At 42.9% G+C, this 57,671-nt stretch carries 50 protein-coding genes and 1 pseudogene (1 of these 51 running past the window's edge); 31 read left to right on the top strand and 20 right to left on the bottom strand.

The genetic code is table 11. The features are described from left to right. The 5 genes from BMX79_RS04390 to BMX79_RS04370 all read right to left on the bottom strand — a co-directional run. Positions 1-136: the start of an MIP/aquaporin family protein gene (locus BMX79_RS04390; RefSeq protein ID WP_091479576.1), read on the bottom strand. The gene continues 581 nt to the left of window position 1, outside the view; 136 of the gene's 717 nt are visible here — the first part of the coding sequence; it begins with the start codon at positions 134-136; the stop codon falls past the left edge of the window. Then, positions 137-1,972, bottom strand: a complete 1,836-nt coding sequence (gene glpO / locus BMX79_RS04385) for a type 1 glycerol-3-phosphate oxidase (protein ID WP_091479574.1) — start codon at positions 1,970-1,972, stop codon at positions 137-139. Positions 1,973-1,995: 23 nt separating this feature from the next. After that, on the bottom strand, positions 1,996-3,501 hold the full coding sequence (gene glpK, locus BMX79_RS04380) for a glycerol kinase GlpK (RefSeq protein ID WP_091479572.1): 1,506 nt from the start codon (positions 3,499-3,501) through the stop codon (positions 1,996-1,998). A gap of 455 nt (positions 3,502-3,956) precedes the next feature. Further along, a complete protein-coding gene (locus BMX79_RS04375; RefSeq protein ID WP_091479569.1) occupies positions 3,957-5,426 on the bottom strand; it encodes an AcpB/EbpR/MafR family transcriptional regulator in 1,470 nt (489 codons plus the stop codon). Then, complete coding sequence (locus tag BMX79_RS04370) at positions 5,416-6,750, bottom strand: FAD-dependent oxidoreductase (RefSeq protein ID WP_091479567.1); 1,335 nt, start codon at positions 6,748-6,750, stop codon at positions 5,416-5,418. Before BMX79_RS04370 ends, BMX79_RS04375 begins: the two co-directional genes overlap by 11 nt. A gap of 226 nt (positions 6,751-6,976) precedes the next feature. Between BMX79_RS04370 and aac(6') the strand changes: the two genes are divergently transcribed. Together aac(6') and BMX79_RS12845 are read left to right on the top strand one after the other, a co-directional pair. After that, positions 6,977-7,417 carry an aminoglycoside 6'-N-acetyltransferase gene (gene aac(6'), locus BMX79_RS04365; protein WP_091479565.1) on the top strand — a complete coding sequence of 147 codons (441 nt, stop codon included), beginning with the start codon at positions 6,977-6,979 and terminating at the stop codon, positions 7,415-7,417. A 187-nt stretch (positions 7,418-7,604) separates the two neighbouring features. Further along, positions 7,605-7,925: pseudogene (locus tag BMX79_RS12845) on the top strand (polysaccharide deacetylase family protein); the annotation flags it as partial. Positions 7,926-8,384: 459 nt separating this feature from the next. Here the strand turns inward: BMX79_RS12845 and BMX79_RS12670 are convergent. Next, on the bottom strand, positions 8,385-9,521 hold the full coding sequence (locus tag BMX79_RS12670; RefSeq protein WP_246117628.1) for a M50 family metallopeptidase: 1,137 nt from the start codon (positions 9,519-9,521) through the stop codon (positions 8,385-8,387). 143 nt (positions 9,522-9,664) lie between these two features. On the opposite strand from BMX79_RS12670, the gene treR reads away from it, so the two are divergent. Further along, on the top strand, positions 9,665-10,390 hold the full coding sequence (gene treR, locus BMX79_RS04355) for a trehalose operon repressor (protein ID WP_091479563.1): 726 nt from the start codon (positions 9,665-9,667) through the stop codon (positions 10,388-10,390). A 156-nt stretch (positions 10,391-10,546) separates the two neighbouring features. On the opposite strand, the gene treC is transcribed toward treR, so the two are convergent. The 7 genes from treC to rpmH all read right to left on the bottom strand — a co-directional run bounded on the left by treC (position 10,547) and on the right by rpmH (position 18,580). After that, positions 10,547-12,199, bottom strand: a complete 1,653-nt coding sequence (gene treC, locus BMX79_RS04350) for an alpha,alpha-phosphotrehalase (protein WP_091479561.1) — start codon at positions 12,197-12,199, stop codon at positions 10,547-10,549. A 175-nt stretch (positions 12,200-12,374) separates the two neighbouring features. Next, on the bottom strand, positions 12,375-13,832 hold the full coding sequence (gene treP, locus BMX79_RS04345; protein WP_091479558.1) for a PTS system trehalose-specific EIIBC component: 1,458 nt from the start codon (positions 13,830-13,832) through the stop codon (positions 12,375-12,377). Between the two features lie 277 nt (positions 13,833-14,109). Next, positions 14,110-15,387 (bottom strand): bifunctional folylpolyglutamate synthase/dihydrofolate synthase, encoded by a 1,278-nt coding sequence (locus BMX79_RS04340; RefSeq protein WP_091479556.1) that lies wholly within the window; start codon positions 15,385-15,387, stop codon positions 14,110-14,112. A gap of 686 nt (positions 15,388-16,073) precedes the next feature. After that, positions 16,074-16,985: an RNA-binding cell elongation regulator Jag/EloR gene (jag, locus tag BMX79_RS04335; protein ID WP_091479554.1), complete on the bottom strand. Its 912-nt coding sequence runs from the start codon at positions 16,983-16,985 to the stop codon at positions 16,074-16,076. 74 nt (positions 16,986-17,059) lie between these two features. After that, positions 17,060-17,860, bottom strand: a complete 801-nt coding sequence (locus tag BMX79_RS04330; RefSeq protein ID WP_371862059.1) for a YidC/Oxa1 family membrane protein insertase — start codon at positions 17,858-17,860, stop codon at positions 17,060-17,062. A 135-nt stretch (positions 17,861-17,995) separates the two neighbouring features. After that, positions 17,996-18,340 carry a ribonuclease P protein component gene (gene rnpA / locus BMX79_RS04325; protein ID WP_091479552.1) on the bottom strand — a complete coding sequence of 115 codons (345 nt, stop codon included), beginning with the start codon at positions 18,338-18,340 and terminating at the stop codon, positions 17,996-17,998. Positions 18,341-18,439: 99 nt separating this feature from the next. Then, positions 18,440-18,580: a 50S ribosomal protein L34 gene (gene rpmH, locus BMX79_RS04320; RefSeq protein ID WP_034298896.1), complete on the bottom strand. Its 141-nt coding sequence runs from the start codon at positions 18,578-18,580 to the stop codon at positions 18,440-18,442. Between the two features lie 570 nt (positions 18,581-19,150). Between rpmH and dnaA the strand changes: the two genes are divergently transcribed. From dnaA to gyrA, 6 genes are all read left to right on the top strand, one after another. After that, complete coding sequence (dnaA, locus tag BMX79_RS04315) at positions 19,151-20,485, top strand: chromosomal replication initiator protein DnaA (RefSeq protein WP_091266733.1); 1,335 nt, start codon at positions 19,151-19,153, stop codon at positions 20,483-20,485. Positions 20,486-20,671: 186 nt separating this feature from the next. Beyond that, positions 20,672-21,811: a DNA polymerase III subunit beta gene (dnaN, locus tag BMX79_RS04310; RefSeq protein WP_091479550.1), complete on the top strand. Its 1,140-nt coding sequence runs from the start codon at positions 20,672-20,674 to the stop codon at positions 21,809-21,811. A 647-nt stretch (positions 21,812-22,458) separates the two neighbouring features. Beyond that, positions 22,459-22,692 (top strand): S4 domain-containing protein YaaA, encoded by a 234-nt coding sequence (gene yaaA, locus BMX79_RS04305; RefSeq protein WP_091479548.1) that lies wholly within the window; start codon positions 22,459-22,461, stop codon positions 22,690-22,692. Continuing rightward, a complete protein-coding gene (gene recF / locus BMX79_RS04300; RefSeq protein ID WP_091479546.1) occupies positions 22,692-23,813 on the top strand; it encodes a DNA replication/repair protein RecF in 1,122 nt (373 codons plus the stop codon). The genes yaaA and recF overlap by 1 nt, the downstream gene beginning before the upstream one ends. Positions 23,814-23,829: 16 nt before the next feature. Further along, a complete protein-coding gene (gene gyrB / locus BMX79_RS04295) occupies positions 23,830-25,761 on the top strand; it encodes a DNA topoisomerase (ATP-hydrolyzing) subunit B (RefSeq protein WP_371862058.1) in 1,932 nt (643 codons plus the stop codon). 75 nt (positions 25,762-25,836) lie between these two features. Next, positions 25,837-28,335, top strand: coding sequence for a DNA gyrase subunit A (gyrA, locus tag BMX79_RS04290; protein WP_371862057.1), 2,499 nt, complete (start codon positions 25,837-25,839; stop codon positions 28,333-28,335). Between the two features lie 172 nt (positions 28,336-28,507). On the opposite strand, the gene BMX79_RS12765 is transcribed toward gyrA, so the two are convergent. Both BMX79_RS12765 and BMX79_RS12760 read right to left on the bottom strand, forming a co-directional pair. Next, a complete protein-coding gene (locus BMX79_RS12765; RefSeq protein WP_308732690.1) occupies positions 28,508-29,158 on the bottom strand; it encodes a carbon starvation CstA family protein in 651 nt (216 codons plus the stop codon). Positions 29,159-29,181: 23 nt separating this feature from the next. Beyond that, entirely contained in the window at positions 29,182-29,994 is an 813-nt protein-coding gene (locus BMX79_RS12760; RefSeq protein WP_307724196.1) for a carbon starvation CstA family protein, read from the bottom strand. A gap of 267 nt (positions 29,995-30,261) precedes the next feature. Between BMX79_RS12760 and rpsF the strand changes: the two genes are divergently transcribed. From rpsF to BMX79_RS04235, 10 genes are all read left to right on the top strand, one after another. Then, a complete protein-coding gene (gene rpsF / locus BMX79_RS04280; protein WP_091266714.1) occupies positions 30,262-30,561 on the top strand; it encodes a 30S ribosomal protein S6 in 300 nt (99 codons plus the stop codon). A gap of 55 nt (positions 30,562-30,616) precedes the next feature. Continuing rightward, positions 30,617-31,174: a single-stranded DNA-binding protein gene (ssb, locus tag BMX79_RS04275; RefSeq protein ID WP_091479539.1), complete on the top strand. Its 558-nt coding sequence runs from the start codon at positions 30,617-30,619 to the stop codon at positions 31,172-31,174. Positions 31,175-31,199: 25 nt separating this feature from the next. After that, complete coding sequence (gene rpsR / locus BMX79_RS04270) at positions 31,200-31,433, top strand: 30S ribosomal protein S18 (protein WP_091266708.1); 234 nt, start codon at positions 31,200-31,202, stop codon at positions 31,431-31,433. Between the two features lie 182 nt (positions 31,434-31,615). Beyond that, the gene (locus tag BMX79_RS04265; RefSeq protein ID WP_091479537.1) at positions 31,616-33,610 is read left to right on the top strand and encodes a DHH family phosphoesterase; all 1,995 of its coding nucleotides are present in this window, start codon (positions 31,616-31,618) and stop codon (positions 33,608-33,610) included. A gap of 23 nt (positions 33,611-33,633) precedes the next feature. Then, positions 33,634-34,083 (top strand): 50S ribosomal protein L9, encoded by a 450-nt coding sequence (gene rplI / locus BMX79_RS04260; protein WP_091479535.1) that lies wholly within the window; start codon positions 33,634-33,636, stop codon positions 34,081-34,083. A 188-nt stretch (positions 34,084-34,271) separates the two neighbouring features. Then, positions 34,272-35,636 (top strand): replicative DNA helicase, encoded by a 1,365-nt coding sequence (dnaB, locus tag BMX79_RS04255; RefSeq protein WP_091479533.1) that lies wholly within the window; start codon positions 34,272-34,274, stop codon positions 35,634-35,636. Positions 35,637-35,768: 132 nt separating this feature from the next. Further along, a complete protein-coding gene (locus tag BMX79_RS04250; protein WP_091479531.1) occupies positions 35,769-36,239 on the top strand; it encodes a PTS sugar transporter subunit IIA in 471 nt (156 codons plus the stop codon). A 13-nt stretch (positions 36,240-36,252) separates the two neighbouring features. Beyond that, positions 36,253-36,561, top strand: a complete 309-nt coding sequence (locus BMX79_RS04245; RefSeq protein WP_091479529.1) for a PTS fructose transporter subunit IIB — start codon at positions 36,253-36,255, stop codon at positions 36,559-36,561. A gap of 60 nt (positions 36,562-36,621) precedes the next feature. Continuing rightward, a complete protein-coding gene (locus tag BMX79_RS04240; protein ID WP_091479527.1) occupies positions 36,622-37,692 on the top strand; it encodes a PTS fructose transporter subunit IIC in 1,071 nt (356 codons plus the stop codon). Between the two features lie 198 nt (positions 37,693-37,890). Beyond that, on the top strand, positions 37,891-39,186 hold the full coding sequence (locus BMX79_RS04235) for an adenylosuccinate synthase (protein WP_091479524.1): 1,296 nt from the start codon (positions 37,891-37,893) through the stop codon (positions 39,184-39,186). A 63-nt stretch (positions 39,187-39,249) separates the two neighbouring features. On the opposite strand, the gene BMX79_RS04230 is transcribed toward BMX79_RS04235, so the two are convergent. Continuing rightward, entirely contained in the window at positions 39,250-39,918 is a 669-nt protein-coding gene (locus tag BMX79_RS04230; protein ID WP_091479522.1) for a potassium channel family protein, read from the bottom strand. Positions 39,919-39,931: 13 nt separating this feature from the next. Continuing rightward, a complete protein-coding gene (locus tag BMX79_RS04225; protein ID WP_091479519.1) occupies positions 39,932-41,320 on the bottom strand; it encodes a TrkH family potassium uptake protein in 1,389 nt (462 codons plus the stop codon). 240 nt (positions 41,321-41,560) lie between these two features. On the opposite strand from BMX79_RS04225, the gene BMX79_RS04220 reads away from it, so the two are divergent. Next, complete coding sequence (locus BMX79_RS04220; RefSeq protein WP_091479515.1) at positions 41,561-43,015, top strand: alpha-amylase; 1,455 nt, start codon at positions 41,561-41,563, stop codon at positions 43,013-43,015. Positions 43,016-43,523: 508 nt separating this feature from the next. Here BMX79_RS04220 and BMX79_RS04215 read toward each other — a convergent pair. Then, complete coding sequence (locus tag BMX79_RS04215) at positions 43,524-44,060, bottom strand: YtxH domain-containing protein (RefSeq protein WP_091479513.1); 537 nt, start codon at positions 44,058-44,060, stop codon at positions 43,524-43,526. A gap of 9 nt (positions 44,061-44,069) precedes the next feature. Further along, a complete protein-coding gene (locus BMX79_RS04210) occupies positions 44,070-44,570 on the bottom strand; it encodes a DUF948 domain-containing protein (RefSeq protein ID WP_091479511.1) in 501 nt (166 codons plus the stop codon). Between the two features lie 177 nt (positions 44,571-44,747). Between BMX79_RS04210 and BMX79_RS04205 the strand changes: the two genes are divergently transcribed. The 7 genes from BMX79_RS04205 to BMX79_RS04175 all read left to right on the top strand — a co-directional run bounded on the left by BMX79_RS04205 (position 44,748) and on the right by BMX79_RS04175 (position 53,023). Continuing rightward, a complete protein-coding gene (locus tag BMX79_RS04205) occupies positions 44,748-45,260 on the top strand; it encodes a PTS sugar transporter subunit IIA (RefSeq protein WP_170230955.1) in 513 nt (170 codons plus the stop codon). A gap of 118 nt (positions 45,261-45,378) precedes the next feature. After that, a complete protein-coding gene (gene yycF, locus BMX79_RS04200; protein WP_091479505.1) occupies positions 45,379-46,092 on the top strand; it encodes a response regulator YycF in 714 nt (237 codons plus the stop codon). A gap of 6 nt (positions 46,093-46,098) precedes the next feature. Continuing rightward, complete coding sequence (gene walK / locus BMX79_RS04195) at positions 46,099-47,964, top strand: cell wall metabolism sensor histidine kinase WalK (protein ID WP_091479503.1); 1,866 nt, start codon at positions 46,099-46,101, stop codon at positions 47,962-47,964. After that, entirely contained in the window at positions 47,961-49,277 is a 1,317-nt protein-coding gene (locus tag BMX79_RS04190) for a YycH family regulatory protein (RefSeq protein WP_091479500.1), read from the top strand. Before walK ends, BMX79_RS04190 begins: the two co-directional genes overlap by 4 nt. Then, the gene (locus BMX79_RS04185) at positions 49,267-50,124 is read left to right on the top strand and encodes a two-component system regulatory protein YycI (RefSeq protein WP_091479498.1); all 858 of its coding nucleotides are present in this window, start codon (positions 49,267-49,269) and stop codon (positions 50,122-50,124) included. The genes BMX79_RS04190 and BMX79_RS04185 overlap by 11 nt, the downstream gene beginning before the upstream one ends. A gap of 98 nt (positions 50,125-50,222) precedes the next feature. Next, entirely contained in the window at positions 50,223-51,035 is an 813-nt protein-coding gene (locus BMX79_RS04180) for an MBL fold metallo-hydrolase (RefSeq protein ID WP_091479496.1), read from the top strand. 791 nt (positions 51,036-51,826) lie between these two features. Then, positions 51,827-53,023, top strand: a complete 1,197-nt coding sequence (locus tag BMX79_RS04175; RefSeq protein WP_091479494.1) for a S1C family serine protease — start codon at positions 51,827-51,829, stop codon at positions 53,021-53,023. A gap of 446 nt (positions 53,024-53,469) precedes the next feature. Here the strand turns inward: BMX79_RS04175 and BMX79_RS04170 are convergent, their stop codons facing one another. Further along, positions 53,470-53,892 carry an organic hydroperoxide resistance protein gene (locus tag BMX79_RS04170; protein WP_091479491.1) on the bottom strand — a complete coding sequence of 141 codons (423 nt, stop codon included), beginning with the start codon at positions 53,890-53,892 and terminating at the stop codon, positions 53,470-53,472. Positions 53,893-54,014: 122 nt separating this feature from the next. On the opposite strand from BMX79_RS04170, the gene BMX79_RS04165 reads away from it, so the two are divergent. From BMX79_RS04165 to BMX79_RS04150, 4 genes are all read left to right on the top strand, one after another. After that, positions 54,015-54,440 (top strand): MarR family winged helix-turn-helix transcriptional regulator, encoded by a 426-nt coding sequence (locus BMX79_RS04165; protein WP_091267074.1) that lies wholly within the window; start codon positions 54,015-54,017, stop codon positions 54,438-54,440. A 12-nt stretch (positions 54,441-54,452) separates the two neighbouring features. After that, positions 54,453-54,932, top strand: coding sequence for a 23S rRNA (pseudouridine(1915)-N(3))-methyltransferase RlmH (rlmH, locus tag BMX79_RS04160; RefSeq protein WP_091479490.1), 480 nt, complete (start codon positions 54,453-54,455; stop codon positions 54,930-54,932). Between the two features lie 136 nt (positions 54,933-55,068). Beyond that, positions 55,069-55,908, top strand: a complete 840-nt coding sequence (locus BMX79_RS04155) for a hypothetical protein (RefSeq protein WP_091479487.1) — start codon at positions 55,069-55,071, stop codon at positions 55,906-55,908. Between the two features lie 173 nt (positions 55,909-56,081). Then, on the top strand, positions 56,082-57,389 hold the full coding sequence (locus BMX79_RS04150; protein WP_091479485.1) for an SIR2 family protein: 1,308 nt from the start codon (positions 56,082-56,084) through the stop codon (positions 57,387-57,389). Positions 57,390-57,671 lie beyond the last annotated feature (282 nt).

The raw sequence follows: 57,671 nt of genomic DNA, 5'->3' as shown, positions 1-57,671 counted from the left end.
GTGTAACGGCAACCCATCCGGCGCCTTCGGCTTTACTTTTATTCAAATTGACTGCGGCTACTACACCATTACCTAATAAAATCAGAAACATTGTTCCTAAAAATTCACTGAAAAGTGTTAATGTTTGTCCTGTCATTTAATCCACGTCTCCCTTTAATGGTTTCAAATCAGACTCAGCAACTGCTTTTTCAAGCTCTGCCGTGTACTGTTGTCTTGCTTCATCTGACCAGTCATTATAGCGAGCCATCTCAGAAATGACGGGTTCGATTATGCTATCCAAGGTGTCACGCATGAACAGCATGTGATTTGTTCGACGGATCAGGAAATCGCTCGGGGTCAAGGCCATTTCTTCACGCATGGCGTAATGCAGACTGAGCGTATCTGCGAGAGTCAGTCCCTCTACCTGCTCCACTTCTTCAAGTAGATCGTAGACAGCCGGAGTGTTTGACCCATACAGATTAGCCAAATATCTTGCTTCAGATTCAGTCAGTCCTTTTTCTACACCAGACTGAGCCAGAGCTTCCGTCTCCTCGTCGACTTTAGCTGGATCGATGTCTCCACCGGAAACTGGATAATGAGCCGAATCAATCAGCTCGTAAGTCAGATCGAAGTCTCTTTCCAGCACACCAATTGTTGCTTTAACTGCTCCAAGAGCCATTTTACGGTAATCAGTTATTTTCCCGCCGGCTACGGTGATCAGTCCATCTTCATCTATTTCAAGCGAGCTGCCGCGTGAAAGGGTGGAAGGATTCGTGTCTGATTCCGCATTGGCTGTTTTGATATTTTTCAGTACATCCGCCACTTCATAGCGTTCAGCATGTCCCTGCTGATACTGCTCCACGATGGACAGTACATCATCAAAACTTTCGTCCGTAATGAGCTGATTACTCTGCCCATTATAGTCAGACCCGCCATTTGTCGCGATCAATGGACGCAAGCCGGCCCAGCTGGACTCGATATCGTTCAACGTAATATCTGCTGACGGGTACCTTGTATTGATGATATCCAGCAGGTAATCCACGTCTTCCTGCTCCACAGTAGGATTTGAAAGGTCGCCTTTATAGTCAGTATCAGTCGTCCCGAAATACGTTTTTTCTTCGCGAGGAATCACGAAGACCATTCTGCCGTCCTGTTTTCCTGTATCGAAATACGTCGGCTGGGGAACGAACAGTTTCTTATTGTCTACGACCAGATGAACCCCTTTTGTCGGACGCATCTGAGGTGCCGTATCGATCTTGTCGTCCATCTGACGAATCGTGTCCGACCATGGGCCGGTCGTATTCATGACAACACGGGCATTGATTCTGATCGTTTCCCCTGTCAGTAAGTCTTCTACTTCTGCTCCAGAAGCTCGGCCGTTGTCATCATGTAAGATTCCAACCACTTTCATGCGACTGACCATGTGTCCGCCGTCTTCAGCTGCCCGCTTGATATTCTCTATTACTAGACGAGCATCATTGTTCCGGTAATCCAGATAGACCCCGGCACCTAAAAGACCTTCACTGTTCAGCTGCGGTTCGCGTTCCAGAACTTCTTCTTTTGTCAGTGTATAGTTCGCATAATCAGTTCCTGTTACACCAGCCAGCTGGTCATACAGATCCATCGCAACTTTAAGAGAGAACATGGAAAACGTTGAATCCGGCTCATCATAAACGGGTAAGATCATCGGGTCCGCTTTTGGAATATGAGGAGCGATGCCCTGCACCACGGCCCGTTCCTGAACCGTGTCAGCTACGACTTCCACATCAAAGTTCTTCAAGTAACGCAGACCGCCGTGAACGAGTTTAGTTGAGCGCGAAGACGTCCCTTCTGCAAAATCCTGCATCTCAACCAGGCCTGTTTTCAGACCCGAAGCACTGGCCTGCAGAGCAGCCCCAGCACCCGTGATCCCGCCACCAATGATCAGTACATCCAATGTTTCTTCTTTTAATACGTTTATATCCTGTTTTCTTCTTTCAAGAGAGAAAACCATACTATTTTCCTCCTATGCTAGTCTTACTCTTCCGGTTTGAAGACTTGTGTCGCTTTAACTGCCAGTTTCCAGTTCTTGTACAGCTTCTGACGTTCTTCTTCAGGCATCTGCGGTTCGAACGTGCCACCTTCTTCATACATGCTCTTGATTTCGTCCATGCTTTCCCAGTAGCCGACAGCCAGACCCGCAAGATAAGCGGCTCCAAGTGCGGTCGTTTCCAGATTGTGCGCCCGCTGCACTTTAGTTCCAAGGATATCTGCCTGGAACTGCAGCAGCCAGTCATTATTCGCTGCCCCACCGTCCACTTTAAGTAGTGGAATGTCGATTCCCGCGTCTTTATTCATCGTGTCAATAACATCACGGGCCTGATAAGCAATAGACTGAAGCGTCGCTTTTACGAAATCTTCTTTAGTCGTCCCTCGTGTCAAGCCGAAGACAGATCCTCGAGCATCTGAATCCCAATAGGGTGCGCCCAGACCAGTAAAGGCTGGAACGACAAATACTTCGTTGTCATTTTTAGATTTCTTAGCTAATGCTTCCGAATCTGACGAATTCTCGATCATTTTCAGTCCGTCACGCAGCCACTGAACAGATGAACCAGCTACGAAGATACTTCCTTCCAGAGCATAATAGATCTTGCCATTGATCCCGTACCCTATCGTTGTCAGCAGATTATTTTCTGACAACTGTGGTTCTTCACCTGTGTTCATGACAATGAATGAACCTGTGCCATATGTGTTTTTGACCATACCCGGCTCAAAGGCCATCTGACCGAATAATGCTGCCTGCTGGTCTCCTGCCATGCCCGAAATAGGTGTGTTTGAGCCATAAAAGTGATAATTCGCTGTGTTTCCGTAAATCTCCGAGTTTGATCTGACTTCCGGCATCATGGCACGTGGAATATTCAATAAGTCCAGGATTTCCTGATCCCATTCCAGTTTGTGAATGTTATACAGCATCGTCCGGCTGGCATTTGAGTAATCTGTCACGAACGATTCTCCACCGGTCAGCTTCCATACCAGCCAAGTGTCGACTGTTCCAAACAGTAATTCGCCATTTTCAGCTCGTTCCTGAGCTCCTTCCACATGGTCAAGAATCCAGCGGATCTTCGTTGCTGAGAAGTAAGAGTCAATGATCAGACCCGTTTTTTCGTGAATCATTTCTGAATGACCAGCCTCGTAAAGTTTTGCAGCGATAGGCGCTGACTGACGAGACTGCCAGACAACAGCGTTATAAATCGGCTGTCCTGTCTCTTTGTCCCAGACGATTGTTGTTTCACGCTGGTTAGTAATCCCGATTCCTGCGATTTCCTGAGGTTTGACACCGGATTCAATAAATGCGCCGGCAATGACAGACTGGACTGAATTCCAGATTTCATTAGGATTATGTTCTACCCAACCGCTTTCAGGAAAAATTTGAGTAAACTCTTTTTGAGAGCTTCCGATCGTGTTTAACTGTTTATCATAAATAATTGCTCGTGAACTCGTTGTTCCTTGATCTATGGACATAATATACTGATTATCTGACATGGGTTTATTCCTCCTGTTTTATCACCGGTTTTTAGCAACCGTTTTCTTTACGTTTTTATTGTAACCGTTTTTCTTTCGTTAAAAATGTCAGCTTTTTTTGAATTTTCGAATTTTTTGAAAGTTTTTCGCCTGGAGCATAGTAACTGAAGCCTACTAAACCTTATTACCACAAAGCATAATAATACCTTCACGTTCCGCTCAGCTTCGATAAGAAAATAATTTAGTATCATCTAGTTTCAGTTTATTCAATGAATCGCCAAATTATATGTAGTTGTGATGAAATATCATTATAACTGTCCTAACAGAAGGTGAGCTCATTCTAAGTGAATAAAACTACTGCTACACAATACTCATATTGTAGAAACCTCAGAACATTAACCCCCTCCTCGGTCTATTAGACTTATACTATCCTCTTCAATAAAAAAACAAGCGACAGCACGATGCTGCCACTTACTTTATTTATTCAGCTCCTGAATGATTCTTTGTATATTCACCATGTCAAATGAAGAAAGAATTTCTGAAAGTATATATATCCTGGCATCATCATAATTCGCCTGGTCTTTCGGTTCTTCATTGGTCAGTACGAGATCATAGATTTTTGTAGGGTCATAGTGCTCTACCCGGACCCCTTTGATCGGCTTTAATTTAAGTATGAGCAGCTCTCCAAGAGTCTCTTTATACAAGCCGTCCATTTTCAGATCAATTCCCACCTGTATGACACTGGCCATTTTAAAGGTGATGAGAACGAGAAGACTGATGTACTTCAGCAGCTCCATCTTCAAAAGACTGTTATTTTCGCCCGTCTTATCTGCGAGGGTTTTGGTACTAGTTTTCAGAAGTGTGCGTGCAAACGACACAACATTCGTTCCAACGATCTGCTTTTCCTTCGCAATAATTCCTTCATATTCGTAGATTTCAATATCACCTTGAAAAAAGTATAGTCGGGTATGGATATGAGTGAGATGGTAGGACATGTCCCGTTCAAGCATATAAGGTAATCTGCGGTACTTAAAATGATTGATGATCGTTTCCGCTATTAGTGTGTCCATTGAAGCGATAGGTGCATGGCGGTCCCGAAGCAATCTGTATTCGTGGAAATCCGGTTCTGTGAGAACAGGAAATGCCAGTAGAAAAGCAAAATGAATCATGGACTCAACTTCATCTACTTCAATAGAATACCGACTGAAATAACGCAGCACAAAGACTTGGATTTTATGGAAAAAGGGGTCTTTTCTGTACGCCTTCATCTGTGTTCTCAAACGTTTGGCCTGCTTGTCGATGATTGATACACGTGCATTGCTGATGATCAGCCAGATTGTCAGACGCTCTCTGTTTTCAGGAGTAATCGTTACATTTAGGAACTTTTCCATTGCGTCGATCATCTGAGTCAGCCGGTCATTAGGATGTTCAGCAAGAAAAGTCACTTTATTTTCTATATAGCAATAGAACTGAAAATAAAAATACCGGATCTGAAGCTCTTCACCTTGCATCTGTCCGTTACGTATTTTAATGCCGAACTCTTTAAGATGGCTGTTCAGTTCTTTAATTTTACGGAACAATGAACTCTCGCTGATTGCCAGTTTCTGGGTCAACTGTGTAATCGAGAACTCCTGATGCTTGAAAAGAAAAGTAATAATTTGAAGCTTGATAGACTGATCCAGATAGAGTCGGTAAATCTGCTGGAGCGACAGATCATCACTCATGCTGAGTCCAATCGTCTGTCCGTCATACTGAAGCTGGACCTTCTGATCAAAACCTTCAATTCTAACAGCAATGGATGACAAGTCGTTTTCAAGAGACGCTTTCGATACCCCCAAATGATTCAGCATCTTTCCATAAGACAACGTACCGCCATTCAGCACGAGCTGATTGAAGATGGTGATTTCTCTTACTTCGTTTTTCTCAAGAAAGTGTTCAATTTTCATCTTCGTCCGCCCTCTCATCCATCCAGGCTATCAGGTTTGTGGTGGCAGTCATCTGAGAATAAGCTGGATTAAAGAAGTAATCGGTCTGCTGCAGATCTTCTAAGGTCTGCTTCGACTGAATAGCCAGCGCCAGCACATTTATTTTTTCAAGTATATTGGCATCTGATATCATTTGAGCGCCCAGCAGCTCATGTGTTTTGGCATCATATACATATTTCAGAGTCACGGTATCAGAATCAGCCAGACTGGTCAGACGCACCTCCTGCCTGTGAGACTCAACAGTCCGGTCAGTAAACAAACTCTCGGCTTCGGTCATACCTGTGCTGGCTATATACTTGCCGAAGACACGGGTACCAATCGTACGCAGCGAACCTTTAAAAGTTCGGGATGGCTCAATCAGATTGGCTGCTGCCACAATACCTGTCCGAACAGCATTATTGATCAATGGAACATAGACTCTGTCTTCTCCAGGTCCTGACAATTGAATGCAGTCACCCACGGCAAAGACATCTTCGACTGATGTTCTTAAATAGCGGTCGACAGCAATTGTCTGATCGGTATGCTGCTTGATGGTCTCATCCAAAAAAGGCAGATGCGGTCTGACATTCACTCCCATGATAACCGCATCACTGGTGACAGATCCTTCGCCAAGGCAGACAGTCACTTTCTGGTCTGATTCCATCTCTACGGAAGAGACCGTCTGTCTCATTCTCAGATCAACGCCCTTTTCAGTCATATTCTTCTCGATCGGCTTGATCATATCCTCGTCCAGATACTTGAATAGAACATAATCCATACTTTCTACCAGAGTCACTTGTTTCTCCATTGTGGTCAGTAGATCTGCAGCCTCCACCCCAACTTGTCCTCCACCGATAATCGTAATATGCTCACTTTCCTCAACTTTAATCAAAGCCGCCTGAGCCTCATCGTAACGCTTGTATTTTAGTACACTCTCCTGGGCACTGCCGGTAATTTTCTCAGATAACTGTCTCGATCCCGCCGCTATGATCAGTTTGTCATAAGACAGCTGGTCTGATAAATCGTGCTGGTCATAAGTGATTATTTTTTGAGTCGTGTTGACCTTCTGTACAGTAGCATTTAGATGATACACGATTCCATGCTTATCCAGCTGGCCTTCTGTAACGAAACGGGCCTCATCCAAGTCACTAATTTTCTTATCCCAATATAAATGAAGACCGCTTGGTATGTATCCCAGGGTATCCTGCTTTTCAAGCAACAAAATTTCTGCATCCGGATGAATGTGACGAACTTCAAAAGCAGCAGCTACCCCAGCAAAAGATGCGCCTATAATGACTACTCTCATTTTTATCCTCCTCATCAGTCATTTTTGAATCAGTATAACATAAAGAAATGAATTTAAGATGCGCCTCCTAACTTTAAGCTTTATGCTTACTTAAGTATATATTTTGAGACTTTCTGTAATTCGTACTGGATTAAGGCTTTATTTGAAAGCGTTTGACCACAAATTGTGGTACACTATTTCTACAATCATTCATTTCTTTCATTACAGTTGAGCGGGAGGAATACTTATGCATAAAATTGTCAAAGCCAGAGACATACATATTGAAAACATTACTCAACTCGCTTTGCTGCTGTGGCCCAGCGAAGATTACGACGAACTTCAGCGGGAAATGACGAGGTATCAGGAGGATAGTACGGCTGAGCTGTTTGTCTGTGAAACTGATGACCAGGTTGTAGGCTTTGCACAAGTCCAGCTGAGATTCGACTACGTAGAAGGGACGAGAACCACTCCAGTAGGTTATCTTGAAGGCATATATGTCAAGGAGACTTACAGAAAAAGAGGTATTGCCAGAAAGCTGGTTGAGGTCTGTGAAGACTGGTCCCGTTTTATGAACGCAACCGAATTTGCCAGTGACGTGGCGCTCCACAACACTACCAGTGCAACCTTCCATGAGAAAATCGGTTTCAAGGAAGCCAACCGGATCATCTGCTACACTAAGACTATTTAAAGTGAATAAGCATCTGAAAATGGCGGAATATCCGTCATTTTTTTCGTTTAAATCCCCTGATTTTTAACTGTTTTTTGAGTGCTGACTGGTACTTTTTCTATGGTTTAGATTTATAATAAAGGTGAAAAATAAGGTCCTGCTCTCATGTGCCTGCTGTTCGCTTCTAACACTTAAACGTCTTTTGTGCATGAGGAAAGACGTGAGTGAAATGAGCACAAAAAGCATGCGATCACTAATCGCAAAAGTCGTTTGTCTGTTTTTAGGGGTAATCATCAGTTTGACCTTTGCTGTTCCAGTATCAGCCGCTCCAGCTCAGACAGTGACCAGAGGATCCACCACAGAGAAAGTCGTTGCGCTGACTTTTGATGATGGATCTGATGGGACAAATATCAATCGGATTTTACAGACTCTATCCAACCACAATGTCAAAGCCACCTTCTTCCTGACAGGAACCGGTATGAATAATCATCCTCAATCCATCCGCAACATCGTCAATCAAGGCCATGATATCGGAAACCGCGTCATATCACGTATTACACAAGGCGCTATTATCCTGATGCATACAGGCGCCGGCGATTCCGGTACTCCAGCTGCACTGCCAACGATCATTACCCGTCTGAAATCTCAAGGATACCGTTTTGTGACCCGCTCTCAACTGATGAATCTTCCAGCATTCGGTAGCCAGACCTATACTGTCAGATCCGGCGATACCCTCTATTCCATCGCTCGCAGATACAATACCACTGTCGCTCATCTGGCATCAGTTAATAATCTGTCCAATCCTAACCTCATTCGTGTGGGCAAGTCCTGGCAATTAGATAACTTCAGTATCTTTTTCCAGAAACAGACTAGTTGCACGCATTTTATCAATAAAAAGGAAACGACCTTCTACAAGACAATGTCGCAGAAGGTTCGTTTCCTTTTTTATCTTTTTATCCCTTGCAGGAACGTTCAGTTTTATCGTTCCTCAATTATTATGTGTTCCAAATGCCATAACTGTTTCAATATGATCCAGAAGGTTAGTATTTACTCGTTTATCCGCATATGTAGGCAGTTTGTCCAGATGTTCCCTTGCCAGATCATACCACCGCTTTGCTTTAGTCCGGTCATTGTCTACAAAATAAGCAATCACACAGTTTACACGACAGACATCTGCCTGTTTCATTTTCAAGTGACTCTTCAAAAGCTTATCAGAAAGAATTCGCTCAATAAGCTCCGGCGTACCTGAATCTTCAATCAGCAGGCAGTACACATACTCTCGCAGGATCTCGATGCGGTAAGGCGGAATGATTTCACTTCTCTGGTCATACAAATCACTCAGGTTACTTTCAGCTCGCTTGAAATTTTTCTGCTCAAGGCTGGCATTGATTTCAATCAGCTTATTATAGACATTGAACTGCTCCGTTACCGGTTCATTAGGATTGAACGTCATCTGATCCTCGGCTACCTCAGAGTATGTCTTGTTATGACGGACAAACTCGCCATTCCATTTCAGCTGCTGAAAGAACTGATCCTGAGCCACTGAACTCCTGCCTAGTTTCCTCAGTATTTTTCCATCATTGAAGCTTAATGGAATGCCGTTCATAGTTGCAGACATCACACCGATAACAATAAAAATCATAATATACTCAGACGGGTATATTAAATAAAAAGCACCCGCAATCAGCGCGGTTATTCCATTTGCCAATACCCCACCAAGCAAGTAGAGCCGGTAAGGCCGTCTGTCATTATTCTCAGGCGGATGCATCAGACACTGACCCATCGTGCCACTCATCGTAAATGAAATGGTCTTGAACTGACCGTCTTCCTTTATCAACCCAAACCGACCGATTCTAAAAAGCATGAATGTGTACCCCGATAGTTTCCCGGCAAGCAGGTGACCCAATTCATGGATAATGACGTGTCCATAGACCAGCCCTCCGGCAATTACCATTACAATTCCGATCCGTATAAGCAGACGTCCCACATCGAGATTTCCTTCATCAGTCAAAGGCGTGCTTTCCATCCCAATCCGGTAACCGATAAATCCCACTCCGCCTAGCACGACGATGTAGACCAGTATGGCTCCCAGTTGCTTCAATCCTTGTTTTATGTGTGTTTTCATATGCTGCTCCTTTTAAAAATTCTTCAAAATTTAGCTAAAAATTATGAATAGTCTTCTAATCTTATAACTGTTGAGTTACTGTTCATTTTCTTTTAAACTTAAAGGGTCTGTACCGAATGATTATAGTAAAAGGAATGGAAAATATGAGCAGATTTCAGGATATATTTCTAGATATCGAATCCGATATATTAAACCAGCAGTACAAACCTGGTGAACTTCTACCGAGCGAAAACCAGTTGTCAAAAAAGTACAATGTTTCGCGTGAAACAATTAGAAAAGCCCTTAGCCTCTTGCTTGAAAGTGGTTACATACAAAAGAAACAGGGCAAGGGATCGATCGTGCTCGATGTCAAACGCTTCGATTTTCCGATATCCGGCCTGACCAGTTACAAAGAACTTCAGGATGCACAGAACATGTCCAGCGAAACGATTCTCGTTGAAAATAAGAAGATGACTATTCCGGAGCACATTGCAGATTTTCTGAAGGTTTCTCATGACACTGAAGTGCATTGTGTCATACGTGCCAGAAAAGTCGATGGAGAAGTCGTCATTTTAGATAAGGATTACTTGTTCACGTCAATCATCGAATCGATTCCGGATGACGAAGCCCGTCATTCACTTTATCACTACATTGAAAACAAATTAGGTCTCGTCATCGGTTTTGCTCGAAAAGAATTCATCGCTGAGCCGGCCACCCAGGAAGACCGTGAACTGATGACGCTTCATAATGATACGCATGTTGTCGTTACCCGTAGTGAAGTCCATCTGGAAGACGCTACATTGTTCCAGTATACTGAATCACGTCACCGACTGGACCGCTTCAGATTCGTCGAGTTTGCCAGAAGACGCGGGCCTGTTGCTTACGACTGATTAGTCTATTTAGAGCAACTATACTACACTTTATCCTTCAAATATAGTCCATATTCAACAGGTCATCAGCTTTACAGTTTTCCTGATAATAAAAAAAGCGGAAGTCTTCTTTGATGAATAGAAGGCTTCCGCTTTTTTCAGTTAAAGGAATTACTTTTATTTAAGAAGAAAAGCAGCCGTTTCGTATGGCCCCAGTTTAAACTCTTTATCCAGCTTTCTCTCACTGCAGTTTCCTATTAGGTACGAAGCATCCAAATTCAGCAGCTCATCCGGGATAGTGATCTTGTCGTCTTCTGCGTAAAAGTGGTTCAGCACCAGCAGCTTCTCGCCTTCGTATTCACGAACGTAAGCAAAAATACTTGGGTGTTCCAGCTCCAGTACGTCATAAGACCCTTCCGAAATGATCGGCATGTCCTTACGCAGACGGATCAACTTTTTGTAGTAGTCACGGATCGCCTGACTGACATCAGTGTTTTCTGTATTGATATCTTTATAATTGTCAGCCACCTTCAGCCATGGTTCAGCGTCCGAAAAGCCAGCGTTTTTTGAATCGTTCCACTGCATCGGTGTTCTGGAATTGTCACGTGATTTTTCTTTGATGATGGCCATGGCTTCATCATGAGAAATCCCGTCTTCCTGCATCTTCTTGTATGCATTGTGCGTTTCGATATCGACATACTCGTCCAAGTCCTCGTAGTTAGGATTGGTCATGCCGATCTCTTCACCCTGATAGATATACGGTGTCCCTCGAAGCAGATGAACAGTCTGTGCCAGCATTGTACTGGTTTCAACTGGATAATTCTCTACATCCCCAAAACGACTGTTGGCACGCGGCTGGTCATGGTTGTTCCAAAACAGTGCATTCCAGCCTCCTCCTTCAACCATGCCTTCCTGCCATTCATGCAGGATCTTTTTCAGTTCAATAAAGTCAAAAGGCATTATTGACCATTTCTCACCGTCTTTATAATCGACTTTCAGATGGTGGAAACTGAAGATCATGGACAATTCATTACGCTCAGGATTTGAATATTTCACACCGTTTTCTACAGTGGTCGAACTCATTTCTCCAACCGTCACAATATCCTCATACTTGCCGAATGTCTCCTTGTTCAGCTCCTGTATATAATCATGAACGATCGGTGTATCTGTGTAATGGGACTTGCCGACACCGTCTTCAGCATCTTCAAGAATTTCATCTTTTCCGATTACATTAATGACATCGAAGCGGAAGCCTTTGACCCCTTTTTCCAGCCAGAAGTTGACGACTTTATACAGTTCTTCTCTGACTTCAGGGTTACGCCAGTTCAGGTCAGCTTGGGTCACATCGTACAGGTGAAGGTAGTACTTGTCTGTATCACCAAATTTGGACCAGGCTTTCCCTCCAAACTTGGACTCCCAGTTCGTCGGCAGGCTGCCGTCTTCCTGCAGTTCTCTTAAAATATAATAATCCTGATATTTCTTGTCTCCAGCTAACGCTTTCTGGAACCACTCATGCTCAGTTGACGTATGGTTCAATACCATATCGAGCATCAGGTCGATGCCGTACGATTTAGCTTCCGAAATCAATCCATCGAAGTCGTCCCATGTCCCGAATATTGGGTCTATGGAAGTATAATCGGCCACGTCGTATCCATTGTCGTTTTGAGGAGATTTATAGAACGGGTTCAGCCAGAGCATGTCTATGCCCAGATCCGCTAAATAAGGCAGTTTCTCCTTTATTCCGTTCAGGTCTCCTATGCCGTTGCTGCTGGTATCTTTAAACGATTTAGGGTACGCCTGGTAAATGACTTTATCATGAAATGTACTCATATCTTTCGTCCTTTCTGATTTAATTCTTAACATAGGAAAAAGGGCATTCCGTCAGATGTTCTTTTTCCAGTTTTATCGACCAGAATCAAAGAATCTCAGGAAATACCCTTCCTCCATAGAGTAATGACACTTTAAGTTTATTCAATTATGTGAAGCCAAACAATTGATACGCCTCTTAGTTACCCAGTTTTGGAACTGGCAGGTGATCATTTTCCCATTTAGTCAGGATATTGTTTTTCTCAAATACAATAACCAGGACGATAGGAACAACAATTGCAATTGCCATAGCCAGCAGGAATCCTAGCCAGTAATCAGGAATGATTGAAAGAATTCCTGGTAGTCCACCAACACCGATGTTGAATGACGCCACATTTAGTGCAACGGAAGTCATACCAGCGAAGGCAGAACCGATCATTCCTGCAACAAATGGATAAACATATTTGATGTTGATACCGAACAGAGCCGGTTCTGTTACACCAAGATAAGCCGATATCATCGCTGGGATAGAGATCTGCTGTTCTTTCTCATTCCCGCGGTGCAGCCAGATTATACCTAATACTGCAGAACCTTGTGCAATATTTGATAGTGCAATCATTGGCCATAAAATGGTCTGATCGAAATCTGCAACCAACTGAAGATCGATCGCATTGGTCATGTGGTGCAGTCCAGTAATTACTAGCGGTGCATACAATCCACCAAAGATAAATCCGAAGACCCAGTTGAATGTACCTGTCAGTCCCCATTGAACGACCTGAGATAGCCAGATGCCCAACTGCCATCCAATCGGTCCGATAACTGCATGAGCGATAAATACTGTTGGTATTAAAGCGAATAATGGAACAAAAATCATTGAGATGGCTTCAGGTATGAACTTTCTCAACCATTTTTCAAGATAGACAAGCAGGAACCCTGCCATCATGGCAGGAATAACTTGAGCCTGATAGCCGATCATATCCAGCTGGAAGAAACCGAAGTTCCACTGGTTGACATCACCTGCTAAAATTTCTTCAACACCATAAGCATTCAGCAGCTGTGGTGATACTAACGTGATCCCGAGGACGATACCCAGAATTTGTGTGGTTCCCATTTTACGAGTGACACTCCATGTGATACCGACCGGCAGGAAGTGGAAAATCGCTTCACCCGGCAGCCAGAGGAAGGCATTGACTCCGCTCCAGAATTGAGATGTTTCGACAATTGTCTGTCCACCTAAAAATCCGAATTCTACTGCTTCCAATACGTTTCTGAAACCTAAGATCAAACCACCGATAATAATTGCTGGAATTAATGGGGTGAAAATTTCTGCCAGAGCTGCCATTAAACGCTGCAGGCTGTTCATGTTTTTCTTACCTGCGCTCTTCACGTCATCTTTCGACACACCCTCAAGACCTGAAATGGCTGAGAACTCGTTGTAAAAATCTGCTACTCTGTTCCCGATAATAACCTGGAACTGACCTGCCTGCGTGAAAGTTCCTTTAACAGACGGGATATCTTCAATTCTATCCTTATCTGCTTCTGAGGGATCATCCAGGACAAATCGCATTCGTGTAGCACAGTGCGTGACTGCATTGACGTTTTCTTTACCGCCTATCGCATCCAGCAGCTCTTGTGCATCTTGCTTAAAATCTGCCACTTTTATTTCCTCCTTTGTCTTAACTTGTATATACAAGTTGTTTGCATTTTTACTATACTTTACTGAAATAAAAAATGCAAGCGTTTCATTTTACTTTTTTTATATTTTCACATCCCTCTCCTTTCTCTAATTTCAAGCTCATTCAATCCTTATAGTTATTTTACCACTGAACCATTCTCCTCTAATAATAAAAGCCCTTACCCGTTTTCAATACTTAATAAAAAAACAGACCCGTCATTTGGCCTGTTTCTCCTCTTCATACATTCATTTTTTACTTTCACTTTTTCCAAAGCCGTCTCATATCTCCTATCAGATAAAGAGAGCCGAACACAATCACTTTGCGGTTGAGGTAGGACTGACTTTTCAATTCAACAATCAGCTCATCTACAGATTTAAAAGCTTGAGACTCCTGTCCTTGAGCATCCAGCCAGTCAGCTGTACCTTCTGCATCAAATCCTCTGTAAGGATCCGGGGAAACGGTCAGGATTTTTTCAGAAAATGGCAGTATCTGTTCGATCATATCCTCATAAGCCTTGTCTTTCATCATACCCACCACAAAAATTAGTTGTTCATCAGGAAAAAGGTAGCTGATATTCTCTCTTAATGCCGCTACTCCCTCTGGATTATGAGCGCCGTCGATCAGAATAGTCGGATGCTCGCTGATTTTTTCCATACGTCCGGGCCAGGCAGCCAGCTCCAGCCCTTTTCTTATATGATCGGATGTAATTACAAAACCTCTCTGTTCAAGTACCTGAGCGGCTTCGACAGCCAATGCCGCATTTGTGATCTGGTGTCTCCCTAGTAGATGGATTATAAGTCCGTCCATCTCTTTATACGAGAACGAGCTGTACGTATCGGTCATACTGACAGAAGATATATGATTCGGAGTGACTCTGATCATGTCAGCCTGTACATTCTCTGCTTTCCTGCTGATGACTGCATCCACTTCTTCAGACATTTCCGGGAAGATGACTAAACCGTTCTCTTTAATGATCCCGGATTTTTCTGCTGTAATCTGTTCGATTGTGTCTCCCAGAACTTTCATATGATCATACCCAATCGATGTGATAATAGAAGCCTCTGATGTATTCACCACGTTTGTTGCATCCAGTCTTCCTCCGATTCCGGTTTCCAGAATGACAAGATCACACCTGCTGACGGCAAAATGCAGCAGAGCTACCGCAGTCAGAATTTCAAATGAATAAAGACGTTCGCCCGTTTCTTCTTCCACTTGAGCAACGAAAGGAGCCACAGTTTCGGTCGCTTCAATGAATTCTTCGTCAGTAATCATCTGCCCCGAAACTTTTATGCGTTCATTTATAGATTCCAGATGCGGAGAGGTATAAACGCCTGCCTTGATCCCCGCCTGACTGAGTATCGATGACAAAAAGGCGCTAACTGATCCTTTTCCATTTGTGCCGGCAATATGAACGACCCGCAGTCTGTCTTGTGGGTCCCCCAGTTTATTCATCAACAGACGCATTCTATTAAGATTTTCTTTCTGGCCTGTTCCTCTATTCGTATTGACCAGCTCGATCACTTCAGTCATATTCATTCTTTTTTCCTCCTGCTGCTTCAGTTGGTATTCTACTATATTTATATAATAAATCTGTCTTTTTATTGAAAGCGTAAGTTTGCCAGTTGCAATTCGGACAACATTCCCCTATACTTACAGTAAGATTTCAACATAACCTCATCCTTATCACTCAAATCTCACCGTATATCAGCACTCTAACGTGTTGGTCTCACAACCATTTCTGATTCGATAGATCTTGCCTTCATCATTTTATTCTTTTCACCCATCAATTTCAATCTACCCAATACAGTCTTTTCTTATCCCACTGTTTTCTTCGTATGTATCTATTTCTTTTCATCTTTGATTTCCTACTACTTTTGTCTACCCTTTTTTCATACCCTAACACCGACTGTTTTTACATCTGCCTATCTGTTTTCCTATTAATAAAATCCTCTAAGTATACATGACTCTCACAGCACTTAGCGCCTTTTTTCAGAATGGATAGACGTGCTTCTCGCCTCTTATTCTAATTTTTATACCCCATGCAAGGATTTAATTATTTCAATCATTTATTTCCCGCGCCGACCAGACTCATTACCAGATTCCTGTTTTCTATTTTACCTTGGCTGAAGTCAGAGACTTTTCCCCTGACTCTAGTGCTCTTACTTACGACATAGTGAAGAACGAGCCTGCGTTTGGGACCGCAGGCTCGTTTGTTTTGTCTATTAAATTTTGAACTGATTATCCTTTGAAGGTTCGACCACTAAGTAACGGTGCGGCTCTTTCCCTTCTGAATGCGTCTGTACACCTTTATGCTGGTTGAGGTAACGGTGGATCTGTTTTCTCTCATGTGCCGGCATAGGCTCCAGAATGACTGGACGGTTTGTCTTCTTGACTTTTTCAGCTGTACGGTAAGCCAGCTGTTCGACAGTTTTCTGACGACGGTCACGATAGTTCTCAGCATCGACTTTAGCAAACAACTTATTGTCCGCTTCCTGATGAAGCTGAATCTGCGCAAGTGTCTGTAAGCTGTTGAGCACTTTTCCGTGTCGCCCGATGATCAGACCGGCATCTTCTGTATCAATGATGTACTGGACGCGACGATCTGTTCTGTTGATGGTAACAGATACATCTTCGACACCCATTTTATCTGCGATACGTTTAATGTAATCAGCTACGCTTTGAATAGCTGCTTCGTCTGTTTCATTCAGTTCGATGATTTTCTTTTCTTCCGGCTCAGGTTTTTCCGGTGTGTCTTCTACTTTTTCTTCTTCATCTGCACGTGCTGGATGAGTCGTATCAGTTTCTTCAACACCTTCTTCGACCTGATCAGTCGGCTCTTCTACTGAACTGACTTTATCATCTGGTTCAGCTGCTTCTTTAATTTCTGGCTCGATCGTAGATGGCTCTTTTTCCCCAAGCAGGATTTCTTTAGAGACGAGATCTTCCACCGGATTCTTTGCATTTTTTCTTTTGACAACGACCACTGCATCTTTCTGTCCAATACCTAAGAAGCCCTTTTTTGATTCCTGTGAAATAGTAATATCCGCATTATCTCGCTTGATGCCTAATGCTTTAAGTCCTTTTTCAATCGCTTCTTCAGTGGTTGACGCTTGTGCTGTGTATTTATCTTTCATAAACGCTAGCCTCCATTCACAATCTCTGTTTCTCCTTTATTTTAACAAATTCGAAACAATAAGTCAGAAGATTTTTATTTTTTCACATTGCGCCCGTACTTTTGAGCTCTTTTAATTGCACGTTTTCTCTGACGTTCAGCTTCTCTTTCCTGAGCTTCCTTGTCCGCGCGCTCTTTTCTTATTTTAAACGGATTTTGGAATAATAGTGTCTGAAGCATCGAAAAACCATTAGATACAGTGAAGTAAAGCGCCAGAGCACTTGATAGACGGAAGGTAATAAAGACGATAAACAACGGCATAACGTAAGTCATCACTTTGTTTCCTTCAGTCACACGTCCCATACTCATCAATACTGAATGTCCAAGCGTAAATACCCCTGCCAGTATAGGTAAGATGAAATACGGATCGGGTTCACCCAAGTTGACCCATAAGAAGTCGCCTGTAGCCAGGATAGGCGTACGGTTAACTGCCTGGTAAAGAGCAATAAATACCGGCATCTGAATCAGCATCGGCAGACATCCCATGTACGGGTTTACTCCTGCTTCGCTATAAAGGCGCTGCTGCTCTTCTTTAAATTTTTCCTGAGTCTCTGCATCTCGTGCAGAATACTTTTCTTTCAGTTCTTCCATTTGAGGACTAATATCGTTCATCTGCTGCATATTTTTTTGCTGAAAATGCGTGAACGGTATCAGCATTGCACGAATGATGACCGTGACAATAATGATCCCTACTCCATAATTCTCACCGAAGAGATTCGATACCCAGATAATGGCACGGGCGAAGTTATAAATAATGACACCTTCCCAGATCCCCGTACTCTCTGCAGAAACTGGATCCGTTCCACAAGCAGATAAAAATACAACTAAAGCAAGCATGCTGACTGCCAGGAGCAATCGCTTACGTTTTCTCAAAAAATTCAATCATTTTCCCTCTCTTCTTCTACTATTAACTTAAATCTTTTATTTGACTCTATTTTAGAAGTCGACACACGTCACCATCACTGCACGGTACTAAACAAGTAAACCCGCTTTCTTCATAACATGCAGCAGGCTTTTTTTCATTTCATTAAATGTCATCTGCCTGGTCGGCTGTCTTGCGATCACTACAAAGTCGACATCTGGTCTGATCAGTTCATCATGATCCATTTCAATAAGCACATGCCTGATTTTTCTTTTGATCTCATTTCTTTTGACCGCATTTCCAAGTTTTTTCCCTACGGAAAGTCCTACACGAAAATGAGACTGGTTTTCTTTGTTTAAAGAGTAAACAACAAACTGCCTGTTCGCCATGGATTCACCCTGATGAAAGACCTTCTGAAAATCTGCTTCCTTTTTTACTCGATAAGCTTTCTTCATTCCTGTCCCATCTTTCTAAGCTAAGCATTGATTAAATAAAAAAAAGGCAACGTGCTCTCACTATAGCTATCAGTAAGAAGCTCCCGTCGCCTGTCGTCATTAAGCTGAAATTCTTTTTCTTCCCTTACGACGTCTGTTTTTTAATACTCTACGTCCGTTTTTTGTACTCATACGTTTACGGAATCCATGTACTTTTTGACGCTTACGTTTTTTGGGTTGGTATGTTAGTCCTTGTGCCATTGAGAAACACCTCCTGAATCTTTCCTTTGTCCTCTGACTTATCAATAAGCATAAAGTTAGTGACTGCATTAATATCTAGACAGACTATGTTATTTTAGAAAACATTTGACCATTTGTCAAGCATTTCTGAGTAATTGCTTCTTTATATAAGAAATAACGATTAGACTGATCCCCACATTTATGTCACAAATTCAGATTTTCGCCAGTTATTTATGCAGAATACTTGTCCACACCCTCTTGATACAAGTCATCCACAAAAAAGTAACGCACATCACTTTCAACATGTTTTCCACAGTTTCACAGCGTGTTTACAAGAGTCATGCACAGCCATTTAAAGATTGTGCATAACTCTCATTAAAGCTGGTATATCAGTCTTAATTATGTAATAGTTATCCACATCCCCTGTAAAAAAGTATACATCTATTTTCACTTACTCACAACCAGATCTGCCCTGTGGATATCTTTTTGTACATCCTGAGGAAAGATTATCAACAATTAAAACCTATTGTGGAAAACTTAAATCATACGTGATAAAATGTAAAAAGCATCTTATCGGCGAGGAGGAAAAAAATGGACGATTTACAGTCAACATGGAGTTATCTACAGGAAAAATTTAAAGAAACTTTGTCAAAAGTCAGTTACGACACTTGGATCCACAGTGCCAACCTCGTCCGGATAACAAATAATTCAGTCACTATCGAAGTGCCTTCGACATTACATAAGGAGTATTGGAAGAATAATCTCTCGACTAGAGTCGTAGAATATCTTTATGAGTTTCTGGGACGTGAAATTTCTCCTTTATTTGTCACAGCAGAGGAGCAGGCTGCCCATGAAGAACAGGAAGACACGCAGACTGTTCAGGCTTTCGAAACTCAGCCCGTTTCAAGTACATTGAACAGCAAATATACATTTGATACATTTGTCATCGGAAAGGGCAATCAGATGGCCCATGCCGCTGCCTTAGTCGTTGCTGAAGAACCTGGTACGATCTATAATCCGCTGTTCTTTTATGGAGGCGTTGGATTGGGAAAGACACACCTGATGCATGCGATCGGTCACCAGTACCTTCAGATCAACCCTAACGCAAAAATCAAATATGTATCGAGTGAAAATTTTGCCAATGATTTTATCAATTCGATCCAGAACAGAACCCAGGAAAAATTCCGCCAGCAGTACCGGAATGTAGACTTACTATTAGTCGATGATATTCAGTTCTTTGCTGACAAGGAAGGGACTCAAGAAGAGTTTTTCCATACTTTCAATGCCCTGTATGACGACCGGAAACAGATCGTACTGACAAGTGACCGGCTGCCTAACGAAATTCCTAAACTTCAGGAACGTCTGGTATCTCGCTTCGCATGGGGATTATCCGTAGACATTACTCCGCCAGATCTGGAAACCCGTATCGCGATTTTACGTAAGAAAGCTAACGCAGAAGGTCTGGAAATACCTAACGATACCTTAAGCTATATTGCCGGGCAGATCGATTCGAATATCAGAGAGCTTGAAGGTGCTCTTGTTCGCGTACAGGCTTATTCCGCAATCCAGCGCAATGACATTACGACCAGCCTGGCTGCCGATGCACTGAAAAGCATGGTCAAGAATGATTCCAAGCAGAATGTATCGATTGCTTCCATTCAGCAGAAGGTCTGCAAGTACTATCAGATTTCTCTCGCTGACCTGAAAGGGAAAAAACGGGTCAGACAGATCGTTTTGCCTAGACAGATCGCTATGTATCTTTCACGAGAGCTTACCAGCACATCTCTTCCTAAAATTGGAAAAGAATTCGGCGGAAAAGATCATACTACTGTCATTCATGCCCATGAAAAGATTAAGAAAGCTCTTAATGAAGAAAATGACAGCGAATTGAGAGACCAGATCGAAGAAATAAAAAAAAGTCTCTGATCGCACTTGTGGATAAAGTCTCAAGTCACCCACAACTTTATCCACAACTTATCCACAAGTGGAAAACCTTCTGTCTCAGATGGAATTTACGTTTTCCACAGTATACACAGGTCCTACTACTATTACTAAGAATTTATTTACTATATAATTATAAACGGGTACTCAATTTATTATTGGAGGATGCATATGAAATTTACAGTTAATCGATCAGCGTTTCTAAAAAAATTAAAAGATGTTCAACTCGCTGTATCATCTAGATCAACTATTCCAATTCTTACAGGAATCAAACTGATTGCTTCAGAAGATGGGTTACAGCTGACAGGCAGCAACTCTGACATTTCGATTGAAACGTTCGTCAGAAAATCAGATGAACAGTCTGGTCTGACTATAGAAGAAGAAGGTCAGATCGTCCTTCAACCGGCACGTTTCTTCAGTGATATCGTCAATAAACTCCCAGATGAAACCTTTACTGTTGAAGTGAAAGACAGAGTTCAGACAGCCATTACGTCTGCATCATCTTCATTCATCATTAACGGACTGGATGCTGCCAACTATCCGCATCTTCCGGAAATCGATACGACCCAGTCATTTACACTTCCGGTCAACTTACTTAAGAAAATTATCAAACAGACCGTCATTGCCGTATCGACTCATGAAAGTCGTCCGATCCTGACAGGGATTCATTTGACCATCAATGATGGAAAGCTTAAAGCTGTTGCTACAGACAGTCACCGACTAAGCCAGCGTGTGATTCCAGTTGAGGGAACTGAAAGCCTGTCTTACAATCTGGTTATTCCTGGTAAGAGCCTTCAGGAACTGACTCGACTGCTGGATGACAGCCTGGATGAAATAGAAGTAGCAATCGCTGAGAACCAGATCCTCTTCAAGACTGAAGACACCTTGTTCTACTCAAGACTACTGGAAGGAAATTATCCTGACACGGACCGTCTGATCCCTGATAGTTCCGCAACAGAAGTAACTCTTGAGGCACAGATCCTTCTTGGAGCTGTGGAAAGAGCGTCTCTTCTTTCTCACGAAGGTAAAAACAACGTCGTTAAACTCTCGGTGAAAGATGATACTGTGGAAATTACCGGTAATTCTCCAGAAGTCGGGCGAGTAAACGAGCAGGTCACTACTCAGTCTATTTCTGGTGAAGAAATGGAGATTTCTTTCAATCCGGACTATTTGAAAGCTGCCTTGACGACTTTTGGACCTGTGGATATCACACTTAAACTGATTTCTACCTTGCGTCCATTCGTTCTGGTTCCAAGTGAAGACAAGAATGAATTCATTCAGCTAATCACACCGATCCGTACGTCCACATAAATGAATATAAATTGAATATAAGCAGAAAAGACCCGATGCTGTCGGGTCTTTTTGTGTTATACAACCGGTGAAACTGCTCCTTAGCTATCATTTTAAAAGAGAAGGAGGGCCTGAGTAAATTATAATGACAGTTATCCGTCTTTGATTGCCTGCTCGACATGATTAGTCAGTTTAGTGGGCTGTAATGGGCAGATATGTGCCAATCGGAGCAGACGACCCTGATGGGTGTGGCAATGATTGAATTTTCTCTTTCCTCCTAGATTATTTTATCAGCTAAGTGGTCAGTGAAATCACATTTATTGACTACTTTACACTACAGAGACTTTCCAGTTGGATAAACTATCAGATAGACAGTTAAATAAGGAATTTTTCCACATTTTACTCCTTATCCTAAGATTGTATGATCCAGTGCTGGATCACTGATACATAATTCTCTTAAATAACCTGAAAATTTAAATATAAAGAGTCTAAGCGAATTTGAATAAAAAAGAAGGATTTGTCATTTTACCCTTAAAATCGATGAGACCGGATTTTTTCCCATAAAAATTTGTTTCACACTTCGAAATAAGGTATAATATAAGAAGAGAAATTATGCAGAACGTGGATGATCTGATCCGCGTCTTTGCTTTTTAAAGGAGCCGATTACAGTGCCGGAAATAATACAAATCGATCAATCAGTCATTACACTGGGACAATTTCTGAAGCATGCGACGATTATATCGAGCGGAGGAATGGCCAAGCCTTTCCTGATGGACTATACCGTCTGGGTCAATGATGAACCGGATAACCGTCGTGGCCGCAAACTGCATCCTGGAGATGTCATCAAGGTGGAAGGCTTCGGGACCTATCTTTTAGAATCAGCTCAAAATGAGGATAACTGATGTATTTAAAGAAACTGACGTTGAAGGGCTACCGCAATTATTCTAATGCAGAGGTGACCTTTTCCAACCAGATCAACGTCTTTCTGGGCGAGAATGCTCAGGGAAAAACGAATATCATGGAAAGCATCTATGTGCTGGCTATGACGAGGAGTCACCGGACTTCCAACGATAAAGAGCTGATCGGATGGGATCAGGATTTTGCCCGGGTAGCTGGAACGGTCGAGAAATCCAGCGGCGAGTATCCTCTTGAAATCATTCTTTCTAAAAAAGGGAAGAAAGCAAAGCTCAATCATCTTGAACAGAAGAAGCTCAGCCGATATATCGGACACCTGAACGTGATTCTGTTTGCTCCCGAAGACTTGTCCCTCGTTAAAGGATCCCCTTCTGTGAGACGGAAGTTTCTGGATATGGAAATGGGTCAGATGAGTTCCATTTATCTGTATCACCTTGTTGAGTACCAGAAAGTCCTGAAACAGCGCAATGCTTACTTAAAACAGCATAGAAAAAGCGGCAAACTGGATCAGACCTATCTAAGTATCCTAAATGAACAGCTGGCGGCCGAAGGGGCTGAACTGCTTGCTCAGCGCTTTTCCTTCACGAGACGACTGGAGAACTGGGCACGTCCCATTCATTCAGACATCTCCCAGGGGAAAGAAACGCTGATGCTTGAGTATGCCTCTTCTTTTTCTGTGACATCAGAAACGGATAAGGAGCAGCTGATGAACGATCTGCTGAAGCAGTATAAAAAGCATGAGCAGAGAGAGAAGGAACAGGGCACAACGCTCTATGGTCCTCATCGGGACGACATCCGATTTTTTGTCAATGAGAAGAATGTCCAGACTTACGGGTCTCAGGGACAGCAGCGGACAACAGCGTTGAGTCTGAAACTGGCCGAAATTGAATTAATGAACGAGATGACGGGGGAGTACCCCGTTTTATTATTGGACGATGTACTGAGTGAGCTGGACGATGAACGACAGACTCACCTGCTGAAAACGATACAAGATAAAGTCCAGACCTTTCTGACAACGACAAGTCTGGACGGCGTGAAAAAGGAATTGCTTCATCATCCGCGTATCTTCAATGTGCGTAGTGGTCAAATCGAAATGGAGAGTGAATAGAGTGGCAGACGAACAATTGACACCTAAAGAAGTAGTAGAATTAAGAGAAGAATATGATGCGAGTCAGATCCAAGTGCTTGAAGGTCTGGAAGCTGTCCGTAAGCGACCAGGGATGTATATCGGATCGACGAGTTCTGAAGGACTCCATCACCTGGTATGGGAAATCGTTGATAACTCCATTGACGAAGCGATGGCTGGGCATGCTGAAAACATCGAAGTCATTATTGAACCGGGCAATCTGATTGTGGTCAAGGATGACGGACGTGGAATTCCGATCGATATCCAAGCTAAAACCGGTCGCCCGGCTGTTGAGACCGTCTTTACGATCCTTCACGCAGGAGGAAAATTCGGTGGCGGAGGGTATAAAGTTTCCGGCGGACTTCACGGGGTAGGATCATCCGTTGTTAATGCGTTGTCAGAATACCTTGAAGTTGATGTTCATAAAAATGGAAAAGTTTATAACCAGCGCTATGAGCGTGGTGCGGTCATGTACGACTTGAAAGAAACCGGTACGACAGACAAGTCCGGTACAGTGGTCCGTTTCAAAGCGGATGCTGAAATTTTCCAGGAAACGACAGTCTATGATTTCAATAAACTGGCTACCCGTATCCGTGAACTGGCTTTCCTCAACCGCGGTCTGTCCATTTCAATCGAAGATCAGAGAGACGCTGAACCGGTCCGTCTACAGTACCAGTACGACGGGGGAATCAAGAGCTATGTCGATTACCTTAACCAGAGCAAGACGGTTCTTTATGAGGAACCTATCTACCTGGAAGATGAGCAGGACGGAATTGCTGTTGAAGTGGCTCTGCAGCATACAGACGGCTACCACATGAACATCATGAGTTTTGCCAATAACATTCACACCTATGAAGGTGGGATGCACGAATCAGGTTTTAAGACAGCATTGACTCGTATCATCAATGATTATGCCCGTAGAAACAAATTCATCAAGGAAAATGAAGATAATGTCAGCGGGGAAGATGTGCGGGAAGGTCTGACCGTTGTATTAAGCATCAAGCATCCGGATCCTCAATTTGAGGGACAGACGAAGACCAAACTGGGTAATTCTGAAGTCCGTACGATCACGGACCGTCTGTTCAGTGAGCATTTCGACCGCTTTCTGATGGAGAACCCGCAGACTAGTAAGAAAATCATTGAAAAAGCACTGCTCGCGGCAAAAGCCAGACTGGCAGCCAAGCGGGCAAGAGAAGTGACGCGCAAGAAAAATGGACTGGAGATCAGTAATCTTCCAGGTAAGCTGGCAGACTGTTCGTCAAAAGACCCGGAAAAATCTGAAATCTTCATCGTTGAGGGAGACTCAGCCGGCGGATCAGCCAAGCAGGGACGGTCCCGTCTGTTCCAGGCTATTCTGCCTATTCGAGGTAAAATCCTGAACGTCGAAAAAGCTTCTTTAGATAGAATCCTTGCCAACGAAGAGATTCGTTCGCTCTTTACAGCGATGGGTACAGGTTTTGGAGAAGAATTTGAAGTTGAAAAAGCCCGTTACCACAAGCTGATCATCATGACCGATGCGGACGTCGATGGGGCGCACATTCGTACGCTTCTTCTGACGCTGTTTTACCGTTATATGCGACCGGTTGTCGAAGCTGGGTTCGTTTATATCGCCCAGCCACCTCTATATCAAGTTAAACAGGGCAAAAAAGAGGCCTACCTTGATTCTGAGAAAGAATTGGAGGATTACCTTAAAGAGATCCCAGCGACGCCTAAGCCTTTCATTCAGCGTTATAAAGGACTAGGGGAAATGGATGCTGAACAGTTGTGGGAAACAACGATGAATCCCGAAAACAGACGCTTGCTTCAGGTCACTGTTGATGATGCGATCGAAGCCGATCTGATTTTTGACATGCTGATGGGTGAAAAAGTCGAACCACGACGCGACTTTATCGAAGAAAATGCTCAGTACGTTCAGAATATCGATATTTAATACCTGCCTACCAGAAAAGAGCACTGAGTGAGTTTAAGGAGGAAGAAAGACTTGGCTGAAGAAAGAGAAGCACGAATGGATAAAATCAATCTATCGAGTGAAATGAGAAAGTCGTTTCTCGATTATGCAATGAGCGTGATCGTGTCACGTGCCCTGCCGGATGTGCGTGATGGACTGAAACCTGTACACCGCCGTATTTTGTATGGAATGAACGAACTTGGTATGACGCCTGACAAAGCGTATAAGAAGTCAGCCCGTATCGTCGGAGACGTTATGGGTAAATACCACCCGCACGGGGACTCTGCCATCTATGAATCTATGGTCCGTATGTCACAGGACTTCAGTTTCCGTAACCCTCTGATTGACGGACATGGTAACTTTGGTTCCGTCGATGGAGACAGCGCGGCAGCTATGCGTTATACAGAAGCAAAAATGAGTAAGATCGCTATGGAAATGCTTCGGGATATCAATAAAGACACAGTTGATTATCACGACAACTATGATGGTTCAGAGAGAGAACCGAATGTTCTGCCTGCACGATTCCCGAACCTTCTAGTCAACGGGGCCTCTGGGATCGCAGTGGGGATGGCGACAAATATTCCTCCGCATAATCTTCGAGAAGTCATCGCTGCCTGTCGTGTACTGATGGAGAACGAAGAGGCGACTATCGCCGATTTGATGGAGGTATTGCCTGGACCGGACTTTCCTACGGGAGCCATGGTCATGGGCAAGTCTGGGATAAGAAAAGCATATGAAACCGGACGAGGTTCGATCAAAATCGGAGCGAAAGCACGTATCGAAGTTCAGCCTAATGGAAAAGAACGTATTATCGTAGACGAAATACCCTACCTGGTAAACAAAGCTAAACTGGTCGAGCGTATTGCCGATCTGGCTAGAGACAAGCGAATCGAAGGAATTACAGACCTTAATGACGAATCGGACCGAGACGGTATGCGTGTGGTCATTGATGTCAGAAGAGACGTTTCAGCGAGTGTCATTCTAAACAACTTATATAAAATGACGCCTCTGCAGACATCATTCGGCTTCAATATGCTGGCAATCGTTAACGGCATTCCTAAGACACTTGGATTAAAAGAGATTTTAACAGAGTACCTCAAGCACCAGAGAGTCGTCATCAGACGACGCACTGAATTTGACAAGAAAAAAGCGGAAGCCCGAGCTCATATACTTGAAGGATTACGTATTGCTCTTGACCATATCGATGAAATCATATCGATCATCAGAGGATCACAGACGGGCGATGCAGCGAAACAGGCCATGATGGAACGATTCGGTCTGAGCGATCGTCAGTCACAAGCCATTCTGGATATGAGAATGGTCCGTCTGACCGGTCTGGAACGTGAAAAGATCGAAGGGGAGTATCAGGATCTTCTTGCAACAATTGAAGACTTGAAAGACATTCTTGCCAGACCTGAACGGGTTCATGAAATCATTGCAACTGAACTCGAAGAAATCGCTGAAAAACATGGAGACGATCGACGAACAGAACTTCTTATAGGCGAAGCATTGAGTATTGAAGATGAAGACCTGATCGAAGAAGAAGAAATTGCTGTCACCCTGTCTCATAACGGCTACATGAAGCGCATGGCGATATCTGAATTTAAAGCTCAGAATCGTGGAGGACGCGGCGTTAAAGGCATGGGCACGAACACGGATGACTTCGTTGAGACCCTTCTGACCTGCTCGACGCATGATCTTCTGCTGTTCTTTACCAATACCGGTAAAGTATACAAAGCTAAAGGCTACGAAGTTCCTGAGTATGGACGTACGGCAAAAGGGATCCCGGCAATCAACTTCCTCGGGATCGAAAATGATGAGAAGATTCAGGCCATCATCAGTACCCGTGGTGAAACAGATGATAAAGACCAGCTGTTCTTCACGACTCGTCAAGGAACGGTCAAACGTACAGCATTTTCTGACTTTGAAAATATCCGTACGAGCGGCCTGAAAGCAATTGTTCTCAAAGACGACGATGAACTGATCAACGTATCGGTCACTCATGGCGACGACCACATCATTATTGGAACGAGACAGGGGTATGCCGTCAGTTTCCATGAAGATGAAGTCCGAAGTATGGGACGAGCAGCATCGGGCGTCCGAGGAATCCGTTTGAGAGAGGATGACTATGTAGTCGGGACAGATATAATGGGTCCTGAGTCAGAAGTTCTGGTCATTACTGAGAATGGGTATGGAAAACGTACTGAAGCTTCAGAGTACGCGATTCGCGGACGTGGTGGAAAAGGCGTCAAGACAGCCAATATCACGGAGAAAAATGGTCCGCTTATCGGCTTGAAGACAGTGTCTGGAGAGGAAGATATCATGCTCATCACTACAAGTGGTGTAGTGATCCGATTCCACGCGAATAACATTTCCAAAACCGGACGTGCGACTCAAGGTGTCCGTCTAATGAGGCTTGAAGAAGGTAATTATGTTTCTACCTTAGCTAAAGTTGAAGTGGAAGATGACATAGAAGTGGACGAACCGCTTAATGAAGAAGATAACGGCGAAGAAATAATCGACCAAGATGCATCAGAGTCTTCTGAAGAAAGCTGAACAGTAGCGTAGACGTATGAGCGCACCCTGAAAAAGGGTGCGTTTTTTTTTGCTCAGAAAAGCCCGTACAGTAGCAGAGAAGACCCCATCGTCCAGATCCATCACATAAAAGACAGCTACTGTTAAAAGCAGCTGCCAATTGTCAGTTTATATAGTCAGTTGATCGGCTAGTTTATAACACTATTTCTCTTGCTGCACGTACTTCCTGAATAGAAAGATGATCATTTAAAAGAACATGAGTAGAGTCCAATTGACCTTTTTGTTTGAGACCAGAATACCAGAACAGACCGAGTAAGCCTATGGCAATAAACAGACCGATGATCAACGAAAGTGTGTAGTTCAGTCCTAATCCAATTTGTTCATTAAGGATATAGACAGTTACAGCGTAGAGCATGAATGAAGCAGGAACAAGCGTAACAAGATAATTTTTGCCTTTCAGGAAGAGATAACGAGTTGAAACAAGCAAGGCAATAGCAGCTGTCGCCTGGTTAGCCCAGTTAAAGTATCGCCATAAGATGTTGAAGTCCATAAATGTCAGCATAATTGACAGGATAAAAATTGGGATAGTGATCATTAAGCGTTTGGCAATTTCTTTTTGAGAAATATTCAAGTAATCGGCTATAATCATTCGAAGACTTCTAAAAGCGGTATCTCCAGAAGTAATCGGTAATACAATTACACCCAGAATTGCAAATGTACCACCAACAGCCCCTAGATAATGACGGGCGATCTGTTCAACTGCTAGAGAAGCTGTTCCTTCCGCAATCACTCCACTTAATACAGGAGCCTGATAGAAAGCCATAGCTGCTGCAGCCCAGATCATAGCGATGATTCCCTCCATAGTCATCATGCCGTAAATACGAAGCGGGCATCCGATTCGCTGTCGAGTGTACGGGAAATAATCGGAGTCTGAGTAGCATGGAAGCCTGACATAGCCCCACATGAAATCGTAAAGAAAATACCAGGAAATAAACTTACACCACTAGGATGAGTATTTCTCAGTGTAGTCAGAGTCAAGTTTGGAATAGATTCTCCTCTACCAAGCATTGAGATGAATATAGCAAAAGTACTGATAATGAGCAGAGCACCAAAGAACGGATAAATTTTCCCGATAAGTTTATCGATGGGCAGGAGAGTGGATAAAATATAATAATCAAATATAACTAATGTTAACAATCCTGCTCCCATCCAACCCGGTGTCAGATTTGCTAAAAGGTTAGCCGGTGAGGTAACAAATACTGTTCCTACTAAAAGAAGAAGGAGAGCGGCAAAGGCATTAACGACGTGCTTCATCATTTTACCAAGATAACGTCCAGCCAGTTCAGGCAAGTGAGCCCCTTCATTACGAAGTGAAATCATTCCAAGCATGAAATCATGCACTGCACCGGCAAATATATTTCCGAATATGATCCATATGAAAGCAGCAGGTCCATATAAAGCTCCCATGATCGGACCGAAAATAGGACCTGTCCCGGCAATGTTGAGAAGCTGAATCAGTGGATTTTTTTTAGTGCCCATAACGACATAATCGTTTCCGTCTGCAAGCTCAAAGGCAGGCGTAGTACGTTTAAGTTCTATACCGAAATTTTTTTCGATAAATTTTCCGTAGAAAATATAACCCAATATAAGTACAGTAATACCTAATAGAAATGTAATCAATTAAAGCCCTCCATCATTTTAATGTGTAAGCGGTTCAATTATAGTTTGCTAAAAACATCACAAACTTGTGTTAATGTTTGCTTAGAAATAATAGAGAAATAGGTTAGGGTTAATTACAAGTCTCTTGTCAGTTATAAAACATCAATAAAGACTTGCGACTGAACCCTGCGTGTGCTATAATATTTCGGAGTGAGTACTCTTAAATGAATACTCTCCTTGCTCTTTCAAATGAAAGGGCCAAAGACCATAAGGAGGTGACAGTCAAAGATGAGTCAAACAGCTAAGTACGAATTATTGTATATTATCCGTCCTGATCTTGATGAAGATGGAAAGAAAGCTCTTGTAGAGCGTTTCGAAACTATTCTTAAAGATAACGGTGCTGAAGTTACTGAATCAAAAGACTGGGCGAAACGTCGTTTTGCATATGAAATCAAAGGATACCGTGAAGGAACTTACCGTCTGGTAAACCTACAGTCCAATGATGCAGCTGCAATCAACGAATTTGAGCGCCTAGCTCGTATCAATGACGATATTCTTCGTCATATGATCGTACGTCTGGAAGACTAATTGTTTCACGTGAAACAATAAATATGATTGCCTTTTGATGAAAGGAGACCTTTGATTGATTAATAATGTCGTTTTAGTGGGAAGATTAACCAGAGATGCAGAATTGCGTTATACTGGAAGCGGGATTGCAGTTGCAACTTTTTCCGTAGCAGTAGAGCGTCCATTCTCAAATGCTCAAGGAGAACGCGAGACAGACTTTGTAAACTGTGTTGCCTGGAGAAAGACAGCAGAAACAATTTCTAACTTTACCCGCAAGGGCTCGTTAGTAGGCGTGACTGGTCGTATCCAGACTCGTAATTATACGAACAACGAAGGCAGAAAAGTCTATGTAACAGAAATAGTTTGTGAGAATTTCCAGATGCTTGAACCGAAATCTGTCACTGAAAAACGTGCACAGAATGATGGGTCATCAAACGCAAATGGTGGTGGATACTCCAATTCATCAAATTATTCAAACAATAACAGCGGTAATTATTCTCAACAAAACAACCAGAATCAGGCTCCAAGAAATAACAATCAGAACAATCAGAACAATTATGCTAACTTCGATGAAGATCCATTTGAAAGCAACAATGACTCCATCGATATCTCAGATGACGATTTACCATTTTGATTCAAGATAAAAGGAGGATTATAACATGGCTGGACGCAGAGGCGGAAGAAAACGCCGTAAGGTAGATTTCTTTGCAGCAAATCATATCGAATATATCGATTATAAAGATGTGGACTTGCTTAAACGTTTCATTTCAGACAGAGGTAAAATTTTACCACGTCGTGTAACTGGAACTTATGCAAAAAATCAACGTAAATTAACAAAAGCAATCAAACGTGCTCGTATCATGGGCTTATTGCCATTTGTTACTGAAGACTAAACTTAATTAACTATAACGAGCTGTGACAGTGTAATAACTGTTGCAGCTCTTTCTTTTCTTATTCTGTTCGCACCTGAGAATGTTTCACGTGAAACACATTCGCTTGAAATCCCTATCTCGTATAGAATAGAGTGGCGAAAGATGATAGAATAAGGGAAACAAATGGGCTAAAAGGAGAAACTATGAACAATAAAGTGAAGGAAGACAGTCTTCCAAAGTTTCTGAAAGACCCGTCATTACGTCTGATTATATTTTTTGCCCTTGCCATACAACTCATTATGACGCTGTTAAGTTTTATCGCGTATATGTGGCTTGGAGCAATCATGCTGGTTCTCTTTGTCATTACATTAATAGTTTTCTGGCGTATAGGGAATATCTATATAAAGGAACTAAATGAATATATTAAGAATCTTTCTTACCGGATTAAACGTGGTGAGCAGGAAGCTCTAATTAAGATGCCTATAGGTATACTCTTACTGAATGAAAAGAATCAAATCGAGTGGTTGAACCCGTATATGCAGACTCAATTGGCGAAAACTGACAATGTTCTGGGTGAGGCACTTGAAGAAATTCATAAAGAATTGTTCGAATGCTACAGCGATTCATCAAATCTGGATAACCTGATCGAATGGGAAAACAAAATATACCAAGTGACTATTCAGAAAGATATTCACGCCATTTACCTGATGGACATCACTGAGTATGCCACAATTAAAGAAGAGTATGAAGATGCACGGCCAGTTGTCGGCTGGCTCTTTTTAGATAACTATGATGAGATTACTCAAGGGCTTGATGACAGAGGAGTCTCCGGTTTCGACAGCATGCTGACGACCTATTTCTCAAACTGGGGAAGACAGCATGGTATTTTCTACAAGCGGATATCTTCAGATAAGTACTTCCTGCTGCTGAACAGAAAAGAATTGGATCGCCTCGAAAAAGAGAAGTTCAATATTATTGATAATATCAGAGATCGAACGTCTAAACGTAATTTACCTTTAACCATCAGTCTTGGATTGTCTTATGGTGAAGAGACATTCGATAAGCTGGCTGAGCTGGCTCAGAGTAATCTGGATCTGGCACTTGGCCGTGGTGGAGACCAGGCTATAGTTAAAGCAGTAGATGATGAACCGAGATATTACGGCGGCAAGACCAATCCTATGGAAAAACGGACACGTGTCCGTTCACGTATGATCAGTCAGGCTATGCAGAAGCTGATGAACGACAGCGAACAGATATTTGTCATGGGACATAAAAGTCCAGATCTGGATGCTATCGGTGCATCATTAGGTGTAGCCAGAATAGCTATGATGCTAAAGAAAAAGGTATTTGTAGTAGTCGATCAGGAAGACTTGAGTGATGACGTTGCCAAGCTAATGAAAGAAATACAGAAACACGAGCAGGTAAATAAAAATATCATCTCGCCTTCAGATGCTGAAAAGCAGATAGGTCCGGAAGATCTGGTCGTTCTAGTCGATCATCACAAGCCTGTCTTATCGATTGCACCGACCTTGCTTAAGAAAACCAGAAAGAATATGGTGATCGACCATCACAGAAGAGGGGAAGAATTTACAGAAAACCCGCTCCTTGTGTACATCGAACCGTATGCTTCTTCTACAGCTGAATTGATTACGGAACTGTTCGAGTATGTCTCGACGGACGGTGATCCGATCAATCGTATAGAAGCAACTGCTATGCTGGGTGGAATCGTCGTAGATACGAATAACTTCAGCTTGAGAACGGGTTCCCGGACATTTGATGCAGCAAGTTACCTTCAGTCAGTAGGAGCGAATTCAACAATGATCCAGCGACTGTTGAAGGAAGATCCTGAAAAGTACCTGCAACGAAGCAGATTGATCGAGACAATTGAGTTTGTTCGAGATGGGGTAGCTATTGCGAGCGGAGATAATGAAACGATCTATCACACTGTAACATCTGCTCAGACGGCAGACACGATGTTGAGTATGTCAGGAGTAGAAGCTGCCTTTGTCATAACCAGACGTTCTGAAGACATGGTGGGAATCAGTGCTAGAAGCTTAGGTAAGATCAACGTACAGATTATTATGGAAAAAATGGGTGGCGGAGGACATTTATCCAATGCAGCCACACAAATCGACGGAAAAAGTGTTTCAGAAATAATAGAAGAATTAAAAGAAGTTATAAATGCTCAACTCGATTAAAGAACAGAGAAGGAGACTTGACTATGGAAGTTATTCTATTAAAAGATGTTAAAGGAACTGGAAAAAAAGGGGAAGTTAAAAATGTATCTGACGGATACGCAAATAACTTTTTACTGAAGAAAGGTCTGGCGAAGGAAGCTACTTCCGGAGCTAAACAAGAACTGAGTATGAAAAAGAAAGCTCAGAAAAGAGAAGAGCAGGAGATCCTCGAAGCTGCTAAAAAAGACAAAGAAACGATTGAAAACAACCCGATTGAAATCAAAGAAAAAGCAGCAGATGATGGAAGACTGTTCGGTTCAGTAACAACTAAGCAAATTGCTAAAGAACTGGAAAAACAGCTCGGTATAAAGGTAGACAAACGTAAAATCAACCAGTCACTTCCAATGCGTTCTGTAGGCACACAGCATGTTGAAATCAAACTCCATAAAGAAGTATCTGCTGAACTGACGGTTCGAGTCACAGCAATCAACTAGAAAATAAAATATTACCAGGATGGCCCTACCGCGGCCATCTTTTTTTACTGATCGGGACAGATTTAGAAACTGCAGTAATGTTTCACGTGAAACATTAAGAACTAAACATATGTTCCCTTATATACAATTTTCTGGATATGATGTAAAATAGAGAAACAGTTTAGTTAAGAAAAGGAGCTACCAGAAGAATGGAAATGATAGGCGATCGCTTACCTCCACAGAATATAGAGGCTGAACAGTCTGTTTTAGGGTCTATACTATTAGATCCGGAAGCATTAATACCGGCGATGGAATATGTTGAAGCGTCTGATTTTTATCGACGTGCTCATCAGCTTATTTTCCAGGTCATGGTAGACTTGAATGAAAAAAATGAAGCTATTGATGTTGTGACTATTGCTAATAGTCTAGAAACGAAGAGCTTGCTTGAAGATGTTGGCGGGACCCCATATTTGGCTGAAATAGCGGGTATGGTGCCGACTGCTGCTAACGTGGACTATTATGCCAAAATTGTCGAAGAACGCTCCATATTGCGTAAACTGATCCAGACAGCAACTGATATAGCATCGAAAGGGTATCAGGAAGCAGATGATGTGCCCAATCTTCTTGATGAAGCAGAAAGAAGCATTCTCGAAGTATCGGAAAAACGCAGCCGAAGTGGATTCGTTTCGATCGAATCAGTTTTAAGAGACACAATCAACAATATAGATGAACTATTTCAAAATGATGATGACATTACTGGAATTTCTACTGGGTATAAGATGCTTGACCAGATGACTGCAGGTCTCCATGAGGATGAACTGATTATTCTGGCAGCCCGGCCAGGTGTCGGGAAGACAGCATTTGCTTTGAATGTGGCTCAGAATATTGGGACTAAGACAGATGAAAATGTCGCGATCTTCAGTCTGGAGATGGGAGCGGAACAGCTGGTCAACCGGATGCTCTGTGCTGAAGGAACGATTAATGCCTCCAATCTTAGAACCGGACAGCTTACTGAAGAAGAATTTGAGAAACTCTTTGTTGCGATGGGGAGCTTATCTAAAGCGAATATTTATATCGATGATACCCCTGGGATCCGGACAGCTGAAATACGTGCAAAATGCCGTCGGCTGAAACAGGAAAAAGGGGATCTGGGCCTTATTGTCATTGACTACCTGCAGCTGATCGAAGGCAGCGGGAAAGAAAGCAGGCAGCAGGAAGTATCAGAGATCTCCCGTCAGCTTAAAAAACTGGCGAAAGAACTCTCAGTACCTGTGATTGCCTTGTCTCAGTTGTCACGTGGTGTTGAGCAGAGACAGGATAAGCGTCCGATCTTAAGTGATTTGAGAGAATCCGGGTCGATTGAGCAGGATGCCGATATCGTGGCATTCTTGTATAGAGATGATTACTACAGAAGTGAAGACGACGAGGAAGATGACGAGACAGAAGACAATGTGGTCGAAGTCATTCTTGAGAAGAACAGATCGGGAGCCAGGGGTACCTGCAAGCTGCTGTTCATTAAAGAATACAACAAGTTTTCTTCCATGTCCTATTACCCAGAAAACCAGATATCATAAGTAAAGCAGACTCCAGACGGTCCTTGAAAAATTCTGACCGTTTGGGATCTGTTTTTTTGATACAAAATTTTTTTCAAAATTGAAAACGGCTGTTATAATAAAGCATACATTTGTAAAATAGGGGAGACTGTTATGACCAATAATGACCGACCTGTCATTCATGCCGCTGTTGAAGTTAAATCGGATGCAGATGGGAAAGACAGGCTACTGAAAGAAATTGTCCAGCTGGTTCATACAGCTTGCTCATTTTCGTTTGATGAAAATGAGGTATACCAGGAAGTCATGACAAGAGAAGAATTAAGTACCACAGGCTTCGGCAATGGGTTTGCTATTCCGCACGGTAAGTCATCTGATTTGGAAAAACCGATCGTGTCCGTGTGTAAGCTGGCCAGAAAAATGGAATGGGAAGCTTTGGACGACGAAAAAGTTGACACGGTCATCCTGCTGATTATTCCAAAAGATAATGCAGAAGATCTGCACCTTAAACTGTTGTCTGCACTATCCTACAATTTAATGGATCAGAACATGCAGGAAAAAATAAGAGAAGCAGACAAAGAAGATGAATTGTCTGATGTTATTGAATCAATGCTGCACATACAGTAGAGGAGGAATCTGGATGAAAATAACTGCAGTAACGGCTTGTGCTACGGGAGTGGCCCATACTTTCATGGCGAAGCGGGCTATCGAGGATGCAGCTAAAGCAAGAGGGCACGAGGTGAAAGTAGAGACTCAAGGGGCAACAGGAATCGAAAATGCTCTGACCAGAGCAGAACTTGAAGAAGCTGATATTCTGATTCTCGCTACGGATATCAAACTGGCTAAAACTGAGCGTTTCAAGAATATAAAGAAAGTGACGATCCCTGTCGCTACTGCTATTAAAAATGCAGATGGCGTCATTAAAAAAATAGAAGAAAAACTGAAGTAAGCATTAGTAATGTTGACATAAACTCATAAGAAAACTATTTAAAGGAATAGAGGATCAATTATGAAAAAATTTCAGCAAGCATTAATGACAGGCGTGTCCTACATGCTGCCGCTCATTGTCTTTTCCGGTATGACTATCGCATTGACTGGTATGATTTCTCAATCTCAAGCCGACTTTCCGGCGGTCGCTACACTTAACGGGTTTGCATGGGTGATGATGGATTTGATTCCAGCTATATTTGCAGCATATATGGCCTATGCAATCGGAGACAAAGCAGCTATTATACCAGGGTTTATCGGTGGTTATATTGCAGGGCATCCGCCAGTTGAAAATACTTCCGCAAGTGGCTTTCTTGGAGCAATTCTGGCCGGATTTATCGCAGGCTATCTGGTCTTGTATCTACGCAAGGTCAAGGTGCCATTATTTCTCGATTCGATCAAGAAAACTTTGCTGATTCCAGTTTTGACCGGCTGGCTGCTTTATTTGATCATGGCTTATCCAATCGCTATCTTCGTCGGTGCACTGAATGATCTGATCATTTCTAATCTCCTCGATCTGTCTCAGGCTCCTCAGTATGCGTTTCTGCTTGGAGCGATCCTCAGTGCAATGTGTGCCTTTGATATGGGAGGCCCAATCGGTAAAATTGCGATCACGTTTGTCTTCGCTGTCTGGAATGATCCGAGCGGTCTCGGTTTCGTTGTCAATGCAGCCGTCTTCCCGGGAATCATGGTTCCAGCCTTGTCTGTCGGTATTGCGTCACTCATTGCCCGGAACAAGTACACTGAAGATGAAATCAGAATGGCCCCGGCATCAATACTATCCGGTTTGGTCGGCATCACAGAATCAACGCTTCCATATGCGTTTAGAGATCCTTTTAGAATCATTGGACCAAATATGATGGGTGCGGCTGTCGGAGGAGCCATCATGATGGGATTCGGAGTATCAACAGCAGGTGTCTCAGGTGTATTCGGCATGCCGATGGCCAGTAACTTAGGTATTTTTATTTCAGCAATCCTGGTCGGTACAGCTATTTCTGTTGCTCTTCAGATTCTGATCAAGAAACCTGTAGATCAGTCAGCAGCTGTGATTACCGGTGAGGAAGACGATCTTGATTTCGAAATTACACTTTAATTGACGATTTGGGGTTCACATTTAACAGATGTGTGGTAAAATAGTGAACGTTGTTAAAACTAAATCAATTAATGTTAGGAGAATGCCTCCGTCTATGTTGAAAAAAGGATACAACTGAGCTGAAAGTCTCTTTGTATACTTTAATAGACGAACGGGGGATTCTCTTTTTTGTTGGAAAATTATAGAAGAGGTGGATAAATGACATCGGTCGTAGTAGTAGGGACACAATGGGGAGACGAAGGAAAAGGAAAGATCACTGATTTCCTGAGTGAAAGTGCAGAGGTTATCGCACGTTATCAGGGAGGAGACAATGCCGGACATACCATCAAGTTCGATGGGGTCACATACAAGTTGCATCTGATTCCTTCAGGTATTTTTGCACAGGATAAAATCAGCGTCATCGGCAATGGTGTAGTCATCAATCCCAAGTCACTGGTTAAAGAACTGAAGTATCTGCATGACAGAGGAATTTCGACAGATAATTTGAGAGTATCCGACCGCGCACACGTCATTCTTCCTTATCACATCAAACTGGATCAGCTTCAGGAAGATGCCAAGGGTGATGACAAAATCGGCACAACGATCAGAGGGATCGGTCCTGCCTACATGGACAAAGCGTCCAGAGTGGGTATCCGCATTGCGGATCTGCTGGACAAGGATATCTTCAGAGAACGTCTGAAAATCAACCTAGCTGAGAAAAACTCATTCTTTACCAATGTTTATGGTTCAGAAGCCCTTGATTTTGACGACATATTTGAAACCTATTATGCATACGGACAGCAGTTCAAGCAGTATGTCTGTGATACATCTGTGGTCCTTAATGATGCACTGGATGGCGGCAGACGCGTGCTGTTTGAAGGCGCACAAGGGGTTATGCTGGATATCGACCAGGGAACGTATCCATTTGTAACGTCTTCCAACCCTGTAGCTGGAGGCGTAACAATCGGGAGTGGTGTCGGCCCATCTAAAATCGAAAAAGTCGTGGGAGTATGTAAGGCCTATACATCTCGTGTTGGAGACGGCCCGTTCCCGACTGAACTGCATGATGAGATCGGTCAGCAGATCCGGGATGCCGGAAATGAATATGGCACGACAACTGGACGTCCGCGACGTATTGGATGGTTTGACAGTGTCGTCATGCGTCATTCCAAACGTGTATCTGGGATTACCAATCTGTCTCTGAACTCAATAGATGTTCTGTCAGGCTTGAAAACTGTCAAGATTTGTACAGCTTACGAGCGTAATGGAGAAAAGATCCTTCACTATCCTGCAAGTCTGAAAGAGCTGGGTGAATGTCAGCCGATTTATGAAGAACTGCCGGGATGGGATGAAGATGTCACGGGATGCAGAACGTTAGAGGAACTGCCTGAGAATGCACGGAACTACATCCGTCGTGTGTCTGAACTGACAGGCGTACGTATTTCTACATTTTCTGTCGGACCGGATCGCGATCAGACTAACATTCTTGAAAATGTCTGGGCACCAGTTAACTAAGCTTAATAATAAAGAAACAGCCTGTGTGAACTTCTTCCGTTCACGCAGGCTGTTTCTATCTGTTTATTTTAGCTGATCCGTGTAGTCCAGGTGCTCAAAGGTGTCAGGCTTACCAATGGCAACGATGAAGCTGTCAGGTCTGATTTTCTCTTCTGGTGGTACATTGATCGATAATGGACCATCTGGAGAGGATTTCATACCAATAACATTGATTTTATACTTCTTACGTAAATCCAGATCTTTCAAACTTCGACCGACCCATCTATCTGGGGCCGTAAACTCAATGATTGAGTTGTCTTCATCTAAAGTAATGACATCCAGGATATTATTGCGCATGATATTACGAGCCACTTTATCGCCCATTTCCTTTTCAGGACGGATGATTTCATCTGCACCAATTTCCAGCATGATTTCCATATGGATGCGATTTTTAGCCTTAGCGACAATCTTCTTGATTCCAAGTTTTTTACAGTTCATGATTGCCATCACGCTGGCTTCAAGGTTTGATCCGGTACCGATAACGACAACATCGCAATTCGAAAATCCGATGCTTTTAAGTAGTTCGATATCAGTAAAGTTTCCTTGCACAGCCTGCACGACATGTTCTTCCACGCGATTGACGTCTATGAGATCTTTGTCTACAGCAATGACATCATAGTGCTGTTCGCCCAGCTGTTTTGCTATAGTTGATCCGAACACTCCTAATCCAAGTACTCCAACTGTTTTAACCATTATTTATTTACTCCTATCCAATTAATATATTTCCTGTAGCATACGTCACTTCACGTTTTTTCCTGTCTCTTGTGCTCAATGCAGTGAAGATAGTGATTGGACCTAAACGTCCGATAAACATAGAAAACATGATAACGGTCTGGCTGTATCTAGATAAAGTAGGTGTCAGATCAGCAGATAATCCAACTGTACCAAAAGCGGAGACCGATTCAAAGAACAAATACTGAAGTGGAATGTGTTCGTCAAAGATCGTCATGAGAGACAATCCGATAAAGTTCAGAAGAACAAAGAGAACGACGATAACCAGGGCTCTCTTGACTATATCCATTTCCAGTGTCCGTTTTTTATAGTTCACGTTCGTTAACCCTCTCATTTCAGTACCAATGAGTTTAACAACTAATGCAACGGTAGAGGTCTTTGCTCCACCAGCCGTTCCACCAGGGGATCCACCAATAAACATGAATACTGTAAAGACAACAATGGTGAACATATGAAACTGAGTCAGGTCAACTGTGGCAAAACCGGCCGTTCTAAGCGTGACAGCCTGGAAAAAGGTTGCCTGCAGTCGTCCAAGAGGAGACAGATCACCGAGAGATCCTGTGTGGAACCACTCAGCTAATATGATGATCAGCATGGCCGCTACAATCAGCCAGAAAGACCATTTGATGACGAGTCTGGTGTGAAGCTTCAAGCGTCTGTATGTGCCTTTAAAATCAAGCCAGCTGCGGACAGCGATGAATTTTTTAAAGTGTTTGGCTACATCGAACCAGACTGAAAATCCGATTCCGCCGAGAATAATTAGAATAGGGATGACAATGTTAACGATAGGCGTTTCGACAAACTGCTGCAGACTGGTTGTTCCTAAGTTATCAAATCCGGCATTGTTGAAGGCTGAGATAGCCAGGAAAATAGAAGTAAACAGGCCTCTTCCCCATCCAAAAGCGGGTACCATATAAAAAGCAAGAAAAAAAGCACCAACGGCTTCGATAAGGGTTGTATACTTGACGACAGATATTAAAAAGTTTTTAAACCCCATCCGGTCACTTCTGTTCAACGCCTGCTGAAGAGTGACTTCCTCTTTCATACTGACTCGTCGCCCGAGCTGCAGAATAATGGCAGATACTATAGTGATGATCCCCAGACCCCCGAGTTTGATCAGAGCCAATACAACAATTTGTCCGAACAGATTATATGTATGGGCAACGGGTACGGTAAAAAGTCCGGTGACAGCGACCATTGATATAGCGCCGAATAAATGATCAAAGTAAGTCGCCTGAGAACTGTCAAGCTGACTGATAGGTAATGCCAATATTAGAGAACCGGCAAACATGACAAATGCAAAACTGATGACGATTTTAATCGGAATCGGCCAATTAGAAAATCGACTTAAAAGTGCTCTCATTAAAGAAACAATCCTTCCTGCCAAAAATATAAATATCAGAACAGAGCAATGTCTGATTCGTGAATAGCTTGATTTTACCTTTCTGTTACTGTAAAAACAAGGGATTTAACAAACTTCTTTAAGATTAGGATGAAAGCTGTGACAAAGGGGTTTCATTTGTTAAAAATTGAAATCAAAGGTAAAATTAAAGGATACAGTGTGTCTTTAGTTAAAAAGACAGCTTAAAGGGGAGAAATAACGATGAATGGAACAATGATGCAGTACTTTGAATGGGATTTGCCGAATGATGGCAAGCACTGGAAACGACTGAAAGAGGACGCACAGCACCTTAACGAAATTGGAGTAACAGCTGTTTGGATCCCTCCTTGCTTTAAATCAGTCGGCCAGGATGATGTAGGGTATGGCATCTATGATCTGTATGACTTAGGAGAATTCGATCAGAAGGGAACAGTCCGCACCAAGTATGGGACCAAGGACGAACTGCTGGAAGCAATCGAGGCACTGCACGAACAGGGGATTCATGTCTATGCCGATGTGGTTCTAAACCATAAAGCCGGTGCAGACGGCACTGAACGGTTCGAAGCCACACCTGTCGATCCGGAAAATCGTCACGAGGCCATAGGCGATACACGCGAAATCGAGTCCTGGACGTATTTCAACTTTCCTGGAAGGGAAGGCAAGTATTCTGACTTTGAATGGCACTGGTACCATTTTTCAGGGGTGTCAGAAGACACCATTACAGAAGAACAAGGCATCTACAGAATCGAAGGAGAAGACAAGGGTTGGGCGCCGGATGACAACGTCTCTACTGAGTTCGGTAATTTTGACTACCTGATGTTTGCAGATATCGACTACAGTCATCCTGAAGTCGTTGAAGAAACGAAAAAATGGATCCACTGGTTCATTGAAGAAACAAACATTGATGGCATCAGACTGGATGCGGTGAAACATATAGACAGCCAGTTCATGAGAGAACTGATTGAAGATGTCAGAGAAGTGCATGGCGAGGAGTTCTTCTTTGTAGCGGAATACTGGCATCAGCGCTATAAATATCTGGAGGAGTATCTGGAAGAACATGACTATTCCATCTCCATGATGGATGTCCGTTTCCACTATGCGCTTCATGAAGCATCCAAGCAGCACAATGAATTCGACTTGAGACGTCTTCTGGACGGTACGCTTTACAAGACGAATGCTGAACAGGCGGTCACTTTTGTTGAGAATCACGATTCTCAGCCGGGGCAGTCTCTGGAATCGTATGTCGAGCCGTGGTTCAAACCTCTGGCATACGGCTTCATTCTATTAAGCTACTACGGCTACCCGTGTGTATTCTATAGCGACTATTATGGATATAAGGGAGACGTCGACTACGATGGATGTCGCAGAGAAATTGAGTTGCTTCTTAAAGCGAGAAAAGATTACGCGTACGGCGAACAGTACAATTACCTGGATCACGGCAACTGTATCGGTTTTACCCGAACAGGAAACGACGAGCATCCTGAAGGGTGTGCGGTCATCATGTCCAATGGCGACGAAGGATTCAAGGAGATGGCTGTTGGCGAACTGCATGCACATGAGGTCTATGTCGACCTGATGAATAACAGAGATGAAGAAATCGAAATTGATGAAGAAGGGAAAGCCACTTTCCCTGTCAATGCAGAATCCATTTCCGTATGGGTCAGAAAAACAGAATAATAAGAGAGAAGCCGGAGAAGTCAACAGATGATTTCTCCGGCTTTTTTATGGGGTAAAGAGAAAAAGAACATAAAAGGAAAAGGCTGAAGAAAAATTCTCCAGGAGAATTTTTCAGTCCGTATTGAGTTGAGTTTTCTGAATAGAATGAGACGGATGTCTCATATCTTCAAGTTGTGAGGTGTTCGGTACGACTGAAACTTGTCCAGTGCCTCATAACGCCGATTTGTGAGGCATTGAAGTCCTCTTACGTCTTGCGAATGGTTCATATCCGTGTATATGGCACATTTGGCTCGTCTGAGATTCCTCCAATGTGCAAAATACTGATTTATGCCCCATTGGTAACGAAATAATTGATGCGAATGGTCTATAAAATGATATATGGACCATTCGTCCCCGAAATCCAGATACAACCGGCCCCGACAATACAGGCATCCACCTCAAAACAATCAAAAAAAGCACCGGACTGCAGTAATCTGCAGCCAGGCGCTTTATCTCTAACTCTATTCTATTAATTGTTCGGATTTGTTTTATGAGAAGCGTCTTCTTCGTCAGCTAGATTGTCTTTATCCAGCTGGAAATCTTCATCATCTGACAGATAGTTGTCGTGAAGAGCTTCATCTACTTTATCCTTAGGTATTGCCTGATCCTGTTCCGGTTCAAGCGGTGTATCCTTCACATCACCGGTCTTGTCGTCTGCATACATTGCGTGACTGGCAGCTGCGGGATCCACGACGGTGTCATCCTGCTTCTCAGCTTCGCTTCTTGCCAGATCTCTTTCGATTTCTTCGATCGTCTGGCTGAGCTTAGCCTGTTTGGCATCCAGTTTAGCTTGTTCAGATTCCAGTTCTCTTTCTGCTTCCATATAAGACGCTTTGAAGTCATCCACTAATTCATGGGCTTTTTCTTCCCCGGAGTCTTTCAGTTTCAGCGCTTCCTCTTTAAGGTCCTGGCGGAAAGCTTTTCCTGGTTTCGGTGCAAGCAGCAGAGCAGTAAAGGCTGATGCGGCACTCATTAATACGGCTTTAGTTAGACTTACTTTTGGCATAGATGTCTCCTACCTTTCGATTTCAGTTAACTGATGATTGACTACAGCGGGCAGCTGATCAGCATGTCCAGTTTTATGCCGCTGTTTCTGTTTATCGACCGTTTTCCTAAAAGCCAGTTTGAATGTTTTGGCTAAACGGGGTCCATCTGTCTTCAATTCCTTGTAGCTGTTTTCAGCGATGCCTTTTGAATACTCATCTCCGTGTTCTTTCAGGTACATGAGAGATTCGGAAAGACTGGCTGCACTGTCTGAAAGTTCGTCAAAATTTTGAATCTTGATCTCTGCAACGTTTTTGGTGTTATCGACACGAGCCATGATATGGTCAACTTTTTCCTGCATGACTTCTGCTTCACGCGTGAAATGGTCGATGTGTCCATTAACCACTTCCTTGGTGTCTTCGATGTTTTTCAAAGTCGGTTTCATTTTCTTCATAGCTAAAAAGCCCATGAGGATCAGAACTACGAGTGACACACCTAAAATGACGAGAGAAAGGATATATCCTAAATCCATTTTGCCCCTCCTTTACATATGCTGCCTGTCGGCGGTTTTATATAAATAGAATACCACGAAGACGAATGAAGACCAACCAAAACGCTATTTTCAAAAGACATTGCTTGAAATGGCTTTAATTGTTAGAATAGTAGCATCTACAGTGCAGTTTGTTATTGAATGAAAAAGGAGAAAACTATGGGGAATCAACCAGCTGAATATGGAGAACAAGAAAGCAGTGAATCGGCTCATACGATGGACGTGTCCGCGGTAACCGATGGAGAGGTTATCACTATTGAAGAAGTGCCGGATGAGCTGTTTTCAGCGAAGATGATCGGTGATGGATATGCAATCATTCCGTCATCAGATACAGTGTATGCACCGGTAAGCGGCAAGCTGATCGAGGTAGCCGATGCAAAACATGCTTACTATATAGAAACCGAAGAAGGAATCAAGGTACTGATTCATATCGGTATCGATACTTTACTATTGAACGGTGAAGGCTTCACGACTTACGTTAAACGGAATATGACTGTTGAAAAAGGACAGATACTGGCCGAGTTCGACAAGCAGTTAATTGAAGAAAGAGGGTTCCAGCCGGTTATTCCGGTCATCATTCTTGACCACCCGTCTGTCTCATCTCTGCAAATCAGACCGGCTAAAGCGGTCAAAGCCAACGACTCGGTCGCACTGACCGTTCATCTGGTTTAAGCAAAGGGATCAAAGATTCACCTAAAATTGAACCTGACCTTCAGGTGCGGTATAATCTAGAGGAACAGATTCTATGTTTTTGATTGAGCAAGTAAAATGTTTCTGAGGAGGAACGTCTTTGAAAAAAATATTAGTTGTCGACGATGAAAAGCCGATTTCAGATATAGTGAAATTTAATTTAGAAAAAGAAGGATTCGAAGTCGTCACCGCATATGATGGTGAAGAGGCAGTAGAAAAAGTGGAAGAGGAAAATCCGGATCTGATTGTTTTAGATCTGATGCTTCCAAAAATGGATGGCCTGGAAGTCTGCCGTGAAGTACGTAAGACAAGAGACACACCGATCATCATGGTGACAGCGAAAGATCAGGAAATCGACAAAGTCCTTGGTCTGGAACTGGGTGCAGATGACTATGTGACTAAGCCATTTTCCAACCGTGAACTGGTTGCTCGCGTAAAAGCGAATGTCAGACGTCAGTCGTCTATTCAGAGCAGTGAGCCGGTCAAGGAAGAAACCAATGACATCGAAGTTGGCGATCTGACTGTCCACCCGGATGCCTATATCGTATCCAAACGCGGAGACACGATCGAACTGACTCACCGTGAATTTGAGCTCCTTCATTATCTGGCTAGACATATCGGTCAGGTCATGACTCGTGAACACTTGCTGGAAACAGTATGGGGATACGACTACTTCGGAGATGTCAGAACCGTCGATGTGACCGTCAGACGTCTACGTGAGAAAATCGAAGACAACCCAAGTCACCCGACGTTCTTAGTAACTCGACGAGGAGTAGGCTATTATTTAAGAAGTCCTGAACAACAGGAGAAGTAGTGATTTATGAAGAAAAAAATCAGATTTTATCAGTCTATCAATACAAAGATCGTCTTTGTCATAGTCTTATTACTAGTATTCGCCCTGCAGCTAATCGGGGCGAATTTTATTACCCAGATTGAAAGACAGCTGGTCGCCAATTTCCAGGAAGACAGACAAGTTCAGATGAGCTTTCTGGAAAGTGCGATTCTGCCTTTGCTTGAACTTGAAGCCAATAACAATGAAGACAACGAAGTGGATCCCGTCCAGGAGATCAACAGCCTGCTGGCCGACTTTTCAGGCAGCGGCATCACGGATCTTCAGGTCGTCAATGATGATCTGGTCGTCGTCGGAACCAGTGACAGTACCCAGCAGAACATCATTGGGCAATTGTCAGATGATGGGGATTTAAGACATGCGATGTTTTCCGAATCAACGGTACCTAGACAGGTGATTGATCCGGTAACGAACAACCGCAGATGGAAAGTGGTCGAACCCGTCTTTGCAGAAGCGGATGACGGACAGTTTCTCGGCGCTATCTTAATGGAAAGTAACATTGAATCGGTCTATGCTCAGATTTCTCAAATTACGTGGATATTTCTTCAGTCCAGTGCAGTCGCAATTATTCTATCTTTAGTTCTGGCTAATATGGTATCCCGTGCACTGACTAAACCGATCAAGGAGATGCAGATCCAGACCCGTCAGATCGCTGATGGGGACTATTCAGGAACGCTGAAGGTCTACGGCGAAGATGAACTGGGACAGCTTGCAGGTCTGATCAATGACTTGTCTGACGACGTAGCTGAGGCTCAGGAGTCCATCGATGCGGAAAGACGCCGTCTGAACAGTGTCCTTACCCATATGACAGATGGGGTTGTTGCAACCGACAGACGTGGAAAAATCATCATTATCAATGATATGGCCCAGACGATGCTGGAACGAACGGATGAAGAAGCCATTGGAGAAAATCTATTATCCGTATTGAATGTTGAAGAAGAAATTACGCTCCGGACGATTCTTGAAAAGCAGGATGATGTCCTTGTCAATGCAAGCGAAGGCGGCGTAGCGACACTGCTGAGAGCTTCCTTCTCGCTTATCCAGAGGGAGTCCGGCTTCATAAGCGGAATCGTCTGTGTGCTGCACGATGTCACTGAGCAGGAACGTATAGATGAAGAAAGAAAACAATTTGTATCCAATGTTTCTCACGAGCTGAGAACGCCTCTGACCAGTATGCGCAGCTACATTGAAGCATTGGCAGACGGAGCCTGGGAAGACCCGGAACTGGCTCCTAGATTCCTGGAAGTGACGCAGAATGAAACAGACCGGATGATTCGAATGATCCAGGATCTGCTTCACCTGTCACGTATCGACTCAGGAAAGAGTTCCCTTGAACTTGAAATTGTGGATATCACCGAAATGGTCGATCATGTCCTGAACCGTTTCGATATGCTGATCCACTCAGCGGAATACGAGACGAGAAATTATCGTATTCATAAAGAGCTGATTAAAGAAGCGATCTTTGTTGAGGTGGATCCGGACCGCATGATTCAGGTGCTCGACAATATCATGAACAATGCAATCAAGTATTCACCGGATGGCGGAACCATTACTGGCCGCATGCACAAGACTGACGATGCAGTGATCATCAGCATTTCAGACGAAGGCATGGGGATTCCTAAAGCCGATCTGAACAAAATCTTCACCCGATTTTACCGTGTTGACCGTGCAAGGTCCCGTGCAATGGGTGGAAGCGGCTTGGGCTTGGCGATTTCCAAGGAAGTTGTTGAACAGCATGGTGGCCGCATCTGGGCTGAAAGTAAAGAAGGAAAAGGAACGACCTTTTATCTGTCGCTTCCTTATGTGCCATTTGAAGAGGAGGATGAGTGGGTATGACCTGGTCCCGAATTAAACATGTGCTGCTGACCGTGCTTATAGGCCTCAGCCTGTTTCTAAGCTTTCAGCTATGGACAGCCGGCGGGGAACTCAGAGAGCCTGCTTCAGGCGGAAGTGGATTCGTTCCAGCCTCCCTCGTCGACCGGACACTGACAGAGGTCTTTGCACCCAATCAGATCGTCTGGCACCGTTCAATCAATGAAAGCAAACAGAAAGCCGATGCATTCCATACAAGGGACTGGATCGAAGAGTATTTCAATACCATGAATTTTGGTGAGGTAAACAACCCTCAGCGCCTTAGTCGGCAAGCCTACCAGGATCAGCTGGCTACGGGCGAATGGGTAGAGTTCGTCTTTGATGCGCCTATTCCGTTCGGCCTGTTCGAAGAAGCTTTCGATGATCTGCCGACCGATTATGAGAACCGAATCTTCAACCGGCTCTATTTAAACCGTGAGAATATCGAGACTATCGGATTTTACGATGTAAATAATGAAATCGACTATACAGTGTCTGAATCGAATTTCACGTCGGAAATCATCAATGAGCTGCTGTTCGCCGCAAATAATCAGTTTATTGAAGTGGAAACTGTTGCTCTTGGCGACTCATTCACCTATGTATCAGCTGATGAAGTAGAAATAGAATACCATGACTATCTGGTTGAACGCCTGCCGAACAACCTGTATATCAATCAGTTCTTTGCGGACACGTCAGAGGTCGATGCCAGACGGACCGGTCAGACGACGCGCTACATCGATCTGACGACGGAAGTACGGATCAATGATGCAGTAAACACGTTGACTTATCTGAGGCAGCGGACTGACATGGGGCAGATGACTTTCAGCGAGCGTCTGCTCGGCAGTTTCCAGGAACTGAGACAAGTCGAGAACTGGACTGAAACGATCCATTACCAGCAGTACACACATGGCACCAGTGAAGTGACCTTTCAACGCTACATTCAAGGCTATCCGGTCTTCAGTACGCAGCAGCTTGAATCATCAGTCCTCATTACTGTAGTGGAAAGTGGTCTAAGCAACTTGAGAGTACCGCTGAGAGTCGTTCAGACACCTCTGACCCTAGGCGGGGAAAGCACTAAAACTCTTCCAAGCGGAGTCAGTGTCGTCGAACAATTAGAGAATACGGCACCCGGTCTGGATCCTGTACAGAATGTCAGAAAAGGGCTGACCTGGGTCCAGAGCGAAGAGGACAGTCGTGTCGTTCATTTTGAACCGAACTGGTACGTGCAGTCAGACAATGTCTGGTATGAGCTGAATCGTTACATTCAGCTGCAGGAGGAGATGCATAATGGACTTTAAGAAAATCGAAAACATCTTTCTCATGACCTTTATGCTTCTGAATATCTACCTGCTGATCAGTTTTCTGAACCGGAGCGATCTGCAGTACGCATCGACAGCTCCTGACCAGGTCAACTTGCTGAGAGAAATGGAACAGATCGGTATCGACCTGCCGAATTTGACAGAAGAAGATAGAGAAGTCTACTATGTCCAGGCTGACCGGAATAACCTGCTTGAGGAAAACAGCGATCAACTTGCGAATCAGGCCGGATCGATTGCTCAGGACGGGTCACTGTATACGAGTATCCTGTCCGATCCGATCGAAATAGAAGGGAATCCGGATGATGGCTTCACAGCAGCCGATTATGACATTCTGGATGAATTTATCACCAGCGGAGCGGTCCTTTTCGGGAACGAGTACACCTTCCTTCGTTACGATAACTCAGAGAACCGCTTTGTGTATTCACAGGCCGTTGAAGGTATTCCAGTAGCTGACGGCACGTCGGAAATCTCACTTTTTTACGGAAGCGACGGAAACATCATTTCCTACCAGCAGAGCTATGCCGGACCAATGACGACGCAAGGCAGCCCGATGGAAATCATCACTGACCGTCAGGCCGTCGAAGTCCTGTTCCAGAACAATGCCATCAGTTCCAACACAACCGTCAGACAGCCGATTCTATCCTATCAGAGGACACTCCATCTGGAGGATCTGAGTATGTACGGGCCGATATGGTATATTCCAGTTGTAGATTCCGGAGGCGAACGTATATTGAGAGTGGACGCCATTGAGCGGTCAATCATTACAGAACCGACTGAACCGGTTATTCCGGTCGATCCGGAAGAGCTGGACGACTCGGAAGAATAAGTTGGACGTTAGTGTGACGACTGCCCGTATGACCTTGCCTAGTTGCTGACAGATGGTGTAAGATGGACAATGAGTAATTGCAGGGAGAGGTAGTAGTCATGATGGAAGCAGCACAATCCGGCTTGAATATCAGTGTACTGGCAAGCGGCAGTACCGGGAATATCACCTACGTCGAATCCGGCAGCACCCGCCTTCTGGTGGACTGCGGATTCAGCGGAAAAAAAGCCATTGAATTATTAAGTAAAATAGGCAGACGACCGGAAGATCTCGATGCGATCCTGGTCACGCATGAACATTCAGATCATATCAAAGGCGTCGGTATCCTGGCGCGTAAATATGGACTGGACGTTTATGCCAATGAGAAGACCTGGAAAGCAATGGAGTCTAAACTGGGTAATCTGAAAGTTGAACAGAAGAATCACTTTTCCATCGACAAGACACTGACACTCGGGGACATTGATGTCTCCAGTTTCGGCGTCTCTCACGATGCCATCGATCCTCAATTCTACACGTTCCAGAAAGACGATAAACGGTTCGTGATGCTGACGGATACGGGCTATGTGAGCGACCGTATGCGCGACTACGTGAAAGATGCAGAAGCGTATCTGTTTGAAAGCAATCACGATGTGAGCATGCTGAGAATGGGGCGTTACCCATGGTCGCTGAAACAGCGGATCATCGGGGATAAAGGTCACTTGTCCAATGAAGACGGCGCGCTGGCTCTGGCAGAAATTGTCGGAGACCGGACGAAGCGCGTGTACTTAGGCCATCTGAGCAAGGAAAACAATGTCAAGGAAATCGCGCACTCGACTGTGGAAGACATCCTCGTCAGAAAAGACACAGGCGTCAACGACCGGTTCAGGCTGTATGACACAGATCCTGTGGAACCGTGCGACCTGTTCACCCTTTAAGAACAACTGAATATGAGTTTATCGAGTACCAGACAGTAAGGAAGACTTTCTTCCCTGCCGTCCGGTGCTTTTTTTAATGGGGTCAGATTTGAGTGCCTCAAATCTTCCGATCTTGAAGGGCTTGGTGGGTGTAGGGCGGGCTAGTTGTAGTTTGTGGTTTAGTCACTTGGCTGAGATGCCGTTAGTGGGGTGTCTAACTGTAGTTCAGGCGGTAGACGTACTGTTAAGATACCGCTAGTGGGATTCTAGTGATAGTTTAGCGTTCGTTGAATGAATAAGGTGTCATTAGAAGGGGGTTAGCGGCAGTTTAAGATCCGGAGAAAGAATAAGGTGTCATTAGAAGGGGGTTAGTGACAGTTTAGGATTCTTAATGAGAATAAGGTATAACCAGAACGGGTCTAATGGTAACTGCGAGTCTGGAAATACGTACAAGCTACACGTAGAACCAGTCTACGAGTAGTTCCAGCCTCATATTTTAGATAAGCTGAAGTTATGATGCTTATACCAGCTTACGATGCCTTAATCAAACTGACTGAAGCATTAGCAGGAAGAACAAAATAATGAAAAAGGATCAGACAAAATCGGACGTGATTTTTATGAAAATCACTCTTGCCAACCGAAGGAAAATTATTATAATTATAGGGGAAACTCTACTTCAAAAGACCGTCATAATTCTGTAATGAAGCAAATTATGATAAACTGAAGCTAACAGAAAGTATAAAGTTTTTTCACTTATTGGACAAATATAAGTGATATAGTAAACATGCTTTTATATAGTAGGAGGAACAACGATGAAAACTAAAACCAAAAAATGGTCATCATTTTTAGCACTTATGCTTACATCCTCTTTTCTTGTCGGATGTGACCTGTTAGATAACGATACAACTGAACCGGAAGAAGATACTCAAAATGGTGTAGTAGATGAAGATGGACGAGTAACCGTCTCTGAAATGCGTGTAGACGTCTCATCAGGCATCACGGATGCGGTGGATGTCATTGACGACGCGGTCGTATCGATCATCAATCTTCAGCGTATTGGTGATACACCGTGGGGATGGTACGGAGAGACAGAGACTACTGAAGAAGATGAAGAAAACCTGCTTCAGGCGGGAACTGGAAGTGGCGCCGTTTATAAAGTGGATGGGGACACAGCCTATGTCTTCACAAATAACCACGTGATCGAAGGATCGGACGCAATTGAAGTCCTGTTCAAAGACGGCACACGCATAGAAGCAACAGTCATCGGAGCGGACGTCTGGACAGATCTGGCCGTTTTATCAATCGATGCGGAAGAAGTCTCAGCGGTAGCTGAATTCGGAGATTCTGAGAATCTGACCGTTGGAGAACCGGCTATAGCCATCGGATCACCTCTTGGGACAAACTTTGCGTCATCCGTGACATCAGGCATTATTTCGGCCGTTGAACGTACTGTACCTGTCGATACCAATATGGATGGTGAGATGGACTGGGAAATGACGGCGATCCAGACAGACGCAGCTATCAACCCGGGGAACTCCGGTGGTCCACTAGTCAACATAGCCGGACAAGTTATTGGGATCAATTCAATGAAAATCTCTTCGTCTACTATCGAAGGAATGGGCTTTGCCATTCCAAGTAACGATGCTGTCGATATCATAAATCAGCTTGAAGAAGATGGAGAAGTCGTCAGACCGCTACTAGGCGTGGGAATGGTCGATTTGTCCATGGTCTCTCCACAACAGCAGCAGGCTATCCTGAATCTGCCTGAAGATATCGATGGAGGCGTCGTTGTAGCTGAAGTCGCAACAGGAAGTGCAGCCGCAGATGCCGGAATGGAAGCCAATGACGTGATTGTTTCGTTCAATGGGGTAGACGTTCAGAACGGGATCGAACTGAGACAGGAAATCTACGATACAGAAATTGGTCAGGAAGTGGAAGTCGAGTTCTACCGGGATGGTGAACTGCAATCCACAACGATCACCATGCGTAGTTCAGAAGAAATGATATAAACTGAAAATCTGGGGATACACAGCTGCTAATAGAGGGCTGTGTATTTTTTGTGGGGATAACTTTCGGGATAACCCTGTTCGGGTGTGGAAAGTGGAAAATAGAAGCCCGGTATATCAAAGATTTACTGAAAAAGTTATGCACAGCGCACAAACTAGGTGTGTATAACTTTTTTTAGGATAACAAAATGTATCTTTTAAACGCTAATGCTATAAGGTTCTATAATTTAGAGAAGAAAAAATCGAGCTGTGTAAAACTGTGCATAACTTTAAAAGTAAACTATCTACTATTTTGGTAAAAAAGAATGAATTACTCGAAAAAACGGGAACAGAGCCTGTGGATATGTGGATAACTTTGGGGATAAGTGTGGAAAGCAGGTGGAAAACTAAAAAGATCTCCCAGGGGAAGCCTGAGAGATCAAAGAGGAGAAACTGTGGATAAGAAAAGACTAGATTGCTTTAACTGTTTTCTTGACTTTAACGTTGCCTTCAATGGCACGTGAATACGGACAGACCTGGTGGGCCTGATCAACCAATTCTTCTGCTTCTTTTTGAGATACCCCTTCGATTTCAACAGCCAGTTCAACGCTTAGTCCGAAACCTTTCAGTTTCTTCTCAATGCTGACGTTAGCTGTAACAGAGGATGTCGTTTTCTTTTTAGCCTGGCGAGCAACCATCTGAAGGGCGCTGTCAAAACAAGCGGCATATCCTGCAGAAAAGAGCTGTTCCGGATTGGTCATCCCTGCTTCTTCTTTTCCGCCTAATCCTTTTGGTAAAGACAAATTTAAATCGAGTGTGCCGTCTGACGATTTGACATGACCTTTACGTCCGCCTGTCGCTGTAGATGATGCAGTATATAATGCGAGTCCCATATTTGTCACCTCTTTCCCTTTTTTAATTGATTACAATTAGATTGTACACAATTAAATTATCCGTGTCAAACTATAGGAACTTAAAAAGTAAATTGCTATAATGTAGGGAAGGAGTGAACGAGATGACATTAGACATATTAAAACTGGACAATCAGCTATGCTTTCCGCTTTACGCAGCAACGAGACAATTTACGAAAATCTACCGTCCTCTGCTGGAAAAATTCAATGTAACGTATCCGCAGTACCTGGTGCTGCTGGTTTTATTTGAAACAGACACCTTATCAGTCAAAGCACTTGGCGAAAGACTGTTTCTTGATTCAGGCACACTCACACCGATGCTCAAGCGTATGGAAGAAAGAGGACTGATCCAGCGGGCACGGTCATTTCAGGATGAGCGCGTGGTCGAAGTCAGTCTGACTGAAAAAGGAAAAGCGCTGGAGTCTGAAATCGCAGAAGTCCCTCTGGCATTTACAAAAGAAATCAAGCTTGAAGAAGAAGAGTACTTTGAAATGAAACGCATCCTGGCGAAAATTCTGGATCAGGTTTAAAAGGAGTCGGTTATGGATATCACGATAGTCTCAGTAGGAAAACTGAAAGAGAAGTATCTGAAGAAAGGCATCGAGGAATACACCAAACGACTTGGTGCCTATACAAAAATAAAAATGGTCGAAGTTCCAGACGAAAAAGCACCGGAGAATCTGAGCGAAGCAGAAATGATTCAGGTAAAGGACAAAGAGGGTGAACGCATCCTAGCCAAGATACCGGATCAGGCTTATGTCTTTGCATTGGCGATCGAATCAAAAGAACGCACCTCTGAATCTTTCGCCAAAGAAATCGAACAGCTCATGATCCACGGCAGCAGCAAGATCGTCTTCGTCATCGGTGGTTCACTAGGCCTGAGCGAAGCCGTCATGAAGCGCAGCGACACAACCATCTCATTCGGTAAAATGACTTACCCACACCAGCTGATGCGATTGATATTAGTAGAGCAGGTCTATCGCGCCTTTCGGATTATGCGGAATGAACCGTATCATAAGTGAATTAAATAATATTATTATTTGTCAGCACTAACAATACTAAAATTCAAATCCAAATATGAATTTAATATTTTTGTTTATACGAAATATATGTGAGTTTAACATACACATTTTAAATAAAAGTTATAGGAGGAGTACTATGATTTCCAAAGTAGAATTAATTATTGAATACGATAATCTCCTAGAACTATCTCAAAATGCTGAGTATAAGAAATTAGGTGAAGAAATATTAGTAGAAAAAAATATATCAACAGAATACCAAGATTTTAAAAAGTTAGTTACAGAACTTAAAAGAACAATGGTTGCTAGTGGTGCTCATCGTAATTCAATTGACATAGTTTATAATGAAGGATTTCTAACGGTTATATACAAAGTATTAAATATGCCCAAAAGCTTCAGTATTGAAGAAGCAGAAATGATAAAGAAGGTACAAGTTTCTTTTGAGGAATATTTGAAGGACTTTGAAGAAGTTAATATCACTAATAATTTCAGACGATTGACTCAGATAGATAATTCTCAAATGATTAGAATCGGTTCCCAAGGATCAAATTTATCGTTTGAAGAAACAGAAAAAATATTTAATTACTTAAATGAAAAAGAAATTAGTTACGAAATTTATCAAGGGGAATCTTCATCAGTTGAGGCAGGCGCAGGTGGAGGTTTTTCAAATATACTGATATTAATAAGTGGTGCCGCAGATGTGGTCACCATTCTAACAGCTATTAAAGGTTTGATTGGGGGAGAAGAATCTGCTATTGTTGGACAGGAAATAGATAATATGCTAGAAAAAAAAGCTAAAGAAATAATTTCTAAAAGGTTCGATGTTCACTTTAATCAAGTATTCTTTGTGGAACAAAATAACAAAAATAGCAATAAGCAATTTATTTTTAAAACAAGAATTCACAACCAATTCTATGAAGTGATTTATGATGAAAATAACAAATTAGAAAGAGTGGGACCTACTGAAAAGAAGTGTTAGATAGGGTATATCCCTAGATTGTTTAAATGAGTAAACTGATCCTATTTTTCAATATCTTAAAAAAGAATCCTCAGATTTGGTAGAAGAAGAAGTAGGAATCGAAATTATTGAAGGTAATATTCAAAAGATTGAACTGTCTCAAGATAGTTATTGGACTATTGAGGAGGTACGAAATGTGGATAGAAGGGAAAATTGACTGCAACTGTGCAATATGTCAAAATCAAAAAGAATTTGAGTTGCCTGATGAGGTTATTGAAGCAGCTAAAAATGAGGAATTAACAATTTTTTGTGGATCTGGAATAAGTACAGAATCAAGAAATGTATTACCCAACACATTCTATGAGAATATATATAACTTCTTGAAATCTGAAAAGCATATGGAAATTAATCGTGATATAAGTTTCGATAAACTAATGAGTCTATTTATAAAAGAGGTTCACAATGGTCCCAAAGAGTTAATCAAGAAGATTAGAGGTAGAATTGAATATATAAATAAATTTCCAGAACTACGTGGGACAGCAACAAGATTTCATAGAGAAGTGGCGCAGATTCCACAGATTAAAAATATAATAACAACCAATTGGGACACTTATTTTGAAGAGGAATGTAATGCGAGTCCGGTAATAAGCAATGAAGATGTTGCTTTTTGGGATACATTTGAGCGTAGAGTATTTAAAATCCACGGGAGCATAGAAAATCCTGGATCTGTAGTTGCTTCCGAGGAGGAATATGAAAATTGTTATAATAGATTAAGTAATGAACCTATTGGAGACAGACTGAAGAGTATTTTAGCTAGTGGGACTGTCGTGTTTATTGGGTTTTCATTTGGGGATAAAGACTTAAACCGTATTATTTCAATTTTGAATGAAAGATTAGGAAAATATTCCAATCAATTTTATGTTGTTACTCTTGGAGCTGCATGGGAAGAAGAAAAAAACAGCTACTTAAAACCTATTTTTACAGATGGGACATATTTTATGCATTCGTTAAAAAACGTTTTAATATCTGAAAATGAATTAATGTCTCCTGAAGTTTACTCAGTAGCTAAATTAATGTTAGACAAAATAATGCATGAACATATAGAAGTTTTAAGTCAAGATAAATATTTAGGAAATGCTTTAAAAACTTTTCCAGAATTGTTTTTAATCCACTCCTATCAAGATGGATTAATTCATGCATTTCAACAATGTCTTAATAGTATACCGTCAGGAGTATTTTTGAAACCTGATTATTTAAAAAGACACATTCAAGGTTATCAAAAGATGATCGTTGAGTATCTAGAGTATCAAAATTGGAGAAATGTATATTACTTTTTAGGATATCAGAGTGCTCTAATATCGCTTCTAATCTATCAAGAACAGGAGGAAGTGGAGTTTCCTCCATTTTATCTATATTTTAATAATCAGGAATTATCTAATTTTGAGAATATAGATAAACCTGAATTATTCATACCTCTAAATGTGGATAACTATTTCTATTAAACTCACTGCTTTTTTAGACATTTTTAAGTATTAACTGTCTATCATGCCACTTTATATCCTTCTCGATTAGATCGAAAACAAAAAGATGGAAAAAAGAGTATAAAGACCCCTTGGTCTTACAATCGTCAAAAAATTAATATGATCTTCTGGAGTAGCTAATGTAACAGAACCAACTGTTGAATATTCTCCAATATTGTCCAGAACAGTGAAGAGAAAACGTAACCTGTGGACAAGCGGACTTTTATTTTACGCGCATGTCGTGTCAGCCTTCCAGCAATGTGG

The organism is Alkalibacterium pelagium (assembly GCF_900109325.1).
Lineage (GTDB): Bacteria > Bacillota > Bacilli > Lactobacillales > Carnobacteriaceae_A > Alkalibacterium > Alkalibacterium pelagium.
The sequence above is the reverse complement of the archived record's forward strand: the minus strand, read 5'-3'. Positions and strand labels throughout refer to the sequence as shown.

Bases quoted from the DNA above. Each gene is read 5' to 3' on its own strand.
- glpO (WP_091479574.1), bottom strand. From the start codon at position 1,972: ATGGTTTTCTCTCTTGAAAGAAGAAAACAGGATATAAACGTATTAAAA.
- glpK (WP_091479572.1), bottom strand. From the start codon at position 3,501: ATGTCAGATAATCAGTATATTATGTCCATAGATCAAGGAACAACGAGT.
- BMX79_RS04375 (WP_091479569.1), bottom strand. From the start codon at position 5,426: ATGAAAATTGAACACTTTCTTGAGAAAAACGAAGTAAGAGAAATCACC.
- BMX79_RS04370 (WP_091479567.1), bottom strand. From the start codon at position 6,750: ATGAGAGTAGTCATTATAGGCGCATCTTTTGCTGGGGTAGCTGCTGCT.
- BMX79_RS12670 (WP_246117628.1), bottom strand. From the start codon at position 9,521: ATGAAAACACACATAAAACAAGGATTGAAGCAACTGGGAGCCATACTG.
- treR (WP_091479563.1), top strand. From the start codon at position 9,665: ATGAGCAGATTTCAGGATATATTTCTAGATATCGAATCCGATATATTA.
- treC (WP_091479561.1), bottom strand. From the start codon at position 12,199: ATGAGTACATTTCATGATAAAGTCATTTACCAGGCGTACCCTAAATCG.
- BMX79_RS04340 (WP_091479556.1), bottom strand. From the start codon at position 15,387: ATGAATATGACTGAAGTGATCGAGCTGGTCAATACGAATAGAGGAACA.
- jag (WP_091479554.1), bottom strand. From the start codon at position 16,985: ATGAAAGATAAATACACAGCACAAGCGTCAACCACTGAAGAAGCGATT.
- BMX79_RS04330 (WP_371862059.1), bottom strand. From the start codon at position 17,860: ATGCTTGCTTTAGTTGTATTTTTATCTGCTTGTGGAACGGATCCAGTT.
- rnpA (WP_091479552.1), bottom strand. From the start codon at position 18,340: ATGAAGAAAGCTTATCGAGTAAAAAAGGAAGCAGATTTTCAGAAGGTC.
- rpmH (WP_034298896.1), bottom strand. From the start codon at position 18,580: ATGGCACAAGGACTAACATACCAACCCAAAAAACGTAAGCGTCAAAAA.
- dnaA (WP_091266733.1), top strand. From the start codon at position 19,151: ATGGACGATTTACAGTCAACATGGAGTTATCTACAGGAAAAATTTAAA.
- dnaN (WP_091479550.1), top strand. From the start codon at position 20,672: ATGAAATTTACAGTTAATCGATCAGCGTTTCTAAAAAAATTAAAAGAT.
- recF (WP_091479546.1), top strand. From the start codon at position 22,692: ATGTATTTAAAGAAACTGACGTTGAAGGGCTACCGCAATTATTCTAAT.
- gyrA (WP_371862057.1), top strand. From the start codon at position 25,837: ATGGATAAAATCAATCTATCGAGTGAAATGAGAAAGTCGTTTCTCGAT.
- BMX79_RS12765 (WP_308732690.1), bottom strand. From the start codon at position 29,158: ATGATCTGGGCTGCAGCAGCTATGGCTTTCTATCAGGCTCCTGTATTA.
- rpsF (WP_091266714.1), top strand. From the start codon at position 30,262: ATGAGTCAAACAGCTAAGTACGAATTATTGTATATTATCCGTCCTGAT.
- rpsR (WP_091266708.1), top strand. From the start codon at position 31,200: ATGGCTGGACGCAGAGGCGGAAGAAAACGCCGTAAGGTAGATTTCTTT.
- BMX79_RS04265 (WP_091479537.1), top strand. From the start codon at position 31,616: ATGAACAATAAAGTGAAGGAAGACAGTCTTCCAAAGTTTCTGAAAGAC.
- rplI (WP_091479535.1), top strand. From the start codon at position 33,634: ATGGAAGTTATTCTATTAAAAGATGTTAAAGGAACTGGAAAAAAAGGG.
- dnaB (WP_091479533.1), top strand. From the start codon at position 34,272: ATGGAAATGATAGGCGATCGCTTACCTCCACAGAATATAGAGGCTGAA.
- BMX79_RS04250 (WP_091479531.1), top strand. From the start codon at position 35,769: ATGACCAATAATGACCGACCTGTCATTCATGCCGCTGTTGAAGTTAAA.
- BMX79_RS04245 (WP_091479529.1), top strand. From the start codon at position 36,253: ATGAAAATAACTGCAGTAACGGCTTGTGCTACGGGAGTGGCCCATACT.
- BMX79_RS04240 (WP_091479527.1), top strand. From the start codon at position 36,622: ATGAAAAAATTTCAGCAAGCATTAATGACAGGCGTGTCCTACATGCTG.
- BMX79_RS04235 (WP_091479524.1), top strand. From the start codon at position 37,891: ATGACATCGGTCGTAGTAGTAGGGACACAATGGGGAGACGAAGGAAAA.
- BMX79_RS04230 (WP_091479522.1), bottom strand. From the start codon at position 39,918: ATGGTTAAAACAGTTGGAGTACTTGGATTAGGAGTGTTCGGATCAACT.
- BMX79_RS04225 (WP_091479519.1), bottom strand. From the start codon at position 41,320: ATGAGAGCACTTTTAAGTCGATTTTCTAATTGGCCGATTCCGATTAAA.
- BMX79_RS04220 (WP_091479515.1), top strand. From the start codon at position 41,561: ATGAATGGAACAATGATGCAGTACTTTGAATGGGATTTGCCGAATGAT.
- BMX79_RS04215 (WP_091479513.1), bottom strand. From the start codon at position 44,060: ATGCCAAAAGTAAGTCTAACTAAAGCCGTATTAATGAGTGCCGCATCA.
- BMX79_RS04210 (WP_091479511.1), bottom strand. From the start codon at position 44,570: ATGGATTTAGGATATATCCTTTCTCTCGTCATTTTAGGTGTGTCACTC.
- BMX79_RS04205 (WP_170230955.1), top strand. From the start codon at position 44,748: ATGGGGAATCAACCAGCTGAATATGGAGAACAAGAAAGCAGTGAATCG.
- walK (WP_091479503.1), top strand. From the start codon at position 46,099: ATGAAGAAAAAAATCAGATTTTATCAGTCTATCAATACAAAGATCGTC.
- BMX79_RS04190 (WP_091479500.1), top strand. From the start codon at position 47,961: ATGACCTGGTCCCGAATTAAACATGTGCTGCTGACCGTGCTTATAGGC.
- BMX79_RS04185 (WP_091479498.1), top strand. From the start codon at position 49,267: ATGGACTTTAAGAAAATCGAAAACATCTTTCTCATGACCTTTATGCTT.
- BMX79_RS04180 (WP_091479496.1), top strand. From the start codon at position 50,223: ATGATGGAAGCAGCACAATCCGGCTTGAATATCAGTGTACTGGCAAGC.
- BMX79_RS04175 (WP_091479494.1), top strand. From the start codon at position 51,827: ATGAAAACTAAAACCAAAAAATGGTCATCATTTTTAGCACTTATGCTT.
- BMX79_RS04170 (WP_091479491.1), bottom strand. From the start codon at position 53,892: ATGGGACTCGCATTATATACTGCATCATCTACAGCGACAGGCGGACGT.
- BMX79_RS04165 (WP_091267074.1), top strand. From the start codon at position 54,015: ATGACATTAGACATATTAAAACTGGACAATCAGCTATGCTTTCCGCTT.
- rlmH (WP_091479490.1), top strand. From the start codon at position 54,453: ATGGATATCACGATAGTCTCAGTAGGAAAACTGAAAGAGAAGTATCTG.
- BMX79_RS04155 (WP_091479487.1), top strand. From the start codon at position 55,069: ATGATTTCCAAAGTAGAATTAATTATTGAATACGATAATCTCCTAGAA.
- BMX79_RS04150 (WP_091479485.1), top strand. From the start codon at position 56,082: ATGTGGATAGAAGGGAAAATTGACTGCAACTGTGCAATATGTCAAAAT.